Consider the following 57385-nt stretch of genomic DNA (forward strand, 5'->3'; position numbering starts at 1 on the left):
GATCGCGATCAGGGCTGCGGTTCCATAAGCAAAACATTGTGACAAGCGCATCAAAAATTCCCTCAAAACTGTTGCGGCGCATCTGCCAAATAGCAGGCGCAAGGCTTTGTACAAACACGACAAATTGCCCGTCAAGCAAAACAAATAATTGCAGTCAGGCGCCTTGGCCCAATCTTTCGAGAACCTCTGCACGGATCCTGTCAACCAGCCCGGAATCGGTGGTCAGACGGTCTTTTTCTTCATCCAGAATGGCAAGAAACGCCTGACGTTTAAAGCGCGCGCATTCGCCATCTTCCAGCGGCCTGTCGGCGGTCGAGCAGACCAGATCGATCATCCGCTCCGCCCCGTGCAACCGGCCCCAGAGATAGTCGTTTTCGCGGTACGCCCTGCTGAAGAACGCCCCGAAATTGTAGAATTCGGTGCCGCGCAGCGTTGCCCGCGTGCCGCCCTCGCGGATCGAACGCGCATCGTCGGGTGAAATACGGTCGACCTTGATCGGGTCGTACTCGGTCAGGCCTTCGGTCCGCATCAGCGGCAGCGTGGCGATGTCGTAAAATGGAAAGCCGAGATAGGTCAGCAGCATCCGCCGCCGCAGATCCTTGGGCATATCCTGCATTGCATCGGCGAGCATGATCTCTGCCTGCTCGTCAATTTCGGGAAGGAGCCTGCGGGCGGCAAGATAGTCCAGAACGGGGCCGGGCTGGCGAAGGGCGTTTTGCGCCAGACCGGTAAAATCCTCGCCCAAGGCTTCGCGCTTTTCCTGCGCGAAATAGAGCGCGAGGATCTTGTAGATCGCCTTGCGCGCCGCCTCCAACGCATCATCGGGAATATCGGGATCGGCTTCCCAATCGCGCGCCAGGCGGCGGGCCAGCAGGCGAAGCCGCCTGATGCGGAAACCAAGATCATGCGCGCGGAAAAACGCGATTGCTTCTGCGCTTGCGCCGCCCGCTTCATCAGACAGCGATGCCATGCCGCGCCGTTCCAGTTCGGCAAAGAAGCTGGCGGCAATTGGCGAACTGTCGGGCAGCCCGGCGCCCGGTGCGGCAGCGAAAGTAAGCTCGGCCAGTTTCTCTACAATCCCGGCGAATTTTGCCTGCGCATAGGAATTGTAAGCAAAGCCCGCGCTTTCTGCCGCTGCCTGCTGCGCCTTGCCGCGCCAGCCCACCAGACGTTTGGGTGTCGGCTTGTTGAGGAACAATGTCCGGCCAAACAGCTTCTCGACCGCGCGTTCAACCTCGTGCCGCAATCCGGCAACCATCCTGCGCAGCGCCTCTGCATCGCGCGATTGCTGTTCCAGCTGCTCCAGATTGTCCCGTATGGGCTGTTCGCGCGGGATGGTGGATAGCGAACCGAATATCGCGGCGAAGAACCCGACCGGTTTTCCCTCATGCTCTTTCTGTACGCCAAAGCGATCGGGGCGCGGGTCGATATAGACAAACCGCCTGTCAACTTCGCGCTGGGCGGGGCGCCCTTTCAACGCGTCCATCGCGCCGCCAAAGGGCGCGTTCACCAGTACCGAACCGTCAATCAAAGAGACATTGGCGGTTTCGCCTTCGCGCATATGCACCGGCATGATCCGCTGCAGGAATTGCTCGCGCGTGGACCAATCGGCGCCGGCCCATTCTGCCAGCGAGTCAATCTCGTCCAGCTTGAGCGGCGGGAAAGCCCCCGGAAAACTCGCCGTGGCGCGCGCTGCCAAAGTCAGCTCGAGAAGATTGGACAGGTTGGCGCCCGGCTTGTCCGGCGTCTTGCAAGCAAAGCTGACCGGCATCCTGTGCTCGCTTTCCTCGACAATGGGCGGGCTGTTGAGCCGAAGCAGTTCCAGATGTCCGCGAAAATCGGTTGCGGTCACAAGCAGATCGACCGGATGGCCTGCCGGCAGAAGCGGCTGTTCCAGCGGCGCCTTCTCCATCGCTTTCAGCGCATTGAACAGCAGCTTGGAAAAGCCGGGGCCCGAAAATGGCGGTTCAAACCAGCGCCCACGAACAAGGTGGGAGACTTTTCGGCGCACTTCAGCGCGCGTTTCGGGGGCGACGCTTTCCGATACCGCATTGCCGGGCCGCTTCAATATCCACGACGCAAACGGCTGCGCCCAGAATTTGGCGAACCGCCACATTGGCCGCGCATCGGGGTCAACCAGCTGATCGACATCGGCCATTTCCAGCCACAAATCGGTCAGCGGCTCCAGCGATTGTCCCGAATGGATCGCTTGCGCCAGAAACACGGCGTTGATCCCGCCCGCGCTGGCACCGGTGAGGATGTCGGGCAATACGCGCAGCGTGAGACCCTGTTCCTTCTCGATCGCATGGAACAGATCGCGATAGACACCTTGTACACCTTCGGCGCGCGGTTCGAAGGAATGAAACGCCCGGCTGGCCCGGGCCAGCTTCCAGATCTCTTTGGTTACGCCGTGCATATAAACGGCAAGGCTGACCCCGCCGTAACAGACAAGCGCAATCCGGAGTTCCTTTTGCCTCATGCAATTGTCGTGGCAAATCCGCCAGATACCGGCAAGAGCAAAGCCGCGACTTTGCCGGAACTTCTATACACGCCAGCGAAAGTGGCCGTCCAACGGATGGGCAAACACCACCGCCTCTTCACGCGCACCGCGCCCGATATTGTGCACAGCGAATAGACGCCCATCATCGGCTCGCCGGGAAACGATGCCAATATGCGGCAAGCGGCCGCCTACCTTGCTGGTAAAAATGTCGCCTACTTGCCAAGCGGCCGGATCACTCGAAACGGGAAGCGACGCGCCTTGCCGTTTGAAAAATGTCTGCAAATTCGGAACGCGGCGATGGTCGATATTCCTGTCGGGGGAACGCAGTTGCCAATTGTTGGGATAGGCAGCAAAGTTTGCTTTCATATCCTCGTGGACAAGCTTTTGCAGGTCGAGGCCCAATGCGTCGCGATAGGCACGGATAATAACATCTGTACACACGCCGCGCGATCGCGGGACATCGCCGCCGGGATAGTCGATTCCGGTGTATGACGGGTCGTAGGACAGCGTGACACCAATCTGCCCGCGTGCGGCGGCGACCAATCTCGCTGCCGGATCGCTATTCTGGTCAGGAACTGTTTCAGCAGCGTCCTGTCTTTCAGCTTGATGGGCCTTTGAACAGGACGCCACCAACACGCTGCCTAAGGCCATTCCTCGAAGGAATGCGCGCCGTTTTAGAACGGTATTCTTGATCATGTGACGGGTATCGCCTGTTCGCATGAACTGACTGTTAAGCCCATGCTTGCGTTCTATTTTTGTTCTAACTATAGGGAGCCGCATGGCGAAACCCAAAAAACGATATGTTTGCGCGGCTTGCGGTTCTGTCTCGCACCGATGGCAGGGCCAATGCCCCGATTGCGCCGAATGGAACACGCTGGCCGAGGATGTTCCCGCCACGGTGTTCTCGCAAAAACATGACTTGTCGAGCGGGGGCAGGGCGGTTGAGTTTGTGGAACTCGACACGCCCGGCGAAGAATTGGTCCGCCAACCAACCGGGCTGGCCGAATTTGACCGCGCGCTGGGCGGCGGACTGGTCCCCGGATCGGCGGTGCTGATGGGCGGCGATCCGGGCATCGGAAAATCGACCTTGCTGCTTCAGGCAGCAGCAAAAATAGCCAAGGATGGTCGGTCCACCGTTTATGTCAGCGGCGAAGAAGCCGCTGGGCAGGTTCGGATGCGGGCATCGCGGCTGGGGCTTGCTGATGCGCCAATCAAGCTGGCGGCAGCAACATCGGTTCGCGATATTCTGACCACGCTGGGCACGATGGAACCGCCCAAACTGCTGGTGATCGATTCGATCCAGACCATGCATTCGGACACGATCGAGGGCGCGCCGGGCACGGTCAGCCAGGTTCGCGGCTGTGCGTTTGAATTGATCCGCTATGCCAAGGAAAACGGCACCGCGCTGGTGCTGGTCGGGCATGTCACCAAGGACGGCAATATCGCCGGGCCGCGGGTGCTCGAACATATGGTTGATGTGGTGATGAGTTTCGAAGGCGAACGCAGCCATCAATACCGCATCCTGCGCGCGCTCAAGAACCGCTTCGGCGCGGTTGACGAAATTGGCGTTTTCGCAATGGCAGGACAGGGTTTGGAGGAAGTTTCAAATCCTTCGATGCTGTTCCTGTCCGGGCGTGACACGCCGTTGGCAGGAAGCGCGGTGTTCCCGGCCTTGGAAGGGACGCGGCCGGTATTGATAGAGGTGCAGGCGCTGATCGTCAGATTACAGAGCGGGGCGACACCGCGCCGTGCGGTTGTGGGCTGGGACAATGGACGGCTTGCGATGCTGCTCGCGGTATTGGAATCGCGCTGCGGGCTGAATTTCAGTTCTGCCGAGGTCTATCTGAACGTTGCGGGCGGATACAGGCTGTCCGATCCCGCTGCCGATCTGGCAGTCGCAGCCGCTTTGGTCTCTGCCTTGGCAGACAAGCCGCTGCCGGCCCAAAGTGTCTGGTTTGGCGAGGTTTCTTTGGCCGGTGAAATCCGCCCCGTTTCCCACGCCGGATTGCGGCTGCGCGAAGCCGCAAAGCTGGGCTTTACTTCGGGCGCGGGGCCTCAAGACGTCGAAAATTCATCGGGCCTTAACTATCGCGCGCTCAAACAGCTGGCGAACCTCGTTGACCAAGTGATGGCATCGCAATAGTCAAGGGCGCATCATGTCCGTGTTTGACATCCTCGTTCTTATAATTGTCGGCGTCGCGGCGGCAGGCGGTTTCATGCGCGGGCTGGTGCAAGAAGTGCTGTCGCTTGCCGCATGGGTGCTGGCCTTGCTGGCGATCCATTATCTGCACACGCCGCTCTATAACGGGCTGACCCCCTATCTGGGGTATGGCAGCGCGGTGGCGATCCTTGCTTTCGTGCTGTTGCTGCTCATCCCCTACGCCGCGATGAAACTGATTGCGGGGCGTGCGGGATCTGCTTCGCGCGCATCGATGCTCGGGCCGATTGACCGTGTTCTGGGATTCGGATTTGGTACGATCAAAGGCGCGCTGATTGTTGTGGTTGCGTTTTCGCTTCTGGTGCTGGGCTATGACACGGTTTGGGGCGTTGCCGGCAGACCGTCATGGATCACCACCGCGCGGACATATCCTGTGGTCAATGCAGGCGCCGATCAACTGGTCCAGATGATTCATCAGCGCCGCGCCAGTTTGAGCGTGAGCGAAGCGGAAGCCGAGGCCGCGAATTGAACGCCAGTTCGAGCGCAGCACGGCTCTACACCCCAGATATTCTCGGCCTGGCCATCGAGCTGGCGCGATACCCGATCACGCAGCAGCAAACGCTCTCCGCAGAAGCGCGTTCGCGATCCTGCGGAAGCACTCTTTCGATCGGGATCGAATTGCGAGAGGACGAGGCGATCGGCTCGGTCGGACTGCGTGTCTCGGCATGCGCTATCGGGCAGGCATCTGCGGCGATTTTCGCGCGTGATGCGATCGGTCGAACCCTTGGCGATCTTGAACGCGAGGCGGCGGGAATAGAGAACTGGCTGTCAGGCAAATCTGCACCGCCTGCTTGGCCCGATCTGCACTTGCTTGACCAGGCCCGTTCCTATCCCGCGCGCCACGAGGCGATATTGCTGCCATGGAAAGCCGCAATCTCGGCGCTTTCCAAGGCGGTTCTCTCTCGCTAGAGCCACGCGGAACAGAATCCATCGGAGGGGGTAAACTGCCATGAGCGAGAGCGGGGCACAGACCGTTCACCAGCCAAGCGAGAAAGAGATTAAGCTGGTCATTGCTGCATCGTCAGCCGGGACAATTTTCGAATGGTATGACTTCTTCATCTACGGCGCATTGGCGTCGCTGATCGGCGCGGCTTTCTTCCCGTCAGACAATGCAACGCTGGAAATGCTGCTGGTCTGGGCCGGATTTGCGGTTGGATTTGGCTTCAGGCCGCTCGGCGCGGTTCTGTTCGGCTTTCTCGGCGACAAGCTGGGGCGCAAATATACGTTCCTCGTCACCGTTACCCTGATGGGTATAGCAACGGCGGGTGTCGGGTTCATCCCCGGCGCGGCGTCGATTGGCATTGCTGCACCGATCATCGTTATCGGCCTGCGCATCCTTCAAGGACTTGCTTTGGGCGGCGAATATGGCGGCGCGGCGATCTATGTCGCCGAGCATGCGCCCCCTGAAAAACGCGGCTTTTACACCAGCTTCATTCAGGCCAGCGTGGTTGGCGGATTTGTCCTCTCCATCGCGGTCGTTCTGGCCTGCCGCGCGCTGATCCCGCCAGAAGAATTTGCCGCTTGGGGCTGGAGAATTCCGTTCCTGCTGTCGATCATCCTGCTGTTGATATCGCTATGGATGCGGCTGAAATTGTCGGAAAGCCCGGTTTTCAAGGCGATGAAGGAATCGGGCGAGACCGCCGGTAATCCTTTCGTGGAAAGCTTCACCTATCCCGGAAACAAGAAGCGCATTTTCGTTGCGCTGTTCGGCGTCGCGGTTGGCCTTACGGTTATCTGGTACACCGCGTTTTTCTCCACCCTGTCTTTCCTGAAAGGGCCAATGCGGGTGGACGGGCTGACTTCGGAAATCGTGATTTTCATCGCGGGTCTGCTGGCGATGAGCTTCTTTGTGATCGTGGGTAAATGGTCAGACCGGATCGGGCGCAAAAAACCGATCATCATCGGAAACTTGCTGACGCTGGCGCTGCTGTTTCCGTGTTTCTGGGCAATCGGCGCGCTTGCCAATCCGGGTCTCAATGCCTCTGCAGAATCTTCCCCAATCGTGGTGTCCGGCCCGGATTGCAGTTATGATCCTTTTGCCGAAAGCCAGGAAACGCAATGCGGCAAACTGCTGGAGGATCTGACCGGCGCGGGCGTGCCCTATACGCTGAAAGAGGGTGCCGAACTGTCGCTGACCGCTGGCGCGGTTCCGCTGCCGCTGGATAGTTATGCTTGGGATGATGCCGCCGCACGGCAGGAAACGCTCGAAGCAGCCCTGTCCTCGTCTGGATATGATCTTGGCGTGCAAAATCCGCCAATGCTCAATTTGATTGGCATCATCGCGGTGTTGCTGGTGCTGGGCGGACTGTCAGCGCTGACATACGGCTCGGTCGCGGCGCTACTGTCAGAGATGTTCCCCGCGCGCATTCGTTACAGCTCGATGTCGATCCCCTATCATTTGGGCGCAGGCTATTTCGGCGGATTCCTGCCGCTGATTGCGGGCTATATCATCGCCAGATCGGGCGATGCCTATGCCGGCCTGTGGTACACGTGGATATTCACCGCGATTGCTCTGGTCGTGGCGTGGTGGGGTCTGCCAAGCGGCCCGCCGCGTGATTTCGAGGACGAGCACGGTTGAGTTCGCAGCCCAAACTCATTCTGGACGCCGCAGCACTCGTTTCCAACTGGAAGACGCTCTCTCAAATGTCGGGCGAGGGCGCCCGGTGCGGGGCGGCAGTGAAGGCCGATGCATATGGTTTGGGCGCAGTCGAAACCGTGTCGCGACTGGCAAAGGCCGGCTGCCAAGACTTTTTCGTGGCCAGTTGGGAAGAGGCGGAAGAGCTTCAATCCTGCGCTGCGGGATCCAGTCTCTCTGTCCTTAACGGGATACTCGAATCCGACCTCGACCTATCGGCGCGCATCGACGCAAAGCCTGTTTTGAACAGTATCGATCAGGCACAACGTTGGCGCGGGTCTGGGCGCCCATGCGACGTGATGATCAACAGCGGAATGAACCGCCTTGGGATCGATGTGGAAGACGCGCTGGCTTTCGACTGGAGCGATTTCGAGATCGACACGCTGATGAGCCACCTTGCCTCTGCTGACGAGGATGTGGCGCAGAACTCCGATCAGCTGGAGCGGTTTCGCGCCGCGCATTCTGCTGTCCCCCACAGACGGCTGAGCCTTGCGAACAGCGCCGGTATTGCACTGGGTACGGAATATTCATTTGATCTGACCAGACCCGGTCTGGCGCTTTATGGCGGCATTCCGCGCGCGGAATTCCAGGGCCGGATCAAACCCGTCGGGCGGATCGAATGTGAAATCGTCCAGACCCGGATCATCGCGGCGGGTGCGCATGTCGGCTACAACGCCACATTCACCGCCGCGCATCCGATGACGGTTGCCATCGCCGCAATGGGATATGAAGACGGCTATCTGCGCAGTTTCAGCAATAGAGGGCAATTCTTGTGTGACGGGATCACGTTGCCCGTCATTGGCAGAGTGTCGATGGATCTGGTTGCAGTGGACATATCTGAAGTGCCGCTGCTCAAAGAAGGCGACCGGATCGGCTTCCCGCTCGACCTTCCTTTGCAATCCGAACTTTCCGGCTTGTCGCAATATGAAATCATCACCGGATTGGGCCGCCGCTTCGCACGACATTGGTCCGACTGAGGGCAAAGCGTCTCAAATTCGATCAGGCCGCTGTCTTATGTTGCGCTGCACATGCTGCGAGTGCTAATGCAGCAAATCACGCAGCATAAAGGGAATGCAGATGGCGAAGCGCGATGCGCAGACCGGCGATAAGGTCACGATCAAGAAATACGCAAACCGGCGCCTCTACAACACCAGTTGTTCAAGCTACATTACACTGGACGATCTCGCCAAGATGACGCGCGAAGGAACCGAGTTTGAAGTGGTTGACGCCAAGACCGGCGATGACATCACCCATTCGATCCTGACCCAGATCATTATGGATGAAGAAGCCAACGGCACGCAGATGTTGCCGGTTGGTTTCCTGCGCGATCTCATTTCGATGTATGGCAATTCGATGCAATCGATGATGCCGCAATATCTCGAAGCAAGCATGGCCAGTTTCCGTGAAAACCAGGCCAAGATTCAAGAGGCGTTTCGCGAAGGGTTGGGCAACAACCCGATTGCCAAGATCCACGAAAACAACATGGCTATGATGCGCGCGGTTGGTCAGGCGATCCTTCCCGGCAGTCGGAGCGAGGACAAAGCCAAGGGATCTTCCGATTCTGACGAGATCGCCGCGCTGCGCAAACAGATGGAAGAAATGCAGAAGAAGCTTGACGAAATCGGCAAGTAGGTATTCTCGCCTTCCGCACCAATTAACCAGACATAGCAGGTAGTTCATTGTCCAACATTCGCCACGCCTTGACGGTGAAACGCGCTGACGATTTTGCAGCGTGGTATCAGGAAGTCATCAGCGCAGCCGACATGGCCGAGGAATCGGGCGTTCGCGGCTGCATGGTCATCAAACCATGGGGCTGGGGCATTTGGGAACGGATCCAGCATCTGCTCGACGGCCGGATCAAGGATACCGGGCACGAGAATTGCTATTTCCCCTTGTTCATCCCGCTTTCAAATTTTGAGCGTGAGGCCGAGCATGTAGATGGATTCGCCAAGGAAATGGCGGTGGTCACTCATCATCGGTTGATCGGCGATGGCGCGGGTAAACTCGTTCCCGATCCGGAAGCGAAGCTCGAAGAACCGCTCATCGTGCGTCCGACATCGGAAACGATTTTTGGCGACGCAATGGCACGCTGGGTCCAGAGCTGGCGCGATCTGCCGCTCAAGCTCAACCAGTGGGCCAATGTTGTGCGCTGGGAAATGCGCACGCGGATGTTTCTGCGCACCAGCGAATTTCTTTGGCAGGAAGGCCATACCGCGCATGACGGAGAGGCAGAGGCCAAGGAGCACACTTTGCGCATGCTAGAAGTCTATCGCGCCTGTGCGGAAGAAGATTTGGCGATGCCCGTAATCGCGGGCGAGAAGCCAGAGAACGAACGCTTCCCGGGCGCCGTGGAGACATGGTCAATCGAAGCCATGATGCAGGACGGCAAAGCGCTGCAGGCTGGTACTTCGCACTATCTCGGCACCAATTTTTCCGAAGCGGCGGGCATCAAATTCCAGAACCAGGATGGCGATCAGGCGCTGTGCCACACGACCAGCTGGGGCGTTTCGACGCGGATGATCGGCGGGGTCATCATGACCCATGGCGATGATGACGGATTGCGCGTTCCGCCAACCATTGCCCCGTGGCAAGTCGTGATCCTGCCCATGCTGCGCGGAAAAGACGATGACGCAGATGCGCAGCTGGTCGCCTATTGCGAAGAATTGCACGAGGCGCTGAAAGGCCAATCAGCCTGCGGAGAACGCCTGCGCGTCACGCTCGACACAAAACACGGTAAAGCCTCTGCCAAACGGTGGGATTGGGTCCGCAAAGGTGCGCCCATCATCATCGAGGTCGGCGGCCGCGATATGGAAAACGGCGTCGTCAGCCTGCTTCGCCGCGATGCGCTGTGGGCGGATAATGGCAAGCCTGACTTCCACTCGCCTGCAAAAGCGGATGCGGCACAGGCAATCCCCGCAATGCTTGAGGAAATCCAAAGTAATCTGTTTGCCCAGGCGAAAGACCAGCGCGATGCCAATATCACGCGCGGGATCGAAACGCTCGATCAGCTGGGCGAGTTTTATTCCGCAGAGGCGCAATATCCCGGCTGGGTCGAAGTCCAATGGTCGAAACCGACAGGGGCTGCGCTGGAACAAGTGGTCGAACAGCTCAAAGCGTTGAAGCTTACAATCCGCAATGTGCCCATCGGCGCGGCTGCTGCCGATGGAAGCTGTATCTTCACCGGAGAGCCTGCGGTTGAACGTATCTATGTCGCCCGCGCGTACTGAGGATTTGGGAAGCACTCATGTTCGCCGCGATCGGTTATAATCTGAAGCGTCTGTTTGACGTCAAAGGCCGCGATGGCCGCAGAACGTTCCTGCTTTATGCGCTGGCCGTGGTGTTGCTCAATATTCTGGTGATGCTTGCGGTGATCTTCCCTGCCATGGCAGCGGTGTTTACCGAAGTCAGCAGCGCGGCAAAATCAGGACCTGAGGCTATCGAGGCGGCCGCGCTCGACGCGATGATACAGCGCGGCGTTCCGGGAACGATGGTCCGCACCAGCCTCGCTCTGGGTCTGCTCAACATCATCCTTCTGTCCGCAGCGTTCGTGCGGCGATCGCACGATAGCGGACTGCCCGGCCTGATCCTGGTCGTGCCGCTGGCGATCCATCTGGTGTGGATGTTCTTTGCCTTCCGTCAGGTTGATGGATTGTCGTCATCAATGAGGGCGGCGGCGGATATCAAGCAGGCAGGCGGCGGCGCAGGGCTGCAAACCGCGATGATTGCGCAAGACGCGATCGGCTGGGTCGCGGTGCTGACCGTTCTGGCCATCGGGATGATCAAATCGCAGCCATCGCCCAACCAATATGGTGACGTTCCCGCGCCACTGTGACGGGGCGAAGCGCAAGGGCAGGGCGGCTAGGGCGGAACGGCAAGGGGTTGCCATCTCCTGCCAGAGCGTGAACATGGCGGCCATGCGTTACCTACCCATGTTAGTCGCCGCTGCGATTGCCGCCCCCGTTCAGGCCGATGACCACGCGGCCCAAACCGATCCCGCAGATTCTGTATCCGAGGAACGGCTGCGCGCCGATATTGATACGCTGGTCGGTTTCGGCACGCGCCACACGCTATCATCGCAAACCGATCCCGCCCGCGGCATCGGTGCGGCTCGCAAATGGGGCGAAGACGAATTCCGTAAAGTCAGCGAGGCGTGCGGCGGCTGCCTCGAAGTGGTTCTTCCCGAAAGAATGGTGCAGGGGCGACGCATCCCCGAGCCCACGCGCCTGGTCAATGTCGTCGCCATCCAACGCGGCAGCGAACGGCCCAACGAAGTTCTCATTGTCCAGGGCCATATTGACAGCCGCGCAACCGATGCGTTCGATTTCACCAGCGACGCGCCAGGCGCGAATGATGATGGATCGGGCACTGCCCTGACGGTGGAGGCCGCGCGCGTTCTGTCGAAGAAGCAATACCCCACCACGATCGTCTATGCGCTGCTCTCGGGCGAAGAGCAGGGGCTTTATGGTGGCCGCTTGATGGCGGATTATGCCGAACAGCAGGGCTGGACGGTCAAAGCTGTGCTCAACAACGATATCGTCGGCAGCAGTTGCGGTTCTGACGGATATTGCGATGCCGAAAACATCCGCGTCTTTTCCGAAGGTCCGCGCGCTGATCTGACCGATACGATCCGCGCAAGCCAGCGCCGCGATGGCGGGGAAAATGACAGCCCCAGCAGAAATCTGTCGCGCTGGCTGGCGGATCTGGCTGACGGGCAAGAGGATGGTTTGAAAATCAGGCAGATCTGGCGAACTGACCGGATGGGCCGCGGTGGCGATCAGATCCCGTTTCTTGAGAAAGGCTATCCCGCGATCCGTTTCTCGGTCGCGGTCGAAGATTACGAACACCAGCATCAGGACCTGCGCTTTGAAGACGGCGTGACCTATGGCGATACGGCGGATGAAATGGATTTCGCCTATCTTGCAAAGGCAACGCAGTTGAACGTCCGCGCGGCTGACCGTTTGGCGCGCACGCCGATGCCGCCAAGCGTCACTGCACAGGCCGCCGTTCGCACATCGACCTTGCTCGAATGGGGCCACGTGGAAGGTGCGGAAACGTACAAGATTTGGCAGCGGCGACCCGATCAACCCTATTGGCAGGATGAGCCGGTGCTCAGCATATCCGCGTCAAGCGCGCCCGATGACGAATACTCGCTCACCGCAACGATGCCGGCAGAGGACATGACCAGCACGACCGTTGCGAGTGGCGAGGGTTTTGCGACCGAGCTTATCGGCATTCGCGGCGATGACTGGATCTTCGGGATCAGCAGCGTTGCCGCCGATGGCAGCATGAGCCCCGTTTCCAGCGCGGTGCCTGCAGGCGCCTTTGCGCCCATCGCGCAAGAGGAAGCCGCCGAGTAATCGGGTGACATAAGCGGCCTTGGCGTTCATAGGCCGCGCATGTCCAAACCATCTGGTAATCGCCGCGCAAAGCGTACCCCTCCCGGCTTGCCGACGCGCGAGCAGGTACTGGAATTCATCCAGACCTCTGACCGCATCGTGGGCAAGCGCGAAATCGGCAAAGCCTTCGGCCTCAAAGGTCAGGAGAAGATTGCGCTCAAAAAGCTGCTGAAAGACATGGCCGAAGAGGGCCTGATCGATGGAAAGCGAACGGCTTATCACCGCATGGGCGGCGTGCCCAAAGTCACCGTGCTCAAAGTCATGGACATTGAGGATGGCGAAGCCTTTGCCGTTCCCGATGCCTGGCAACCCGATGACGGATCGCCACCGCCGCGCATCCGGATTTTGGAGAGCAAGAAGGGCAAGCACCGCCATGCTGCGCTGAAAATTGGTGACCGCATTCTGGCGCGCAACGAGCAAGCGGGCAGCGGGTGGCAAGCGCATATAATGAAGAAGCTACCCGCGCGGACCGAAGGCCTGATGGGCGTGGTGGAAATCGACGCGTCGGGCAAGGGCTGGCTCGCCCCGGTCGACAAACGCATTCGAAACTCCTCGCCAATTGCCGATCTAGGCGGCGCTGAAGAGGGGCAGCTGGTGCTGGCCGAACCCGCCGGCAGAGGGCCGCGTGCGGGGGTAAAAGTGGTGGAAGTGCTCGGTGATCCGCTTGCCCCGAAAAGCTTCAGCCTGATTGCCATTTCGAAACACGGCATTCCCAACATATTCCCTGAAACGACGCTAGCGGAAGCCGAGCGCGCGGCCAAACTGCCGCTAAGCGACGACAAGCGGGAAGATCTGCGCCACCTTCCGATTGTTGCCATCGACCCCTCTGACGCGCGCGACCATGATGATGCGATCTGGGCGGAACCAGATGGCGAGGGCGGCTTCAAGGCGGTAATCGCCATCGCCGATGTCAGCTTTTACGTTCGGCCCGGCGGCGCGCTTGACCGCGAGGCCCGCAAACGCGGCAACTCTGTCTATTTCCCCGATCGCGTTGTCCCGATGCTGCCCGAAATTCTCAGCGCGGATGTCTGCTCGCTGAGGCAGGGCGAAGCGCGCGCGGCGATGGCGTGCCATGTCAGCATCTCGGCCAGCGGAAAGATCACATCAACCCGCTTCTCCCGCGCGATTGTCAAAATCGACGAAGTCATTCCCTACGAAGAAGCACAGCGGCGGATTGACGAGAAGGACGCAGCCAAAAATCTGCAGAATCTGTGGGCATGCTGGAAAGTCCTCGATGCCGCACGGACCGCGCGCGATCCGCTGGAGTTGGAGTTGCCCGAACGCCGCGTCATGCTTGACGATCAGGGCAAGATCGCCGAAATCGCTGTTCGCGAACGTCTCGATGCGCATCGCGTGGTCGAGGAGTTTATGATCACGGCCAATGTCGCAGCGGCCAAAGCTCTGGAGAAGAAAACCGCGCCGGTCATGTACCGCATCCACGAGACCCCGGGGCGCGAGAAGCTGGTTGCTCTCAGGGATTATCTCGAAACATTCGGCAGAAAGCTGGCGCTGGGTCAGGTCATCACGCCGGGCCTGTTCAACCGCATGCTGAAAGACGTGACCGACGAATCCGAACGCGCGCAGGTCATGGAAGCGGTGCTGCGCACGCAAACGCAGGCCTATTACGGGCCGGCCAATGCCGGGCATTTCGGGCTGTCGCTCGCATCCTATGCGCATTTCACTTCCCCGATCCGCCGCTATGCCGATTTGCTGGTCCACCGCGCGCTGGTTGATGCTTACGGATTGGAACAGCCCAAGCCCAAGCTCGATCTGCCGCCCGCATCGGGCCTTTCGGACAAGGATCGCGAAAACCTGTCGCCGATAGCAGACGCGATCAGTAAGACGGAACGCCGCGCGATGGAGGCAGAGCGCGATACGATTGATCGCTATGTCGCGGCATGGCTTTCCGGGCGGGTTGGAGAGACTTTCAAAACCCGCATTACCGGCGTTCAATCCTTCGGCTTTTTCGCGACTATCGAAGGGCTGGGCGGGGATGGCTTGGTGCCCGTTTCCACCCTCGGCTCCGACTATTTCACATATGACGAGAAAGCGCAGTCACTGGTCGGCGAACGCAGCGGGGTCACCTATAGCACGGGCGACCGGCTGGAGCTGAAACTGGGCGAAGCCAATGCGCTGACCGGCGCGCTCAAATTTGTGCCGCTCGATAGCGACGGGAACCCGATCGAAGCCCGCGGAAACCGGCCGCAACCGCGCGGAAAAGGCAAGCCGCAACACAAGCGCAAATTCGCACAGGGCAAGCGCGGCCGCCCCGGCAACATCCGGCATCAGGGCAAGAAAAAACGCTAAGCCGTCAGCCGGTCAATTTCATCATTCGAAAAGCTGCCAGGCACGATATAGAGCGGGCAGGGGAGCGATCCCGAATGGGCCGAGAAATGCGTGATGAGCGGCCCCGGCTGCCCGTCAGCGGCCGCGCCCAGCACCAATGCCGCAACTTCGGGGTGCTCGCCCAGATATTCCTTGATCACCGCCTGGCCTTCGCCGATTTTGACCGAGATCGTCGGCATTTTTCCGCTTTCGGAAAACAGATTGCCCGCCGCGCTGCTCGCCAACACTTCGGCCCTGTCGCGTGTTTCTGACTCGATCGTCGCCTGCACCGCCCCGAAGGCGCTGAAATTCTGCTTGGGAACCAACGCCAGAATGTGGACATCGCCACCGGTGGCAACCGCACGCCGTGACGCGAACCGCAACGCTTTGCGTGCCTCGTCCGATTCATCCATGATAACCAGATAGGTCCGCACGCAATTTCCCTTACGACAACCTTGACGGTCGGCCATTTGCTGCCCGCGTTATCCGATGAAAACCTATTCAGCGCAAGAACCTTGCCCGGAACGCGCAAATTGGTCAGAGAGGGACGATAGGCCAAAACAGGAAATTCCGGACAGATATGCCAACCCCGATCAAGATGCCCGCTCTCTCCCCGACTATGGAAGAGGGCACTCTCGCCAGATGGCTTGTAAAAGTTGGCGACACCGTGAATTCCGGCGACATCATGGCCGAAATCGAAACCGATAAAGCCACGATGGAATTCGAAGCGGTCGATGAAGGGGTAATCGTTTCTATCGCCGTGGAAGAGGGCACAGAGGGCGTTCAGGTCGGCACAGTAATCGCGACGCTGGCCGGGGAAGATGAAGACCCGGATCAGGCGGCAGCAGAAGCCCCACCGGAACCTGCACCCGCGATAGAGTCTGCCAAGGCTGAGGAACCCGCGCCGGCTCCTGCGCCAGCTCCGACCCCTACTCCGGCTCCGGCGGCAGCAAAACCGGCTGCTTCATCGGGTGACCGGATTATCGCCTCGCCCTTGGCCAAACGAATTGCCGAGCAGAAGGGCATCGATCTGTCGACCATCACCGGCACCGGGCCCAACGGGCGTATCGTCAAGGCCGATGTAGAGGGCGCGACGCCGGGAACCGCAGCAAGCGCGGCTTCTCCTGCTGCATCGCCCGGCGCGGCTGCTGCACCGGCTGCACCATCTGACTTGCCCGATTTCGGCATCCCGCATGAGGATGAGAAGCTGAACAATGTTCGCAAAGTCATCGCCCGCCGCCTGACCGAAGCGAAGCAATCCATCCCGCATATCTATCTGACGGTGGATGTGCAGCTCGACAAATTGCTCAAGCTGCGCAGCGAACTAAACGCCTCGCTCGAGCCGCAAGGCATCAAGCTTTCGGTCAACGATCTGCTCATAAAAGCGCTTGCCAAGGCATTGGTTCAAGTGCCAAAATGCAATGTCAGCTTCGGCGGCGATGTGCTTCGCACCTATTCACGCGCAGACGTGTCAGTGGCCGTCGCCGCGCCATCGGGTCTGATCACGCCGATCATCGTGGACGCCGGAAACAAGACCGTGTCCGCCATTTCGACAGAGATGAAAGTGCTCGCCGGCAAGGCCCGCGACGGCAAATTGCAGCCGCATGAATATCAGGGCGGCACCGCCAGCCTGTCCAATCTTGGCATGTTCGGGATCAAACAGTTCGATGCGGTGATCAACCCACCACAAGCCATGATCCTCGCAGTCGGTGCGGGCGAACAGCGCCCGCATGTCGTCGACGGTGCACTTTCAGTTGCAACCGTAATGAGCGCCACGGGCAGCTTCGATCACCGCGCGATCGACGGCGCGGACGGCGCACAATTTATGCAGGCGTTCCAGACGCTGGTTGAAAACCCGCTGGGACTGTTGGCGTAAGATCATGAAAGCGCTTGCTATCACCGCCGCCATAGCGCTGTTTGGCACGCCCTTGGCTGCCCAAGAACCCATTGACGAGGGGCGCATTCCGATGATCGGGATGGAAGGTCCGGAAAAGGATGCCTGCCCCGGCATTGGCCGGATCGCGCTGTTCGCGCCGAAAAAGGGCGATTTTATGCGCGTCTATCCGGGGGCCAACGATGTCGGCCCTATCAAGGACAAGCTGCCCCTTTCAACGCTCGTATGGCTGTGCGAAGCCGATGAGGAATGGCAGGGCATCGTCTATCCCATCGGCGAAAATCAGGAATTGGGCGATTGCCGCGTCAGCAGCAGCATTGCCAAACCCGAACCCTATGGCGGCCCCTGCCAATTCGGTTGGGTCGAGGCAAAATATATCGAACTTGTCGCGGGTTAAGCGGCACAGTTCATTAGAAACTACGACGGAGTATCTATGGCTTCCTCTTATGACGTGATCGTACTTGGCTCAGGTCCCGGCGGCTATGTCGCGGCCATCCGCTGCGCACAATTGGGCCTGAACACCGCGATTGTAGAGCGCGAGAATCTGGGCGGCATTTGCCTCAATTGGGGCTGTATCCCGACCAAGGCTTTGCTCCGCTCGGCAGAGATTTTCCACTATATGCAGCATGCGGGCGATTACGGCCTGAAAGCACAAAAGATCGAAGCCGATCTGGAAGCCGTGGTCCAGCGCAGCCGCGGCGTCGCCAAGCAGCTCAATCAGGGCGTCACGCATCTGATGAAGAAGAACAAGATCACCGTTCATATGGGCGAGGGGGCTTTGACCGGTCCTACTTCGCTGACTGTCAAAGGCGACAAGGGTGAGGAGAAGCTCACCGCCAAGCACATTATCGTCGCAACCGGTGCCCGCGCGCGCGATCTGCCCTTTGCCCCGGCTGATGGCAAACGCGTGTGGACATACCGGGCCGCGATGACACCGCCCGAAATGCCGAAGAAGCTTCTGGTTATCGGATCAGGCGCAATCGGCATCGAGTTTGCCAGCTTTTACAACGATATGGGCAGCGATGTTACCGTGGTAGAAATGCTCGACCGGCTGGTTCCCGTCGAAGATGAAGAGGTTTCTGCCTTCCTTGAAAAAGCGCTCAAAAAGCAGGGGATGAACATCCTGACCGGCACCGGGCTGGAGGATCTGAAAGTCTCCGCAAAAGGCGTGACCGCAAAGATCAAGGGCAAGGATGGCAAAGGCACGAGTGACGAATTTACCCATGCAATTATCGCCATCGGCATCCAGCCCAATACCGAGAATATCGGTCTGGAAGAGCTGGTGGATATGGACAGGGGCTTTATCCAGATCGATCCCTATGGCCGCACCAAGTCCAAAGGGCTTTGGGCGATCGGCGATTGCACCCCCGGCCCCTGGCTCGCGCACAAGGCCAGTCACGAGGGCGTGACCGCCGCCGAAGCGATTGCGCAGGAATTGGGCAACAAGGACGCGCATCCGCACGCGCTTGACCGTAACAACATCCCGGGCTGTACCTATTGCCACCCGCAAATCGCAAGCGTCGGCATGACCGAAGCCAAGGCGAAAGAGGCAGGATACGAGGTCAAAGTGGGCAATTTCCCGTTCATCGGCAACGGCAAAGCCATCGCGCTGGGAGAGGCAGAGGGCTTTATCAAAACCGTGTTTGACGCGAAGACCGGCGAATTGCTTGGTGCGCATATGATCGGGGCCGAAGTGACCGAGCTTATCCAGGGCTACACGGTCGGCAAGCAGCTTGAAACCACCGAGGCGGAACTGATGCAAACCGTGTTCCCGCACCCGACGCTCAGCGAAATGATGCACGAATCTGTGCTCGGCGCTTATGGCAAGGCTTTGCACATCTGATCGGATAGGGCAGGAATGAGGCCATGACGTCATTCCTTATCCTCGCTCTTTTGATCCTCGTTGCGGGGATTGTCGCCGTTCCGCTGGCTAGCCGTTTCGGGCTGGGATCGGTTCTTGGCTATTTGCTCGCCGGCATGGCGATCAGCCCGCTTTTTGCGACTCTTGGCGTCGATGTGGAGGCGCTTCAGCTCTTTGCCGAATTTGGCGTCGTGATGATGCTGTTCATTGTCGGGCTGGAACTGGAGCCCAAGCGGCTGTGGGACATGCGCGGCAAGCTGCTGGGGCTGGGTGGCGGGCAAGTGCTGCTGACCACGCTCGCGATTACCGGTATTGCGCTGCTCAACAGCAATCCGTGGCAGACCGCGCTGGCGATCGGGATGGTGCTCGCGCTTTCCTCCACCGCGATCATTGTCCAAACGTTGACGGAGAAGAAGCTGCTGCGGTCAGAAGGCGGCGAAGCCAGTTTTTCCGTGCTGCTGGTGCAGGATGTTGCGGTTATCCCGATGCTGGCATTGCTGCCCCTGTTGGCGATGCCCGAATTATCCGGCGCTGCTGCGGGTCATGGAGAGGGCGGGGCGCATGGCGGGCTGGACCTGACCGCCGATATGCCCGTGTGGCTTGCCGCATTGACGCGTATCGGCGCCGTTGCCGCGGTTATCGGGATCGGCGTTTACGCGATCAGGCCTCTATTCCGTTATATTGCCGCCGCCAATCTGCGCGAGCTGTTCACCGCTGCTGCGCTCGCAGTGGTGATCGGCATTTCGGTGCTGATGACGCTGGTGGGATTGTCGCCTGCGCTCGGCGCATTTGTCGCCGGTGTGGTTCTGGCGACCAGCGAATACCGCCACGAGCTGGAAAGCGATATCAATCCGTTCAAGGGGCTTCTGCTCGGCCTGTTCTTCATCACCGTCGGCGCGGGCATCGATTTCGCGCTGGCATCGGAAATCTGGCGCGAAGTGGTGTTCTGGGCCGCCGTGATAATCGCAGCGAAATTCCTGGTATTGTTGGGCGTCGGCTGGCTCTACGGCCTGCGCAAACAGGCGCTTTGGCTATTCTGCCTCAGCCTTCCGCAGGCGGGTGAATTTGCCTTTGTCCTCATCGCTTTTGCCGTCGCCAATGCGGTGTTTGACGCTGCCTTGGCGGACTTGCTGCTGCTGATTGTGGCCCTGACCATGCTGGTCACCCCGCTGCTGTTCATTTTCTACGACAAGGTAATTGCGCGCTCCTTCAACCGGGCAGGCGAGCGAGAGGCTGATCATATTGACGAGGAGAACCCCGTCATCATCGCGGGCGCCGGCCGCGTGGGCGGGGTGGTCAACCGTATGTTGCAAGCAGCAGGTCATGGCACCACGGTGATTGACTACAGCTCGCGCCAGTTGGAGCTTGGGCGCAAATTCGGCTTCCGGACTTATTTCGGTGACGCAACCCGGCCCGATCTCCTCCACGCTGCGGGGATTGATCGCGCGAAACTGCTCATCGTCGCGCTCGACGAACGCGAACAGATCGACAAGCTGGTCAAATATGCGGTCAGCCATTTCCCCGATCTTCACGTCATTGCCCGCGCGATTGATCGCAACCATGTTTACGAATTGTGGTCCTATGGCTGCCGCGATATCATCCGCGAAACCTATGACAGCACTTTGCGCATCGGGCGCTCTGCCTATGAAGCGCTGGGCATGGACCGGCAGCAGGCAGAGGCGGCGAAATCGGCATTCGAGGAAATGGATCGCAGCGCCATGCGCGAAGTGGCCGAACTGTATGACATGGATGTACCGTTTGACGAGAACCAACCGCTGATCGACAAGGTCAAGGAATTGCGCGCCAAATGGGACCCGATCCTGCGCGACCAAATGGACGATATCCTGAAACGGGGACAATAAGCATGGGCAAGGGGACACACAGCTATGTCGCCGATGCACGCAATGAAAGCGTGATCATCTGCGTCAATGGCGAACATTTTTCGCGGCCCGAGGCAAAGGTCTCCGTTTTCGACAGCGGATTTATGCTGGGCGATGGCGTGTGGGAGGGGCTGCGCGTCCATGACGGGCGCATTGCCTTTCTCAGCCAGCATCTGAAGCGGCTCTATCGCGGAGCAAAGGCAATCGCGATGGATATCGGCATCTCTCAGAAAGAGATGGTTGAGCGGCTCTATAATGTGCTGGATGCCAACGGAATGGACGGTGACGGCGTGCATATCCGTCTGATGGTCACACGCGGCATCCGCTCCACCCCCTATCAGGATCCGCGCGTGGTCATTTCACCCGCGACGATCGTGATCATTCCCGAATGGAAAGACCCGGTTCCCGAAACCGCGACCAATATGCTCAAGCTGTTCACGGTGCATGTGCGGCGCGGCTACCCCGATGTGCAGGACCCCAAACTCAACAGCCATAGCAAGCTCAATTGCATCACCGCCTGCATCCAGGCGACCGAGGCGGGTGCGGATGAAGCGCTGATGCTCGACCCGCATGGATTTGTCGCGACTTGCAATTCGACCCATTTCTTCATCGTGAAGGATGGTGAAGTCTGGACATCGAGCGGCGATTATTGCCTCGATGGAATTACTCGCGGTATGGTAATCGAGATCGCACGAGACGCCGGAATTCCGGTGTTTGAGCGCAATTTCTCTTTGATCGATGTCTACGGCGCCGACGAAGCGTTCACCACCGGAACGTTTGCCGGGCTTGCCCCGGTCGGAACAGTCGATGGACGAGAGATCGGAACCGAACGCGGGCCAATGGTTGAACGGCTGCAAAAGCTACATCTGGAGCGTCTGCATCAGGACACTGCCGCATGACCGTCCGTATCGCCATGTGGTCGGGGCCGCGGAACATCTCAACCGCGATGATGCGCAGCTTTGGCGGGCGGTCAGACGCGGCGGTCAGCGATGAGCCGTTCTACGGCGCCTATCTGAAGGATTCCGGCGAACCGCAACCAATGGCGGACGCGATCATTGCCGACATGGATTGTAATTGGGCGAGCGTCGCCGATGCCATGCGCGGGCCATCCCCGGATGCGGCGGCGGTCTGGTATCAAAAGCACATGCCGCATCATATGATCGGCGATGTCACAATTCGCGACTTTCCCGATCACAAACATGCATTCCTGATCCGCGAGCCCGAACGCGTGATCGCGAGCTATGCGGTTAAGCGGGTGAAAGTGGATTTCGATGATTTGCGCTATGATCGCCAGCTTGAATATTTCGAATGGGCGAAAGAGCATTCGGGTGAAGTCCCGGCGGTTGTCGATTCAACCGCGTTTCTGACAGACCCGCAAGGGCATCTGAAAGCGCTGTGTCGCAAGCTCGACATTCCGTGGGACGAAGGCATGCTCAGTTGGAAGGCCGGAATTCATCCATCAGACGGCATCTGGGCATCACATTGGTATGACAAGGTAGCAGCCTCCACCGGCTTTGGTTCCGCGCCCGGTCCCGTGCCAAAACTGGAAGGTGATGCAGCACAGCTCGCCGAAAGGTGCCGTCCGTATTATCAGGCTATGCGACTATACGCGTTGGCGCCGGACTAAAGCGGCGATCGCAGCTTCAAACGGGGGGATGAGGTATCAAGAAAGCTGTAATCTATGTTCTTTGCGCGCTGGCCGCGCTTGCCCCTGCCTCTTTGGCCTATGGCTACAAAATCCATCTGTTCGGTAAGCATCACGAACGCATGACATGGCTTTCTGAGCTATGCATAGCGCAAGATAAAGCACTGACAGGATGTGATATTCCTGCAAGCAGAGACGAATTCGAGAATATTGAAGGCCCCGTGTTCCGTGAGGCCGAATATTGGCGCGCATCGCGCTGGCCCGATGATCCAACGCGCCAGCTCAAGCGCGTCTGGACATGGCCCAAATACGGCCTGGCGCTGGAAAATATCTGCCCGAAGATCGTCCACACTGACGGTTTCTTCTCAGGCCTGTCATGCGAAAGCCATTATGGCGGCCTCCAATTCATGCATGCGATGGCGAGCCGTCCGAATGAATCGGACGACCAAACAAGGCGATATATCCGCGGTTGGAGCCAGTTTGTGTTCCGTGTTGCCACCGGCAAAGTGGATCTGGATGCCAATTATTGCGATGCCGTGAGAGCGCATGCGGGGCCAGCGGCCAGCAGGCTTGCCCCGAAAAATCTCAAATATTGCGCCGAGCGCGAAGAGAAGGGCAAACGCTACCCGGCTTGGACGGTGCGGACCTTGTTCACATTCCACTGCGACAAGATGTTCACCTCGAAAACATGCGACGTACTTCCCGGCGATGAAGTGGCAAAAAAAGCCGCGATTGGCGCGATGTTCCATTTGATCCAGGACAGCTATTCGCAAAGCCACGCAGCAAGGGGCGCTGCAGAACCGTCAAACGGGCCGTATGACGCCGTGGTCGAATGCCGCCCGGTCAAGAAATTCTATTATTTCGCGGAAAACAAGAAAGAGCACGGCGCAGCCGACAAAGCGCCCGAATTTGCCCAATCCTGCAGAGAAAGAGGAGATATCCTCGACCCGATAACCGCCGGCGCAAGGATGCTGGGCTATGTCGACGGCGGACAAGCCAACGAGGATGCGTTTGTCTCTATGATGATGGAGCAGGTGATCGGTCACGCCCCGCACACCTAATGCGGGTGACGATCGCGCAGATCGGCCTATATTTACCGCCTATCTGCGGATGTGCTATGGTTTCCCACGGAGTCTTTAGGGGGACGCCATTATGCTCATATCTGCAACGCTTATTCCGTTAGCTCTGGCAGCCGGCAGCGCCGATCAGCTGGAGGATGCGCGGATCGCTTATACGCATTGCCTGATCCGGCTGCACAACACATCGGTCGACGAACAGATCACCGTCCCGGCATTCAAGGCAAAGATCAAAACCGCTTGCCTGGAAGAAAGGGCGAAATACCACGCCTCGGTTGTCGCGTCAGAACGCGGCTATGGCGCGAGCAGCGCCGAAGCCACCGAATATGCCGATGAAGAAATCGCCGACCTGATCGATGGCTTCAATTACGACTTTTCGCAGAACCGCGAAGTCAAAACCAAGCTGGTTATCGAGTAGCAATAGCCAATGGTAAATGAAGGTGGCGGGCAGTGAGGGATTCGAACCCTCGGAGGGCTTGCACCCTCGCTAGTTTTCAAGACTAGTGCATTCGACCACTCTGCCAACTGCCCGCAAGCGCATTAGGTCCGGTTTTTACCGACGTAAAGGGGCAATCTGGCCGATTTCACGGTCCGCGATTGGAATTCGTCAACCGCGCATCGTTCCGGCAGTTTTTCACACCTGCTTGTCGCTGTGCACTTGCGATTAAGGTCGATTATGACACGAATGGCAGAATGATCTTTCGTCCAATATTCCTCGTCGCAGCGGCGATTCTGGTGATGTCACCGATTGCGCCTGCCAAATCGCAAGACATCTCGTTCGACGCCTATCTGCAATTGATGATTGCAAAGGCGAGGGCGGAAGGCGTGAGCGAACGCACCATTGATCGCATGACTGTGGGGCTGACGCCCAACCAGCGGGTTATCGAGCTTGATCGCGGCCAGCCTGGCTCGCCAACACGAACAGGCTACCCCGCGCTTGCCCCCTATATCGATACTCATGTTAACCCGACGCGGATCAGCCGCGGGCGATCAATGTACAACGCAACCCGCAGCATCAATCGCCGGATTGAACAGCAATATGGCGTTCCCGCAGAGATCCTGATGGCGATCTGGGGGCACGAAACCAATTATGGCGGCTATAAGGGCAATTTCGATCTCTCCCGCTCTCTCGCGACGCTCGCATGGGAGGGGCGCCGCCGCGATCTGTTCGAAAGCGAATGGATCGCGCTGCTGAAAGTGGCCGACCGTGGCTATTCGCGCTCTGATCTGGTCGGCAGCTGGGCGGGTGCCTTTGGCAATCCGCAATTCCTGCCCAGCGTCTATCTGCGGCTGGCGACCGACGGGGACGGCGATGGCAGAGCTGATATTTTCAACAATCGCGCCGACACGCTGGCGTCGATTGCCCGCTATTTCCAGGATGCGGGCTGGCGCAGCGGCCAACCGTGGGGCGTGCGCGCAACGGTTCCGGCTGATCTCGACCGCAGAGCCATCGAGAACAAGATCGTCGCGCCCGTATGCCCGCGCGTGCATGAACGTCACAGCCAGTGGAAGACCGTTGCAGAATGGCGCGAATTGGGCGTCCGCCCGCACAAATATCTGGCCGATGACGTGATGGCATCCTTCTTCCAGCCCGACGGGCCGGGAAAAAATGCATGGCTCTTAACCGCAAATTATAGGGTTATCCTCGAATATAACTGCTCGAATTACTACGCAATGAGTGTGGGATTGCTTGCAGATGAGATTGCCAACTGATGTTCGAACGCGTTTCCTAGCGCCTGCTTGTGCCTTGGGCCTGGCGGTTATGCTGGCGTCCTGTGGACGCGGCGGAAATGACATAGCACCGATTGCATCCGCTGCAGATAGCCCGGCGGTAACAGCCGCAAATGATGCTTCGGCGGACTATCCGGTTGTTCTTGGCGAACCGTACACCGTTGACGGAAAGCTCTACACCCCGCTCGACACGATGAACCACGATCAAGTGGGTTATGCGACGGTAGACGGGGAAGGTGGAGCTGCAATTTCGGTCGCGCATAAAACGCTCCCGCTGCCAAGCTATGTCGAGATCACCTCGCTCGCGACGGGCACAACGATCCTTGCACGGGTTGACCGCCGCGGGCCGATGACGGGCAGCCGCGTGGTTGGCTTGTCGCCGGGCGCCAGCCAGCAACTGGGCGTGCAAGACGGTGGTGCGGTGCGTTTGCGCCGCGTCAATCCACCCGAATCCGACCGTGCAAGCCTGCGCAGCGGCAATGCCGCGCCCTTGCGGATGGAAACACCCAAATCGCTGTTGGCTATTCTGGCCAAGAAGCTGCCGGAAACCGGATCGGTCAGCCTCGCATCGGCGCAGCGCGTTCCGGCACCGCGCCCGGCAGAGGCCCCGTCTTCTGCGCCCCAGGCAGCAGCGTCGGCCGCCGTAGCAGCCGCAACCCCGCGCGAATTGCCAGCTGTGGCAACGCCGCGCGCAGCCCCGCGTCCTGCACCAACCGCACAGCCAGCGCGCGTTGCGGCGGCGCCTGCTCCTGCGCCCCGGCAAGCAAGTTTTGACAAAGCCTTCAACGTGGATCGCACGGCCAACACCAACTATCCGCTGATGCCGCTGGGCACAGCCGCGCGTGTTGCTTCTGCCTCGGTAGGCGGCACCAATGTGGCCCGCACCCCTGCAACAGCCACGCGCGCGCCCGTTACGATTGCACGGGCACCGGCACCGGTTGCACAAGCAGCGCCTCGCGCTACACCGCGACCTGCACCGGAAGCGGCGCAGGCCCGCCCAATCACGGCCTCCACTCAAGGAAAATTCGTGATTCAGGCGGCGGCATTCTCCAGCAAAGCCAATGCCGAACGCGCGGCCAATTCGCTTGATGGCTTCATCGAGAAATCGGGCCGTTTCTTCCGCGTTCGCACCGGGCCGTTTTCCAATCGTGGACAGGCCGAAGCGGCGCTCGCAAAGGTTCGCGCAGCAGGCTATAACGACGCGCGGGTATTTACTGCGGGATAACGCGTCGGCTCCCGCCCGGCGGCGGGAGGCTTGGTGAAGCGACTACTTCAAAGTTTGGCGGCATTTGCGGTGCTGGCTTCGACAGCGTCGAGCGCCTGCGAGTCCGAGCCCGATGCTATCACGGCACACGCGCCAATTGCCCTGCTGGTTGACGTGCAATCGGGCCAAACGCTTTATGCGCGCGGGGCCGAACACCGCTTCATCCCGGCATCGATTACCAAGGTGATGAGCGCCTATGTCGCGTTCGAACTGATCAAAAGGGGCGAACTCACCACAGAGCAGAACTTCGCCCTGAGCGAAAGCGCGGCAGAGGATTGGTACCGGACCGGCTCGACAATGTTCCTCGAGCCCGGCGAAGAGGTTCCGGTCGATCTGTTGCTGCAGGGAATTACGTCGGTGTCTGCCAATGATGCGAGCGTGGTTCTGGCCGAAGGCGCGCTGGGTAGTATCGAGAACTGGGTCGCGCGGATGAACGAAACCGCGCGCGCGCTTGAAATGCACGATAGCCATTTCGGCACGCCCAATGGCTGGCCCGACGGGGGCAAAACATTCACCTCGGCGCGCGATCTGGCCAAACTGGCTCGCGCGCTGGTCCGTGATCATCCGCAGCTTTACGCCCGCTATTTCGGAAAAGAAGGCCTGCGCCATAATGGTTTTGCGCAGGCAAACCATGATCCGATTACGGGCGTGGTGGAAGGTGCAGATGGCATCAAAACCGGATTTACCAGTCAGGCAGGGCACGGTTTTCTAGGCAGCGCACAGCGCGACGGTACGCGCCTGATAATGGTACTTGGCGCGCTCGAGACAGAGCAACAACGCGCTGTGGCTGCAAGAGAGCTTATGGAATGGGGCTTTGCCAAGTTTGACCGGCAAACGCTGTTCGAACGCAAAGCGCCCGTTGGGCACGCGCGCGTGCAGAATGGTATGCGCGGCGCGGTTCCGCTTGCAGCTGCAAACACTATCAAAGTCGCCATACCGGTGGAGGCCAACCCCGATCTGAAGCTCAGCATCCGCTATGAAGGGCCGCTGCAAGCGCCGATTGCCGCAGGTGAAGTGGTTGCCGAGTTGCAAATCGAGGTTGCCGGCATGCCGCCCGCGCGCGTCCCGCTTGTCGCGGCAGAAAGTGTGAGCGTGGCCAGCCCGCTTCAGCGCATTGCAAACGCTTTTTCGAACTGGGTCGGCTGATGGCGGGCAAGTTCATCGCATTCGAAGGCGGGGAGGGGACGGGAAAGTCCACCCAGGCGCGCTTGCTGTCAAACTCACTCCAATCTGCTGGAGCGGATGTCGTTCTGACCCGCGAACCGGGTGGAACGCCCGGCGCAGAGGCGATCCGTTCGCTATTGCTCGATCCGCCGGGTGACGGATGGGGGGCGAGAGCGGAGGCTTTGCTTTTTGCCGCGGCGCGATCCGATCATGTCGAAAAGCTGATCCGCCCTGCGCTCGATCGCGGCGCATGGGTGATCACTGATCGTTACCTCGATTCGAGCCGCGCCTATCAGGGCGGAGCAGGCGGTATCGGCGATGATGCCGTTCTGGGCCTGCATGCTATTGGTAGCGGCGGTTTGAGGCCGGATGTCACATTCCTGATCTCGGTACCGCCGGAATTGATCGCGGAACGTCTGGCCAAGCGCGATGGAGGCACGTCCGATGCCATCGGCGGGCGCGAGGCGGCCTATCATCAGAAAGTCGCCGAAACTTTCCTGAAAATGGCCGAAGCAGAGCCCGACCGGTTTGTGGTGATTGACGGGGAAGGGACAGCGCTGGCTGTGCATGAAAGAATATTGGCGGCGCTCAAACCATTTTTGGGCGGCACCCAATGACCATGCTCGGCCATGATGAACCGTGGAAACAATGGCGCGACGCCTGCACCGGCGAGCGGATGCACCACGCATGGATGCTGGCGGGGAAACGCGGACTTGGGAAAATGCATTTCGCGCTCCAGGCCGCGCGCGAACTGGTCGCCGAGCCGGGGATTTCGCAGCCAGAGGGGGGCCATCCCGATATCATCGTGCTCGACCGCCTGCCCAAGGACGACAAGGAAGAGAAAAAGCGCGTCGAGGGCAAACCCTACGAGACCAAGCGCAACATCGCGGTCAGCCAGATCAGGGCGGTGCAGCAGCGCCTCACAACCCGGCCCACATTGGGATCGCGCCGGGCGATCATTATCGATCCGTCAGACGATCTGGAGAAGGGCGCATCCAACGCCTTGCTCAAAAGCCTGGAGGAACCGCCCGCCGGGACGTATTTTCTGCTGGTGACCCACCGCCCCGCGCGTTTGCTGCCGACCATTCGTTCGCGCTGCCGGATTCTGCGTTTTCCGACCATTCCCGATGGTGAATTGGCAAAATTGCTCAACGAGAAAGCGGCAGATGCTGATCCGGCTACGCAGCGCGCAGCGATTATTGCCGCAAACGGTTCGCCCGGAGCGGCGCTCGATTTCGTGGAGCGTGATCTGGGCGCGCTTTACTCCCTGATGCAGCGCATCCTTGAACAGGGTGACCCCGATTTCGAGCTTCGCGGACAATTGGCGCAGACACTTGGCGCGCGCCCCAATCGGGAGCGGATACAGGCGACGCTGGACCTGTCGCGCTCTGTCCTCGCCAACGCTTTAGATAGCGCCGACCGCACAAGCTATCCGGCGATTGTCGAAGCGCATGCCGAATTGGTCACGCTGACCGGACAGGCCCCGACTTACAATTTCGATGCCGGGCTTCTGGTGGCCGAAATTGGAACCTTGCTAGCCTCGGCTGCCCCGCTTAGGGAGCGGGCCAATGTCTGACCCATATTACATAACCACCGCGATCAGCTATCCCAACGGGCGCCCGCATATCGGCCATGCATATGAAGCGATTGCGGCGGACGTGATCGCCCGATTCCAGCGCGCGCAAGGGCGCAATGTCCGTTTCCAGACGGGGACTGACGAACACGGGCTGAAAATGGCGCGCAAAGCCGAAGAGCAAGGCAAGACAGCGCGCGAACTGGCCGATGAAATGTCCGGTTATTTTCAGGATATGTGCGATGCGCTGGGCGTCAGCTATGACCGCTTCATCCGCACCGTAGAGGAAGATCACCACGCCGCCAGCCAAGCGATCTGGCAAGCGATGGAGGCCAATGGCGACCTCTATCTCGACCGCTATGAAGGTTGGTATTCCGTCCGTGACGAAGCCTATTACGACGAGAAAGAACTGGTCGAGGGCGAGGGCGGTGAGAAACTGTCACCGCAAGGCACACCGGTAGAATGGACGGTTGAGGAAAGCTGGTTCTTCCGCCTGTCAAAATACCAGGACAAGTTGCTGAAACTGTTCAAGGAAACGCCGGGATTCCTGCAACCTGACAGCCGCCGGAACGAAATGATTGCGTTTGTCGAAGGCGGGCTGCGCGATCTCTCGATCTCGCGCACCAGTTTCGATTGGGGGGTCAAAGTCCCGGGCAGCGACGGCCATGTGATGTATGTCTGGGTCGATGCGCTGACCAACTATCTGACCGGTCTGGGCTATCCCGATATGGACGGCGATATGGCGACATTCTGGCCCGCCGATTTGCACCTGATCGGCAAGGATATCGTGCGGTTTCACACGATTTACTGGCCGGCCTTCCTGATGAGCGCCAATTTGCCGTTGCCCAAGCAGGTTTTCGGCCATGGTTTCCTGCTCAATCGCGGGCAAAAGGAATCCAAATCGCTCGGCAATGTGACCGATCCGATTGAACTTGCGGAGAAATTCGGGGTCGATAATCTGCGCTATTTTCTGATGCGCGAAGTCGCGTTCGGGCAGGATGGCAGCTATTCCGAAGAGGCAATCGTCACCCGCGTCAATGCAGAGCTGGCCAACAGTTTCGGCAATCTGGCGCAGCGCAGTCTGTCGATGATTTTCAAGAATATGGATGGCAAGCTGGAGCAATTCGATACTCTGCCGGTCGATGACGAGCTGATCGCAACCGTCGCGAACGCCTGCCGCACTGAATTGCCGCGGGAATTCGCAGCGCTCAATTTCTCGATCGGGATCGAAGCCTGGGTAAAGGCGGTCTATGCCTGCAACCAATATGTTGACGAACAAGCGCCCTGGGCTCTTAAAAAGACGGATCCGGAGCGGATGAAAATCGTGCTCCAGACGATCTTTGTCGTCGTGCGCGATCTTGCCATTGCCATGCGGCCCGTCGTCCCGACGGCATGCGATGCCTTGCTCGATCAATTGGGCGTTCCGGCGAATGAGCGCGATTACGCAGCGCTGGACGATTCCGGATGGTTTGATCGCCGCGTGGAAACCGGCGTACCGCTCGACAAACCGCAGGGCGTTTTCCCGCGCCTTGAAATGCCTGCGCAGGAGGCTGCCTGATGCTGATCGATAGCCATTGCCACCTCGAATATGAAGGGTTGATCGAGGACCAGGACGGCGTTTTGGGCCGTGCGCGCGAGGCCGGCATTCGCGGCTTTCTGAATATCTCGACCAAGCTGGCCGAATGGGATCAGGTGGTTGCCACGGCCGCGCGCGAAAACGACGTCTGGGCCAGCGTCGGCATCCATCCGCACCACGCAGACGAGCATGCCGATCTGGACATTGATATTCTGCGCGAGGCAGTGAAACACCCCAAGGTCATCGCCATCGGCGAGACCGGGCTCGATTATTATTACGACAAATCGGATCGGGCAGTTCAGCAGGAATTGTTCCGCAGGCATATCACCGTGGCGCGCGAAACCGGATTGCCGGTGATCATTCACACGCGCGATGCAGAGGATGATACCGCGGAAATCCTCGAGGACGAGCTGGGGAAGGGGGCATTTCCCGCTCTGATCCATTGTTTCACCGCCTCTTCGCAATTTGGCAAAAAGGTTCTGGATCTGGGGCTCACAATCTCGCTCTCGGGCATTGTGACATTCAAGAACGCCAAGGAACTGCAGGAAATTGCAGCCGAATTGCCGCAAGATCGCATTTTGGTGGAAACCGACAGTCCGTTCCTTGCGCCGGTCCCCCATAGAGGAAAATCCTGCGAACCTGCCTTTGTTCGCAACACGGCAGAATTCGTTTCGCAGCTTCGCGGCGTTAGCCTGGAGGAGCTGTCCGAAACCACCACGGCCAACTTCTTCCGCCTGTTTTCCAAGGCCGCGGCCGCATGAAGCTGATCATGCTCGGCTCCGGCACCTCCACCGGTGTACCGAGGATTGGCAATGACTGGGGCAGCTGCGACCCCGCAGAACCCAAAAACCGCCGGACGCGGGTGTCGATTCTGGTCGAATCTGATGCCGGAAACCGTTTGGTTATCGATACTTCCACCGATATGCGGCAGCAATTTCTAACCAACGGTATCGACCGTATAGACGGGGTCTTCTGGACTCACGACCATGCCGATCACTGCCACGGGATCGATGATCTGCGGGTGCTGCGCTATGGCCGCAAAGACGCCATTCCCGGGTACGCCTCACAAGAAACCGTTCGGCGGCTCAGGCAGCGCTTCGACTATGTTTTTGCCGGCCAACACGGCTATCCGACGATTGTGAAGCTCGATACTCTGGACCGAATGCGGATGTGCGCCGGGTTCGGTGTGGAATGGTGCCAAATGCCGCACGGGCCGACCGAATCCACCGCTTTCCGGTTCGATGCGGATGGCAAATCCATATCCTATGCCACTGATTTCAGTGCGATAACCGATGATATGCTTGATCTGCTGGACGAGACGGACATTCTCGTGACCGATTGTTTGCGGCGCGATCCGCATCCAACGCATGCCAATCTGGAAATGGCGCTGGAACTGGGAAGGCGTTGCAAGGCCGGAACCACCGTACTCAGTCATCTCGACAAATCGATGGATTATGCCACCTTGGCCGCTGAGGTACCCAACAATGTGGTCGTGGGTTTTGACGGTCTGGAGATTACAGCATGAGCGAGTTTGAATGGATCCATATCATCTGGGCGTTCGGCGCGCTTGCCTTGGCAGCCGGATGCCTGGCCGGATATCGGCTGAGCTGGAAGCGCAGCATTGTCTACGCGCTGATGTGGGCGGCGATTTTCACCGCGGTCACGCTGTTTATCAACGCCGTGAACGTCTAGAGGGGCCAATAGAGGCCTCGATCCAGCTATCTTTTATTTTACATAATATATATTATCATTCTTACATCAATCCATCTATGACCGATCAACTCAGCCGCCTCCTCCGCATCATGGCCACATTGCGCGATCCGGATGGCGGATGTGATTGGGATCTCGCCCAATCGTTCGAAACCATCGCGCCATACACAATTGAGGAAGCCTACGAAGTCGCTGATGCAATCGATCGCGGCGCCATGGGCGAATTGCGCGAGGAATTGGGTGACTTGCTGCTGCAGGTCGTTTTCCATGCCCGCATCGCTGAAGAATCCGATCTGTTCGCCTTTGACGATGTCGCACGCGCTATCAGCGACAAGATGGAAGCCCGCCATCCGCATATTTTCGGCGACGAAAGCGGGACCATGGGCGAAACGCGCTGGGAAGCTCTCAAGGCGGCGGAACGCGAAGAGAAGGGCGCGACAAGCGCGATGGACGGGGTAGCGGGCGCTCTGCCTGCCCTGCTCCGTGCTGAAAAACTTCAAAAACGCGCCGCCAGAACCGGATTTGACTGGCCCGATGTGGACGGACCGGCAGAAAAGCTCGCCGAAGAGACCGCAGAATTGGCCGAAGCGAAATCTGATCAGGAGAAGGTCGAGGAAGCCGGCGATCTGCTGTTTGCAGCGGTTAATTTGGTCCGCGCATACGGAATTGCCCCAGAGGATGCGCTGCGCAGCGCCAATCGCAAGTTTGAAAGACGTTTTCGTGCAATGGAAGCGCGCGCGGACGGGAAGTTTGCCGATCTCTCGATCGATCAGCAAGAATCGCTATGGCAGGCGGTGAAGCAGGAGGAAAAGCCTTAAAGGCTTTCGAACCGGCCCAGCTCTTTCTCTGTCAGCCTGACATTGATTGCGCGAAGCGGGCCGTCTTCACCCTCGCCAGCTTCTTCCTCGGCCAAGACATTGCCGTGCGCGTGGAGCCAGGCGATCTTGTGCCCCTCCCCCGCAGGCAGAACGATATGATGCTCGCGCGCGCCGGATGTCAGCAAGCCATCAAGCGCCTCGACAAATTCGTCCAGACCAGTGCCCGCAATCGCCGAAATTGGCAGAATCGTGTCATCGGCCGCGGCCAGTTCCGCCAGTTCCTCACGCTTATCTTCACCCAGCAGATCCCATTTGTTCCAGGCTTCGACAATCGGGATCTGCGGTGCTCCATCTTCACCGTCGATCACACCAAGATCGGTCAGCACACCCAGAACCTGGCTTTTCTGCGCGGCGGCGCTGGGATTGGCCATATCGCGCACATGCACGATCACATCAGCCGCAGTAACCTCTTCCAAAGTCGCGCGAAATGCGGCGACCAGCTGTGTCGGCAAGTCAGAGATGAATCCCACCGTGTCCGACAGAATGGCCTTTTCAACCCCGGGCAATCGTATCGCACGCATTGTCGGATCGAGGGTTGCGAAGAGCAGGTCTTCGGCCATGACCTCCGCGCCGGTGAGCCGGTTGAACAGGGTGGATTTGCCGGCATTGGTGTATCCGACCAAGGCAATGACGGGCCAGGGCGCCCTTCCCCGCCGCTGCCGGTGCAGCGCGCGTGTTTTGCGCACCTGCTCCAGCTCTTTGCGCAATCGGCCCATGCGCTGGCGGATCATCCGCCTGTCCGCCTCGATCTGCGTTTCGCCCGGGCCGCCAAGGAAGCCGAAACCACCACGCTGGCGCTCGAGGTGGGTCCAGCTGCGCACCAAGCGGCTTTGCTGATAGTCGAGATGGGCTAGCTCTACCTGCAAGCGCCCCTCTGCCGTTGCCGCGCGCTCGCCAAAGATTTCAAGGATCAAGCCGGTCCGGTCGATTACCTTGCGCTTGAGCTTTTCCTCTAGATTGCGCTGCTGGATCGGCGACAATGCGCCGTCGACCACGACAAGTTCCGCTTCTTCGAGATTGCAGGTGGTTGCAATATTTTCGACCTGACCGGCACCGAACAGAGTGTTCGGACGGACATTGCGAACCGGAATGACCACCGAATGGACCACTTCGATCCCGATTGCCAAGGCAAGCCCGCAAGCTTCCTCCAGACGCGATTCCGCATCGAGATCATAGCCCTGCCCGCGGATATCCGGGCACACGACGACAGCGCGCGCACCGCGCGACACTTCGCCCATTAGATCATCGTCGAAACTCAGTCTTCTTCGCTTTCCCATTCGCCCGACAGGTCAACATGCGAGTCGGGCTGAATCGTCGAAACCGCGTGCTTATAGGCCAATTGGACAAAGCCATCGCGTTCCAGCAGCATGCAGAACAGGTCATAGGCAGCGATCGCGCCTTGCAACATAACGCCATTCACCAGGAACATTGTCACCGGAACGCCCGCATCGCTGACATTGCCGAGGAACACATCCTGCAACAGGCGCTGCTTGCCGTTGCTTTCCTTGCTTTCGAACTGCCCGGCATCCATCGGTTGGCCCGGCATGATCGTGGACACAGCGTGTTTGTACACCAGCTGGGTCTGGCCATCGCGCCGCAGCAGAATCGAGAAATTGTCGAACCAGGTAATAATTCCCTGCAATTTCACGCCTTTGACAAGGAACATCGTTACCGGAATCTTCTCTTTACGCAGAAGGTTCAGGAACGCGTCTTGCAAATTCGGCTGCTTACCAGAGCGCTTCGCGGGCGTCTTTTCGGCGGGCGGGCGCGCGGACAAAGTTCGGGTTTCGGGCATGATTTTCTCCGTTATTGGCGGCTCACCAACACAAGCCGCAGTCTGACGCCCGCGGAAACCGGCAGCGCGTCGAACAATCGCTTAAAGATATAAGCGGTCAATCGAACTTACAAAGGGAAAAATCGTAAATTGCAAGAATAGCTATGTTTTGGATGCTTCGCTTTTCCGGTCACCCATTCCCAATAGTTTCAGCTTGCGGTGCAAAGCGGAACGTTCCATCCCGATGAAACTTGCGGTTTTGGAAATGTTGCCCGAAAATCTGCGTATCTGAATGCTGAGATATTCGCGTTCAAAGGTCTCACGCGCCTCGCGCAGCGGTACACCCATCAGCGCGGCAATGCCGCCTCCCCCGCCCAGCTTGCCGCCGGTAACTTCGCTGGGAAGCATCGCAGGTTCGATTGTCCCGATTTCATCGCGCGGGGTCAGGATAATCGTCCGTTCCACCACATTGCGCAGCTGCCGGACATTGCCCGGCCAATCGTAAGACTGCAGCGCGGCCAAAGCTTCTTCGGAAAGCGTCGGCGCGGGAATGCCTTGTTCGGCGGCATGGCGCGTGAAGAAATGTTCGGCCAGCGCCGGGATGTCGTCTCGCCGTTCGGCCAGCGAAGGAATGGTCACCGGCACCACGTTCAGCCTGTAGAACAAATCCTCGCGAAAGCGTTTCTCATCCATTTCGCTCTGCAATTCGCGCGCGGTCGATGAAACAACGCGCACATCCACGCCGATCTGGCGAACGCCCCCTACCCTGACAAAGCTTTGTTCGGTGAGAACGCGCAGGATACGTGCCTGTGTCGAGAGCGGCATATCCGCCACTTCATCGAGATAGAGCGTGCCGGCATCGGCCATTTCCAGCAGCCCGGGACGTACCAGCTTGCCGTTCGATTCTTCGCCAAACAGCTCCTGTTCGAACCGCTCGGGCGTGATGCGTGCGGAGTTCACAATCACGAAAGCGTTCTGCGCCCGCGCGCTCCAACTGTGCAGCAAACGTGCGGCGACTTCCTTGCCCGCACCCGCCGGACCGGTGATCAGTACCCGGCTGCCTGTACCCGCGACGCGCTTCAGTGTCGCGCGCACTTGATTGATAGCGGTGGAGTTGCCGGTAAATTCTTCCCCGCGCGAAAATCCCTTACGCAGCCGGTCATTCTCGCGGCGCAGTCGCTCGGTTTCGGTTGCGCGGCCTACGAGCAGCAAGAGGCGTTCGGCCTCGAATGGTTTTTCGATGAAGTCCATCGCTCCGCGGCTGACGGCGGCCACGGCTGTATCGATATTGCCATGGCCCGAGAAGATGATGACCGGCAGTTCGGGTTCGCGCTGCTTGATCGCGTCGAGCACTTCGAGCCCGTCCATCGGGCTGCCGTGAAGCCAGACATCGAGCAAGACCAGGCTTGGCCTGCGTTCGTCGATTGCTGCCAGCGCCGCAGTGCTATCGCCAGCGGTGCGGCATTCATAACCTTCATCGCTCAGGACGCCCGAGACCAGGTCGCGGATATCGCGTTCATCGTCGACTACAAGGATATCTAACGCCATGGCGTCGCTCCATTTCCAGAATGAATGAGTTTGATGTGCGTCATTGCGGATTCTCGCCAACCGATTGGATCGGATCGCGGGCAAAGCGCAGCGTCACGCGGGTTCCGCCGTTCGCGGCTGCGGCAAAGGTCATTTCGCCGCCATGTTCTTCGACAATCTTGTTGACGATCGCGAGGCCCAGGCCGGTGCCTTTGTCACGCGTGGTGACATAGGGTTCGACAATGTTGTCGCTATCTTTGGGCAGCCCGATTCCATTGTCGGTGACGGTCACGATCACGCTGTCATCATTGGCCGAAACATCGACGGCAATCTTGCCGCGATAGTCGGGTTCTGATGCTTGTGCTTTTGCCTCGACAGCTTCGACACCGTTCTTGAGGACATTGGTCATCGCCTGCCCCACCTGATGGCGATCGCTGGCCATCATCAAGGGTGGCTCCGCATCGCAGGAGAATGCGAAATCAACTTGCGGATGGGCAACCTCTTGCAGGAACATGGCTTGCCGGACCAGATCGATTGCGTCCTCTTTTCTGAAAACAGGCTTTGGTAGGCGCGCAAAGGACGAGAATTCATCGACCATCGTGCGCAGCTCGCCAACCTGCCGGACAATTGTATCGGTCAAATCGTCAAACAGCTCGCCATCGGTTTCAATCTGGCGGCGGTAGCGCCGTTTCAAGCGCTCGGTCGCGAGTTGGATCGGGGTAAGCGGGTTCTTGATCTCGTGCGCAATACGGCGCGCTACATCGGACCATGCGGCTTGTCTTTGGTCGAGCAGTTGGCGGGTAATGTCCTCGAAAGTGATCACTTTGCTCAGGCCGGTTTCGGTCAGCTTGACCGCCAGCGTCAAAAGCTCGCCTTCCTTGTTGTAGCTGACAATCCCGCTTGCCAGATTGGCATCCACCAGCGCCGAAATTTGCGGCGACAGCTCTGCCAGCGGAGAACCGGCGGGATCTTCGGTCTCATCGCCCAGCAAGACGTGCTGCGCGGTACTGTTCATCAGCAGAATGCGCCCGTCATTATCGATCGAGATAATTCCGGCAGAGGTGGATTCGAGCAGCGTCTGCATGAACACCCTGCGCTGGTCGAGCTGTTCGTTCGCGCCGACAAGATCATCGGTCTGCTTCTCGATCTGCGCAGTCATCCGGTTGAAAGCGCGGTTGAGCATACCGATCTCGTCCGCGCCGGTTCTGCCTTCCAGCCTCAGCGCGAAATTGCCCGCGCCAACTTTGCGCGCCGCGGCAACCAGATCGGTCAGCGGCTCGACCTGCCGATCGGCAAATCGCAATGCGAACCAGACCGCCAGACCGACAAGCGCAAGCGAGACGAAAAACAGCGCGAGATTGAATCGCAATTGCAGCGCCCTCGCCCGGCTTGTGAGAACATCATACGCGTCGGATACCGACTTGGCGCGTTCCCATTGACTGAATGGCAACGCTTCGGAATTGCGCGCATTGTAAAGGTAAACCCCGCTTTCCGCATCAATCGGGGTAACCGCCTCGATCCGTTCCTGATTGGCGTTGATGGCAACCGCTTCGCCTGCATCGAGCCGGTCCAGCACGGTAGAGACGAATTCATCAGGAACATTGCCTTGTCGCAGATCCATCGTGATCGCGGTGCGCAAAGTGCCGTCGGAAACGCGCTGCAGAATGGTCGATTCATTCAGCTGGCGGCCCTGCATTTGCAGATTGTAAAAGTCGATAAAATCGGAATCGGAAATGCTCGCGACCTTAAGATATTCGCGCAGATCGTTGGCCATAGTGATGGTCTCGTTGCCCACCTCCAGCTGGTTCTGCTCGTAATATCCCTCGGCAAGCTCGTTGGCGTTCTGCATCAATCCGCGCGAATTGTCGGAGAACCAGAAATCGACGCCAGATTGGAACAAGACAGCAGCAAATGCGGCCACCAGCAAAGTCGGCACTGCGGCCACGACCGAGAAGAAAAACACCAGGCGCGTGTGCAATCGCGCCGTGCTACCGGCAGCGCGGCGGATCGCCATGCGCCTCCCGAACAGCACCAGCAAACCCATCGAGGGAATGAGCGACCCGATCAGAAGCGTCGCGATCTGGCCCGAAGGCAACAACCGCCCGTCAGGCGGCGCATTCGCAAATGCCAGATAGGTGGTTACGCCCATGGCGATCACCGCCAGCGCGCAAACAATTTCCAACACCAGAAAGAAATTCGCGCGACGCGACGTCACGACAAAACGCCGCCACCATCTCGGGCTCTTGCGAGGTATCGTCAGCGAGGCACTGTCCATCGTTGCAACGGTACAACGCCAGTGTTGCAATTATGCAAGAACTTTTTCGACCAAGCGAGGCGCGCCAGCGCCCAGCGCCCTCAGTTTCCGGCAAACATTTCCGGCTCGATGGCCAAATCGACAATGCGTTTACGCAAAGTGTTGCGATTGATCCCGAGCAATTTTGCTGCCCGCAGCTGGTTCCCCGAGGTTTGCCGCAGCGCCCACTCAAACAGCGGTTTTTCGAAAGCCGCCTGCGCCGAATGGTACACAGTACCGGCGGGCGGGTTCTCTGCTTCGAGCCATCTCTGCACGACCGCCGTAATCCCTACTCCGGTCTGCTGGTTGCGCGCCGGCATCGCCTCGCTCAACACTTCGGAAACGCCAGCCTGATCGATCACTTCGTCGCGCGCCAGAACAATCAGCCGGTAAATTGTGTTGCGCAATTCGCGCACGTTCCCCGGCCAATCTTGCTGTTTGAGCAGCTTCAGCGCGGCGCTGTTGATCTGGCGAAGCGGCAGGCCTTCTTTGGTGGCGAGCTTCAGAAAATGCGTTGCAAGTGCTTCGATATCATCGCGGCGATCGCGCAGCGGCGGCAGCTGGATCGGCACGACGTTCAGGCGGTAAAACAAGTCCTCGCGGAACGATCCCGCCGCGATCATCGGTTTCAAATCCCGGTTGGTGGCGGCAACAATGCGCACATCGATTGCAATCTCCTGCCGTCCGCCGACACGGCGGATCCTGCCCGATTGCAAAGTGCGCAGCAGGCGCGTCTGCGCTTCAATCGGCATGTCCCCGATCTCGTCGAGAAACAGGGTCCCGCCATTGGCCTGTTCGAATTTGCCGATCGTTTGGGCGACTGCGCCGGTGAAGGCCCCTTTCTCATGGCCGAACAATTCGCTTTCGATCAATTCGGAAGGGATTGCAGCGGCGTTCACCGCGACAAACGGCCCGGTCTTGCGATGCCCCAGCTCGTGAATAGCCTCTGCGACAAGCTCTTTACCTGTGCCCGATTCACCCAGGACCAGTACCGTCAGATCATTGTGCAGAACGCGGGTGATCATCCGATAGACGCCCTGCATCGCCTGGCTGCGCCCCACCAATGGCAAGCTGCCCGCAGCGTCGCTTGTGTCGGCGGCTTCGCCTACATTTGAGGCGACAGCTTGCGAGACAGCCCTGACCAGTTCTTCCAGATCAAACGGTTTGGGGAAATATTCGAACGCACCGGTTTCCGTCGCGCGGATAGCGGTGTCGAGCGTGTTCTGCGCCGAAAGGATAATGATCGGCATCGCGGCGTGGTTCTTTTGAACCGCTGGCAGGCTCTCAATACCGTCGCCATCGCTCAGCATGATGTCGGTCAGCATTGCGGCGAAGCTGTGTTGGCCCAGCGCCCGGTCGCGCTCTGCGATGCTGGCGCAACCGGTCACGTCGAAGCCTTCTTCCTCCAGCGCAGCGGTGACCACGGTTGCGATCGCGCTGTCATCTTCAACCAAGAGTATCCGGCTCATATCTGGTTCCTACCTTGCTTCCTTGTCGGCAAGCGCCAAATGCAGCCGAAAACTTGTCTTGCCTGCGGCCTCATCGCGTTTGTGGCTGATGCGTCCGCCCAGATCGCGGGCCAGCTTCTTGACCAATGCCAGGCCCAACCCTTGCCCGCTCTTTTTGGAAGTCACGAAGGGTTCGAAAATCTGGTCGCCCAGTTCGGGATCAAGCCCGGGGCCGTTGTCGATGACCGAAATTTCCACCGGCAAGCGCACCGACCGGCCCAGGCGAAACACATTGGGCCCCAACCCGCTTACGAACCGTGTCCGGACGGTGACGGTCGGCTCGTCAGAATCCGCGCAAGCATCAACCGCATTGGTCAGCAAATTAATCAAGATTTGTTCAAGCGATGCAGCATTGGCCAACACATCGGGCAATGACGGATCGAATTCTTCCTGCAATTCCGCTCGCCCTTCAGCAGCAGCTTTGACGCTTGCCATCGCATTGCGGATCGAATGGTGCAGATTGACCGGCTCCAACGGCTCTGCGGTCTGGCTTCCCAGTTCCTGCATCCGGTCGATCAGCCCGGCGATCCGGGCAACTTCCTCTGCAATCATCGAGGTAAGCCCGCGATCTTTCTCATCCAGTTTGCGCGCGATCAGCTGCCCAGCCCCGCGGATCGCGGCGAGGGGGTTCTTGATCTCATGCGCAAGAATTGCCGGGGCCTTGAGCGAAGATGAGCCGTCTCCCCGACCGTCGATCGCATCATCGCCCACATCGGAAAATGTCAGCACACGCCATCCCGGGTGCGACGGCAATGGGGAGGCGGTGAGATTGATCTGAAGCGATCGATCATTGATCGAAACCGAAATGCCGCGCGCGACCAATTGCGCGCTATCGTCGCTCAGCTTTTGCTCGACACCGCTTTCGGCAAGATCGATCACATCGGACAATTTTGCGCCGACAAGCCGTTTAGCACTGCGGCCCAGCATGTCCTCCGCCGCGTGGTTTGCCTCTGCAATCACTCGGTCTTCATCGATCAGCAGCAGCGCAAAGATAAATCCCGCGATCTGGGCCTTCGCATCGGGTCGTTGCTGGGCCATTTTCAGGCAGCGCGGCGGTTCATGAACGGCGTGTAGAACCGTTCAAGCTCGCCCAGGACCTGCTCCGGATCGTCGATAAAGTTCACATGGTTCCGGAATTCCGCAGAACCGTGCATGCCTTTGGTATACCACCCCAGATGCTTGCGCGCGACTTTGCTCCCGACATCGCGGCCGTAATGGTCCAGCATGCCTTTGTAATGTTCGACCAGAACTTCATATTGTTCGTCAAAACTGGGACTTGGGATCGACTCTCCGGTTTGCAGCCAGTGCATCACCTGACCGAGCAGCCAAGGCTTGCCATAGGCGCCGCGCCCGATCATCACGCCGTCCGCGCCCGATTGTTCCAGCGCCGCCGCGGCATCCTCTATCCCGCAAACATCACCATTGACGATAACCGGGATCGAGACCGCGTCCTTGACCTTGCGGATAAAGGACCAATCGGCAGAGCCTTTATACATCTGGTTACGCGTGCGGCCGTGGACCGTGATCATTTTCACGCCCAGATCCTCTGCGATCCGCGCGAGCTCTGGCGCGTTGAGACTGGCATGATCCCAGCCCATCCGCATTTTAACCGTGACCGGCACCGAAACGGCTTTGACCGTTTCTTCCATCAGCTTTGTGGCAAGCGGCACTTCGCGCATCAGCGCAGAGCCGGCCATGCCGTTGGTGACCTTGCGCACGGGGCAGCCGAAATTGATATCGATGATCGCAGCGCCGCGATCTTCGTTCAGTTTTGCGGCTTCTCCCATCGAAACCGGATCGCAGCCGACCAATTGCATCGACACCGGCTCTTCGCTCGCGTCCCAGGCGGCCTTTTGGATCGACTGGCGGGTTTCGCGAATGGCCGCTTGGCTCGCGATCATTTCGGTAACGTTGAGGCCCGAACCATAACGGCGCACCAGCTTGCGAAACGGCAAATCGGTTACCCCGGTCATCGGCGCGAGTACGACCGGACTGGGGATCGCGACATCGCCAACCATGATCGGGCCGAGTTTGGGTGGGGTGGGAAGAACAGTCATTGAAAGATGTGCCTAAATTTTGGGCAGCGCATAGTGCATTGCAGCAACCGGTGCAAGCAGCTAGCGCGTGCAAACGATGGCAGACGCCCCGCCCCTTCCCCCTTTCGCAGCGGTAATTGTCGCCGCGGGCAAAGGCCTCCGCGCGGGCCAGCCTGTTCCGAAACAATTCGCAATGTGGCGCGGAAAGCCGGTCATCCGCCATTCCGCTGAAGCTCTCTCGGCCGCAGGGGGCTCGCCCATCATCGTCGCAATCCCCGAAGGCGGGGAAGAGATTGCCGCCGCCGCCCTCGCCGGCGTTGATGCAGTGCAATTGGTAACCGGCGGAGAAACCCGGCAGGATTCGGTCCGCTTGGCGATTGAAACACTGGCCGAATCTGCCCCGGACTATGTCCTGATCCACGATGCTGCGCGGCCCGATCTAAGGCGCGATGTGATCGAGCGTCTGCTAAGCTCTCTGGATCAGCATCCGGGCGCAATTCCGGTTCTGCCGGTGGTTGATAGTCTGTCGGTCGATGAAAACGGGATCATGGCCGGTTCCGCAGACCGGACGGTTTTGAGACGCGTACAAACCCCGCAGGCCTTTCGTTATGGCGACATACTGTCCGCCCACCGCGCCTGGAGCGGCGAAAGCGACGCGGGCGATGATGCGCAGGTTCTGGTCGCAGATGGCGGATCGATTGCCCATGTCGGGGGTGACGAGGCGCTGAAGAAACTCACTTTCGCAGAGGATTTTATAGGCGGACAGCCGATGATCAGAACCGGAATGGGATATGACGTCCATCGCCTTGCTGCGGGTGAGGAGCTGTGGCTTGGCGGCGTACGAATCGAGCATGAGAAGGGGCTTTCCGGCCATAGCGACGCTGACGTTGCGCTTCATACCATTGTCGATGCCTTGCTCGGCGCGGTGGCGGCCGGCGATATTGGCGACCATTTCCCGCCCAGCGACCCGCAATGGAAAGGCGCGCGGTCCGCGCAATTTGTCGAACATGCCCGCGATCTGGTTGCCGCAGCGGGTTATGACATCGGCAATGTCGATCTGACGATAATCTGCGAAGCGCCCAAAATCGGCCCTCACCGTGAAGCGATCAGGGTGACAATCGCGGGTCTGTTGGGCGTTGACATCGGGCAAGTCAGCGTCAAAGCAACAACCACAGAAAGGCTCGGCTTTACCGGGCGCGAAGAAGGCATTGCTGCGCAAGCGATTGCCACAGTGATCAAGAGGAATTGACCGGACATGAAACGCACATTCTCAAAACTTGCGGCGAGCGCTGCAGCCTTGATAGCGCTGGCTCAACCGCAATTGTTGGCGGCACAAGATTGCGTGGATCAAGAGGCTTTGTCCGATGCCACGATCTACGCGATGCCCCTGCTTTACACCGCCTTTTCAACCAAATGCGGAAGCGAGTTGAGCGAAACCGGCTTTCTGGCGACCGAGGGCGAGGCATTTATCGCCCCCTATCAGGCCTTGCAGGATGACAAGTGGTCGGGCGCTTTCGTGCTGCTCCAGCAATTTGGCAAAGGCCGTAAAGGCAAAGGCAATGATGAAATGCTCAAGCTGTTCAGCTCTCTGCCCGAAGAAGCTATGCGTCCCTTCGTTGACGCGATAATTCAGCAGAAGGTTGCTGAGGAAATCAAAGTCAAAGATTGCGGCAAGATCGAACGCGGGGTTGAAGCCCTCGCCCCCTTGCCGCCGGAGAATATGGGATCATTGCTGTCATTCATCATGGACATGTCGGGCGTCAAGAATCCTTCGCTTTGCCCCTATGATCCCGAATGACAGATACACTCCTTCCCGATGACATCTTCGCGCTTGCCAAGCGGGTGGTCGAAGAAAACGCCAAGGCCGGGCGGACAATCGCGGTTGCGGAAAGCTGCACCGGCGGATTGGTCGCATCTGCGCTGACCGAGATTGCCGGATCATCGTCTGTCCTTGATCGCGGCTTTGTCACCTATTCGAACGAAGCGAAGATGGAGAGCCTCGACGTCGCGAGCGATATAATCGAGACCTTCGGCGCGGTCTCCATCGCCTGCGTATGGGCGATGGCCAAGGGCGCGCTGCACAACAGCAATGCCGACGTTGCGGTCGCGATCAGCGGTGTTGCGGGGCCAGGCGGCGGAACGGATCTAAAACCGGTCGGAACAGTCGTTTTCGCGCGCGTATTGCGCGATGATGAAGGCGAACCGGAAGGCGAACTGAAAAGTTTTGGTGATTTGGGCCGCGCAGAGGTGCGGCATCAAGCCACGTTGTGTGCGCTCGAATTGCTGCTGCCGTAAAGATCATCTGCGCGCGCTTCAAACGCGGCCACCATTTTGCGGAAAGCCCGGTCAAAATACTGCCCGGCAAGCGCTTCGAAAACGCGGCTCTTGAAAGTGAACTCTACGCAAAAATCAACTTCGCAGCTGCCATCGGCCAGCGGGGTGAAAGTCCAATTATTGTCGAGATCGCGCAATGGCCCATCGACATAATGCACCTTGATCGAATGGGGCCGGTCTTTTGCCACGCGAGAGGTGAATTTCTCTCGCAATGATTTGAAACCGACGACCATATCGGCGACCATTTCGCTGTCATTGTCAGACCGCACACGGGTGGCAACCACCCACGGTAAGAATTCCTTGTATCGGCCCACATCGGCGACCAGATCGAACATCTGCTCGCAGCTATAGGGAAGCACCCGTTTTTCGCGGATGCCCGGCATTATACCTTTTGCTTGGCCAGCTTCGCTTCGCGTGCGGCGCGCATTTCGGCAAAATCATCGCCCGCGTGATAACTTGATCGCGTGAGCGGAGTGGATGCCACCTGAAGGAAGCCTTTTGCCCGCGCAATTGCACCAAACGCGTCAAATGCCTTGGGCGTCACAAAGTCTTCAACCTTGGCGTGTTTCGGCGTTGGCTGGAGATATTGGCCCATGGTCATGAAATCGATATCCGCTGTGCGCATATCGTCCATCACCTGATGCACTTCCAGGCGCTGTTCACCCAACCCCAGCATGATGCCGGATTTGGTAAAGATCATAGGATCATGCCGCTTCACTTCTTCCAACAGGCGAAGCGATGCATAATATCGCGCACCCGGGCGGATCGTGGGATAGAGGCGCGGAACGGTTTCGAGGTTGTGATTATAAACATCGGGACCGGCTTCGCAGATTGCCTCAACCGCCGGGCGCATTTTGCCGCGGAAATCGGGCGTTAGAATCTCGATCGTGGTGTTGGGGGTTTCGCGGCGCAGTGCCTTGATAACTTTGACGAATTGCCCCGCCCCGCCATCGGGCAGATCATCGCGATCGACCGAAGTGATCACAATATGCTCCAGCCCCATTTTTGCAGCGGCCAGCGCTGTATTTTCCGGCTCCATCGGATCGACGATCCGCGGCATGCCGGTTTTGACATTGCAGAAAGCGCATGCACGGGTGCACACATCGCCAAGGATCATCACCGTTGCGTGTTTCTTGGTCCAGCACTCACCGATATTCGGGCACGCTGCCTCCTCGCACACGGTGTTGAGATTGAGCTCGCGCATCAGTTTGCGCGTCTCGTGATAGCCTTTGCTGACGGGCGCTTTTACGCGAATCCAGTCGGGCTTGCGCTGCCGCGCGGGGCGCTCGCCCTCTGGCTTGGGAGAGGAGGAAAGATCGTTCATGTGGGCCATTTAGGCTCGGGACTTGCCATAGGCAATGGCTCGCGGCATCTGCATTCATATGCAGAATGACGAGAACCCCGCTCTGGACGCCCTGATTGATGGCTATCACCGGTTTCGCGAGAATGACTGGCAGCAACAGCGCGAAAGGTGGAGCGCGCTGAAAGAAGGCCAATCGCCAAAAACCATGGTGATTGCCTGCTCTGACAGCCGCGTGGACCCGACGCAGATTTTCGATGTCGATCCCGGTGAGATTTTTGTCGTGCGTAATGTCGCCGCGATGGTGCCTCCGTTTGAAACCACGCCCGGCAAGCACGGCGTATCGGCGGCGCTCGAATTTGCTGTGCAGTTCCTTAAGGTAAGCCAGGTCGTGGTGCTGGGGCACGGTATGTGCGGCGGGTGCAAAGCGGCGTTGACGCAGGACCTTCACGGTGCTGAACCCGGCCAAGGCGGATTTGTGTCCAACTGGATCGCGCTGCTCGACGATGCCCGTGATCCGATCGCGCAGGAGCATGGCACCACCGGCCGCACTGCCGAGCGGGCGATGGAACTTGCCGCGGTCAAAGTCAGCTTGGACAATTTGCGGACATTCCCCTGCGTGAAAGAGAAAGAGGCAGACGGATCGTTGACCCTGCGCGGCGCTTACTTCGCGATTGCTGACGGGGTTCTGCATCTGCTCGATGAAGGCAGCGGCGCATTTTCGCCGGTGATGCAATGACTCAGGAAACGCTCAAAAATATCGCTCTGCTGATCGATGCGGACAACACGACCCCGCAGGGCATCGATCCGGTGCTGACGGTTATGGCGGAACTGGGCCAAGTGAATATCCGCCGCGCTTATGGCAATTTCGCGAAGGGAAACCTCGCCAAATGGGACAAGATCACCAATCGCTTCGGGATCCGGCCGCAGCAGCAATTTGACGTATCAAAAGGGAAAAACGCCACCGATATGGCGATGACGATTGATGCCATTGATTTGCTCAATCAGGGAAAGGTCGATGGTTTCGGACTGATGACGTCGGACAGCGATTTCACCCCGCTGGTCACCCGCCTGCGGCAAGACGGCATTGTCGTTTACGGCTTTGGCAGCACCAAAACGCCCGAATCCTTCCGGTCCGTCTGCACCCGCTTTATCGACATCGACAAGCTGATCGCCGCCAACAAGGATGACCGGACAGGCGCCGAAAAGCCGGCCAAGTCACCCAAGCCCGTTATCGACGAAGAGCTCGAGGAATTGATCATCGCCGCCTATAACGAGGCGAAACGCGATCAGAAGGGCTTTGCCCGGCTCCAGCAAGTGGGCCAGATTGCGGGCAACCGTTCCAGTTTCGACGTAAGAAATTACGGCTTCAAGAACCTGTCAGAGCTGTTTGAATCGCTGGAAAACTTTCAGGTGGACCGGCGCGATGACGGACAAGTCCTCGTAAAGCGTTTACGGTAAAGCCGCGGCCACAAAAAAGGCGCGAGCCGGAGCCCGCGCCTTCCTTTAATCCATGCTTGCGATTGTTACATCGCAGCTTCGGCAGCAACCGCCGCAGCGCCGACTTGCGTGTCTGCGTAGGTCTGCCAAAGCTTGGCAATCGCGCTGCGATTGCCCTTCACCTGATCCAGAGTGGCTTTCGCCTCTGCAATCTTGCCCTGGTCGATTTGCGCGATGCCCATGCGGGTGTTCACCACATCCATATCAGCGCCGGCCTTGGTGGCCGCGATTGCGTAAAGCTCTTCGGCCTTGGCGGACATGCCATAGCTGAGGAAAACATCGCCCGCTGCGGTTGCGGTGATCGCGGTGGCAGCGGCTTTGCGCGCGTCGGCTTCTAGCTGCGGCAATTCTGCACGATCGGCAGCAATCCGCTCGTTAGCGGTAGAGCGCGCTTCCGAAACGAAAGGATCTGACGCTTCCAACGCACCGGCTGCGATACCCTGATCAACGATCCGCTTCACTTCGCCGGGAAGGCGGCGCGCGTCTGCGGCCTGGATGTAGTCACCAAAATCATTTCCCGTAATCAGCGCGTCGGCACGATCGGCCAGGCGCATGATATCGAGCAGTTCAGCCGCTTTGAAATCGATAAAAGAACGCTGCATCGCGATTGCGTTGTTCCAGCTTCTCTCGGTCGGGTAATATTTGACATGCATTGCGCTCAGATTGATCGCGTCGAGACCGGCATCGCTGTTATATGCTGCAGAGAAGCCGCGAACGAGCCATTCTTCCTTCGGCGTTCCGCCGGCAGCAACGGTCGATTCGATCACGCTTTTAAGATACGCGAGACCTTCCGCTGTCTTGTCTTCCTGAAAATACAGCGCGGCAATTGTCGTTTCGAGCTCTGCAGTATTGTAGCCCGCGCCAAGCGCTTCCTTGAAACGCGAACGCGCACCTTCCAAGTCTTCGAGCTGATATGCCAACTGACCGGAATTGTACAAATACTGGCCAAGCCGTTCGGCAGGAATGCGGCCGCTTTCCAGCATCATATCGATGCCTTGACGCTGCATGCCGAGGTCTTTTGATGTGATACCGGCAGAGTAAATCAGGCTGCCCGCAGCGCGTTTGTCATCGGGGGTTGAAACCGCTGCCAGAACCGCCGGTAGACCCGCTTTGACGCCTTCGATATCTGGAACCTCGGCATTGGCGAGGTCGTTGATTGGAGAATAGACCGATACGAAGTCCTTCGAATATTTCGGTTTTTCATCGTTTTTTTGCGCCTGAACCGGCTCGGCAAATGCGCCAAGACCAAGCGCGCTGCCGCACATCAGCGCAGCAGCAAGGGCAAATTTCGATCCGCGGCGTTTCGTCGCCTTGACTGGGTCGAGTGTAAACATCTGGGTTTCTCCCATGATTAAAATGATATGCCATTTGGCTGAGTTACATCTCACTAACGCGCTAGTGGCGTCATGTGTTCCGCATTGCAATACAATCTATGCAGACGCTCCTGAACACGCTTTGAACGATGCGTGCAAGCCGGTGCGCGGCGGCTTGCTGCCAAGGCGCAAAGGAAGTGTGGAAAACCCCCCTGTGGCGCCGTCAAATAGCCTGCCTAGAGTGGCGGAAATGCGGCTGTTCGCCTAGGTTGCAAGCTCAATTATGCATGCGTTTAAGCAGTAGAAAAGAGACCCCTTGAGCGACGATACAGAAACCCTCGTACCGCCTTCGTCACCGGAGCAACATGAACGCATCGACATCGTCGATGAGATGAAGACGAGCTACCTCGATTACGCGATGAGCGTGATCGTCAGCCGCGCGCTTCCCGATGTGCGCGACGGTCTCAAGCCCGTTCACCGGAGAATCCTTTACGCCAGTCAGGAAGGCGGCATGGTCGCGGGCCGGCCTTTCCGCAAATGCGCCAAAATCGTCGGCGATGTGATGGGCAATTATCACCCGCACGGCGACAGCGCGATTTACTTCGCGCTGGTGCGGATGGCGCAGGACTGGTCTATGCGCGTGCCGCTGGTCAGCGGTCAGGGCAATTTCGGTTCGATGGACCCCGACGATCCGGCGTCGATGCGTTATACAGAGGCGCGGCTGGCAAAAGTGGCCAACAGCCTGCTGGACGATCTCGACAAGGATACGGTCGATTTCGTCGACAATTATGACGGCTCGCTGAAGGAACCGTCGGTATTGCCGGCGCGCTTCCCCAACCTGCTGGTCAACGGCGCAGGCGGTATCGCGGTTGGTATGGCAACCAACATCCCGCCGCACAATCTGGGCGAAGTGATCGATGGCTGCTTTGCCTATATGGACAATCCGGCGATCACTTCTGAAGAGCTGGTCGAGATCATTCCCGGGCCTGACTTCCCCACGGCTCCGCTGATTTTGGGCCAATCCGGCGCGCGTTCTGCCTATACAACCGGCCGAGGATCGATTCTGCAGCGCTGCCGGCACGAGATCGAGACCAAGCGCGGGGATCGCGAGTCGATCGTTCTCACATCGATTCCCTACCAGATCGGCAAATCCGGCCTTGTCGAAAAGCTCGCCGAGGCGGCGAAGGACAAGCGCATCGAGGGCGTGTCCGATATTCGCGACGAATCCAGTCGTGAAGGCGTGCGCGTAGTGATCGATCTGAAACGCGATGCAACCGCAGAGGTCGTGCTCAACCAGATCTGGCGGCACACACCGGCGCAATCCAGCTTCCCGGCCAACATGCTGGCGATCCGCGGCGGCCGTCCGGAAATCCTGATGCTGCGCGAGTTCATCCAGGCGTTTATCCAGTTCCGCGAAGAAGTTATCACGCGCCGGACCAAGTTCGAACTGAACAAAGCCCGCGAACGGGCGCATATATTGCTTGGTCTGGTGGTTGCCGTTTCGAATCTGGATGAAGTTGTTGCGATGATCCGCGGTGCCCCCAATCCGGCAGAGGCGCGCTCAAGGCTGCTCGCGAAGGAATGGCCTATCGGCGATATCGCGCAATATATCGCGCTGATCGAAGCCATCGAACCAACAGACGGCCAGAAAGGCGGCACGTACCGCCTGTCCGAACGGCAGGTGAAGGCAATCCTCGATTTGCGTCTGCATCGCCTCACTGCGCTGGGCCGTGACGAAATTGGCGACGAGCTCAAGGAACTATCCATAGCCATCGAGGAATATCTCTCGATCCTGTCGGACCGAGTGAAACTTTATGGCATCATGCGCGACGAGCTGACCGAGATTAAAGAGAATTACGCGACCCCTCGCTTGTCCGAGATCGCGCCCGCATGGGACGGCCTTGACGATGAAGATCTGATCGAGCGTGACGAGATGGTCGTGACGGTCACATTGGACGGCTATATCAAGCGGACCCCGCTTTCGACCTTCCGGGCGCAAAATCGCGGCGGGAAAGGCCGCGCCGGAATGGCCACGAAGGAAGAAGATGCGGTGAGCGAAATGTTCGTCACCAGCACGCACAATCCGGTGCTGTTCTTCTCTACAGAGGGCAAGGTTTACCGCCTGAAAGTATGGAAACTGCCCGAAGGCGGGCCGACCACGCGTGGCCGACCGATCATCAATCTGCTGCCATCGCTCGATGAAGGTGAAACAATCCGGACAGTCCTGCCGCTGCCCGAAGATGAAGACAGCTGGGGCGCTCTCACCGTCGTGTTTGCGACCAAGATGGGCAATGTCCGCCGTAACAGCATGGATTCCTTCGCCAATATCCCGTCCAACGGCAAGCTGGCGATGCGGTTCGAGGAAGGCTCTGACGACAAGCTTGTCGGCGTGGCCTTGCTCGAGGCGGGTGACGATGTTCTGCTCGCGACCAAGCTGGGCAAGGCAATCCGCTTCGGCGGCGAGGATGTGCGCGAATTTGTCAGCCGCACCTCCACCGGTGTTCGCGGAATGAAATTCAAAGAAGACGGGGACGAGGTTGTCTCGCTCTCAATCCTTCACGGCGGCTCGGCAACGCCGGAAGAACGCGACGAATATTTGAAAGTCGCTCCGTGGAAATCGGAAGAAGATGCTCCCGAATTGTCGGCCGAACACGCCGAAATGGCCGAAGCAGAGCAATTTATCCTGACAGTATGCGCCAATGGTTATGGCAAGCTGTCCTCTGCTTACGAATATCGCCGTGCTGGACGGGGCGGTCAGGGCGTGACCAATATCGACAATATCAAGCGCAACGGGCCGGTGGTTGCCAGCTTTACCGCAACCAAATCTGACCAATTGATGCTGGTCACCGATCAGGCAAAATTGATCCGGATCGGACTGGATTCTCTGCGCGTGATCGGCCGCGCCAGTTCCGGCGTGCGGCTGTTTAATGTAAGCGATAAAGAGAAAATCGTCAGCGTTGCCAAACTCGATGAGGAAGAAGCGCCCGAAAACGACGCCGAGGAGGCAGTGGTCGAAGAAATGGTCGGGCGCGATAGCGAACCCACCACCCCGCCGACCACACTCCATTCGGATGACAATATCGGGGAAGATCCGGAGACATGAACATGAAGGTCGAACCAACCGATGCACCGTGCGGAGCACACATCACCGGGGTCGACCTAAGCCGAGAACTGGATCGGGAAAAGATTGCGGCAATTCGCGCTGCTTGGCTGAAACATAAAGTCATCGCTTTTCCCGATCAGCATCTTGATGATGATGCGCTGGAACGCTTCACCCTGACATTGGGTGAATTTGGCGTGGATCCTTTTTTCGCGCCGATCCCCGGACGAGAGAATATCGCGGCAATACTGCGCGAAGCGGATGAAACGACGCCGCTTTTTGCCGAAAGCTGGCATAGCGACTGGAGTTTTCTTCCCCGGCCTCCCGCGGGAACATGCCTCGCGGCAGTGGAAATTCCCCCCGTTGGCGGCGATACGCTGTTTGCCGATCAAGTGGCCGCTTTCGACGCGTTACCGGCGCAGCGCAAAGACTATCTCAGATCATTGACAACGATCCATTCGGCGAGCCGCGGCTATGCGCCTTCGGGGCTTTACGGAGAAAATGACGAAGGCCGCTCGATGGCGATCAGACCAAGTGAAGAGGCACTGAAGACCCAAACACATCCGCTGATCACCACCCATCCGGAAACCGGAGAGGAAACCATTTTTTGCAGCCTTAGCTATGTCGTCGGGATCGAGGGCATAGATGAAATGGAAGCGATGCAATTTGTTGTCGAGCTATCCGAATGGCAAACGCGTGACGAATTTGTGTACCGCCACAAGTGGCAGCCGGGGATGGTAATCCTGTGGGACAATCGCAGCGTCCTTCACAAGGCAACGGGCGGATATGAAGGGCACCGGCGAGAGCTTCATCGAACGACCATCGCGGCCCCTGCCCTTGGCTAATATTGGCGATTAATCAGGTGTCTGGCCGATCTGGCCCGGACTGACCCGCCAACTCTGACCGTTGCCGGAAGCTTGTTCGACGCGGACCAAAGCCTATCCCACCCCAACCGGAGAGCTCAGAGAGACGAAAATGGTAGCGATCAAAATTGAATATGTAGGCAATTTGCACTGCCAGGCGACGCACGCTCCGTCAGGATCACAACTGACCACCGATGCCCCGGCCGACAATATGGGCAAGGGAGAGGCATTTTCGCCAACTGATCTTGTCGCCACTGCCTTGGGAACCTGCATTCTGACCGTGATGGGTACAAAGGCACAATCGATGGATATTGACCTTTCAGGTTCAACAGTGGTTGTTGAGAAGGAAATGGCCAGCGGCCCGCGCCGGATTGGTCGTCTCGCGACGAGCATCGTTATTCCTCATCAGGTTTCCGAACGGGATAGGAAAGTCTTGGAAGCGGCAGCTTTCACCTGTCCGGTCCACAAGAGCATGTCGCCTGACGTCGAAATGCCGATTGCGTTTGAATGGGCCAAGTGAGCGAATGGCAATGATTTGCCGGACGTTCCTCAAATCTGTCTCTGCACCGCTTGGGAATAGCGGCTTTTACGCGGCATCCGGAAGTTCTTGCCGCAGCGTTTGAATGACGCCGGTAGCGATCAGGAATTGTCCGCAATAATAAAGCGGCCAAATCAAAAGTGATGGTATCATGCTGCCATCCGGATGCCCTATTCCATAGAAAATGAGCCAGTCGGACACGACAAAGAGCACCGCACCAAGTCCCACCCGATAGCGCGAGAAACGGCTCATCCATGCGGATGCGGCCATTGCGCCCAGCGCCACACCATAGGCTGTCACAGCCGGATCGCGGGTCAGCAGCCAGCACATTATCGGTGTGATCAGAAGCAAGGCTGCGCCCAAAACCTTCTGGCTGATGGTGGAAATGTGCCTTTGGTTGCGGAGATATAGAGCAATCGCGGCAAGGTGCGAAGCAAAGAATGCAGCCCCGCCCCAAATCAGGCTAAGCTCGATCAGCATATCGCCCAAGGCCGAGAGGATAAGGACCAATGCGAGCAATCTTGCGGCGAAGCTTGAATGCCGCTGCAGCGCATACACGGCCAGCAATGCGACCCCGGCGCCCTTCACCAGCATGAGCCATATCTCGCCGACTGGCTGACCGGTCATGATCAAAGCGTAATAGCCGATCGCGGCGACCAGACTTGCCAGCAACCACGGGCGTTTTTCCGTCAGGGCACGTTTGGGCACCGCACTATTCCTTTTCCATTCGCGAGCTCTCTACACTTAAGAATTGCGGATAACCACCTTAGTCCCTACCTGCGGCGCATGGCCCATGACGTGCATATTATCGGCGGCGGTTTAGCCGGAAGCGAAGCAGCGTGGCAGCTCGCCAGGCGGGGGTTCAAAGTCCGCCTGTCAGAGATGCGCGGCGCAGGCGAAATGACACCCGCACATCAGACTGACGGACTGGCAGAGCTGGTATGTTCCAACAGCTTCCGCTCCGACGACAGCGATCGGAATGCTGTCGGGTTGCTGCATGATGAAATGCGCCGGCTCGACTCGATCATCATGAAGGCAGGCGAGATTGCCCGCGTTCCGGCAGGTTCGGCGATGGCGGTGGACCGCGATGTCTTCTCTGCCGAAGTCGAACGGACGCTGGTTGAACATCCAAATGTGACCGTGGTGCGCGAACGGATAGATGCGCTGCCCGGCGACGGGCTGACCATCGTTGCAACAGGGCCGCTTACCGCTGCCAAGCTGGCGGACAGTATCGTGGCGGCGACGGGGCAAGACCGGCTTGCCTTCTTCGACGCAATCGCCCCCATCGTTCACCGCGATAGCATCGACATGGATGTCTGCTGGATCCAGTCGCGCTGGAACAAGCGCAACGAAGCGTCCAACGAGGATGGCGATTACATCAATTGCCCGATGACCAAGGACCAGTATCTGGCCTTCCATCAGGGGCTGATTGACGGGGAAAAAACCGCTTTCAAGGAATGGGAAGAAAACACCCCCTATTTTGACGGATGTATGCCGATCGAAGTGATGGCCGCGCGCGGCGTTGATACGCTGCGTTATGGCCCGATGAAGCCGGTCGGGCTGGATAATCCCAACGATACAACACCCGAATTTCCGCAAGGTCGCTGGCCCTATGCAGTGGTGCAGCTGCGCCAGGACAACAAGCTGGGCACTTTGTGGAACATGGTCGGGTTCCAGACCAAGCTGAAACATGGCGCGCAGGTCGAACTGTTCCGCACCATTCCGGGCCTGCAGAACGCCGAATTTGCGCGTCTGGGCGGCCTTCACCGCAACACCTTTCTCAATTCGCCGATGGTGCTTGACCGCCAGATGCGATTGAAGGACGCGCCCCATATTCGCTTTGCCGGCCAGATAACCGGCTGCGAAGGCTATGTCGAAAGTTCCACAATCGGACTGCTGACCGGCATGATGGCGGCGGCTGAATTGTCAGGGCAGGAATGGACATCTCCGCCGCGCACAACCGCGATGGGCGCGCTATTGTCGCACATTACCGGCGATGCAGAGGCCGAAACCTATCAACCAATGAATGTCAATTTCGGGCTGTTTCCACCGCTTCACGATATCGGCAAGAAGCAGCGCAAAGAGGCTTATACGTCGCGCGGCAAAGATGATTTTGGCGAATGGCTGAAAACTCTGGACGCTGTTCCCGCCTGATCTAGCATCGGCAGGAGCTTCTGCTTGCCCGGCGCTTGGGCCGGGTTGTGGCAAACTCGGCAGCGGACAATTCGCGATCGCCATTGCTATCCGCCTTGTCAAAACGCGTTGCTGTGGCCACCGCCCATTCTTCGAATGTCAGCAAATTGTTGCCGTCCTTGTCGAGCTTGCGGAACGCATTGGTCCGCGTTGACAGCATTTCGTTGCGCGTGATCCGCAAATCGCGATTGCGATCATAGCGAAAGAAGCGGCGCTGTTCGCGCGAAAGTTCGGTCGCTTCTGGCGGAGTTGGCCCGCGCAGATCGCCAACATCAGATGTGGGGATTTCCGGCTCGCTTGGCATGGCCTGTGTCGGGGCGGGATCGGGTGGCGGCGCGGCTTCTTCGACTTGCGCCCTGCCCTGCCACCAAAACAAACCGATCCCGGCCAAAAGTAATGCCGATACCCCTCCAAGCAAAATTCGGTTCATTGCGTTACCTCTCTTTCAAGAGGCAACAATAAATCAGCGTCCGAAAATTCCAAGCCGGATAACAACCAGCAAATCCGCGCGCGTTGAAGCCAAACTGCGCCCACTATTGTCCAATGCGCGATCGCCAAGCGTTTTGAGTATTGTCAAAGACCGCAAAGCTCGTGGCAATTTCATCCGATGCGGAGCATTTTCTTCTGACTGATCGAGTACGAATTGGCGTTCCTCCGCATCGCTGAGGCGTGCTGCCAAATCGGCCCAGCCCCATCGCCGGCCTGCGGCAAGCGCCGCTTCCTCATATCGGGAAAAAGCGCTCAATCTTGCCGTAGCAGCAAAACAAGCCGCGCGGCCTTCGACAAACTGGCCGGCAGCGGATTCGGGCAAAGGCGGTTCCGCCAGCAATCCCTCCCAACCATCGACCAAGCCGGTCAAAGCCTGCTCCTCTCCCTGCCAATATTGGCCAATCGCATCGAGGATGGGGTCGCCCTTGGGCCTGTCCGCAACCGGTTTAGCCAGTTGGTCGCGCCACCAGGCGATGCGCATCTGTGTCAGGATCGGTTCCTTTGCCTGGCTGACAAATTCGCCAAGGCGGGAATCGAGGGCGAGGAATGGTTCCAGGATCGGCCGCACCGCGCCGCCCGCATGCGCGAGCGCGAGCTTTTGCGGCAAAGGAAGATCGGAGTCGGCCATCCAGACCGACTGACCGAAAGCTCAACCAATCACAAGTAGCTTATGAGGATGGAGTCGCGCAGCTGGAGTCGCCGCTGGCAGTTCCGGTAAGACCCGGAGTGAGATTGCGGTCATCGCGGATGATGAACGCTGCTTCTTTGCGCAGGATACGGTCGCCCGACCCAAACGGATTTTCAAACAGCGCTTCGTAGCGATATTCGATTTCGACAAACATCACTGCTTCACCGTCTCTTGCGGTGATCGGATTGGCGCCAGAGCCCATGCTGTTTATGCGCGGGCCGTTGATGCCGTTTTTGTCAGTATCGTTGCCGTAGTCAGATTGTGCATCGCGATCACCACGGCAGCGCTGCCACGCAATGAATTGCCTGTCGGTGAAACCATCATATTCGAGGCTGCTCAGAATAATCCGGCCGTTTTCCTGAAGACCGATGCTTTGTCCGTCGCGAATGGCACCGGACAACACTGCATCTACGTTGTCCTCGGTAATCGTCGGCGCAACTGCCGCATTGTCGGTCTGCCCGAGCCGCGACGCGTTATCAGCCAGTGACAAAGCGATCTGGCTGACAGTCATGTTGACCGTCGCCATTCGGGCGATTTCAGTGCCGAACAGCCCGAGAGTGAGCAGCACCGGCAGAACCAATGCGAACTCCACAATCGAAATGC

General features: G+C 58.7%; 55 protein-coding genes and 1 tRNA gene (2 of these 56 running past the window's edge). 37 read left to right on the forward strand and 19 right to left on the reverse strand.

Translation table 11 applies throughout. The features are described 5' to 3' along the window. The 3 genes from GRI41_RS05370 to GRI41_RS05380 all read right to left on the reverse strand — a co-directional run. Positions 1–51: the 5' portion of a tetratricopeptide repeat protein gene (locus GRI41_RS05370; RefSeq protein ID WP_160603719.1), read on the reverse strand. 1257 nt of this gene lie to the left of the window's left edge; only the first 51 of its 1308 coding nucleotides appear in the window; its start codon is at positions 49–51; the stop codon falls past the left edge of the window. Between the two features lie 103 nt (positions 52–154). Continuing rightward, positions 155–2479 (reverse strand): patatin-like protein, encoded by a 2325-nt coding sequence (locus tag GRI41_RS05375; protein WP_160603720.1) that lies wholly within the window; start codon positions 2477–2479, stop codon positions 155–157. A gap of 63 nt (positions 2480–2542) precedes the next feature. Then, positions 2543–3196 carry a DUF1287 domain-containing protein gene (locus GRI41_RS05380; protein WP_202388663.1) on the reverse strand — a complete coding sequence of 218 codons (654 nt, stop codon included), beginning with the start codon at positions 3194–3196 and terminating at the stop codon, positions 2543–2545. A gap of 82 nt (positions 3197–3278) precedes the next feature. Here GRI41_RS05380 and radA point away from each other — a divergent pair, with 82 nt between their 5' ends. The 10 genes from radA to rnr all read left to right on the forward strand — a co-directional run bounded on the left by radA (position 3279) and on the right by rnr (position 15056). Further along, a complete protein-coding gene (gene radA, locus GRI41_RS05385) occupies positions 3279–4643 on the forward strand; it encodes a DNA repair protein RadA (RefSeq protein ID WP_160603721.1) in 1365 nt (454 codons plus the stop codon). Between the two features lie 13 nt (positions 4644–4656). Then, positions 4657–5187 carry a CvpA family protein gene (locus GRI41_RS05390; protein ID WP_160603722.1) on the forward strand — a complete coding sequence of 177 codons (531 nt, stop codon included), beginning with the start codon at positions 4657–4659 and terminating at the stop codon, positions 5185–5187. Then, positions 5184–5627: an iron-sulfur cluster assembly scaffold protein gene (locus GRI41_RS05395; RefSeq protein WP_160603723.1), complete on the forward strand. Its 444-nt coding sequence runs from the start codon at positions 5184–5186 to the stop codon at positions 5625–5627. Before GRI41_RS05390 ends, GRI41_RS05395 begins: the two co-directional genes overlap by 4 nt. Positions 5628–5667: 40 nt before the next feature. Further along, entirely contained in the window at positions 5668–7296 is a 1629-nt protein-coding gene (locus GRI41_RS05400; RefSeq protein ID WP_160603724.1) for an MFS transporter, read from the forward strand. Further along, positions 7293–8330: an alanine racemase gene (alr, locus tag GRI41_RS05405; RefSeq protein WP_160603725.1), complete on the forward strand. Its 1038-nt coding sequence runs from the start codon at positions 7293–7295 to the stop codon at positions 8328–8330. Before GRI41_RS05400 ends, alr begins: the two co-directional genes overlap by 4 nt. 100 nt (positions 8331–8430) lie before the next feature. Beyond that, on the forward strand, positions 8431–8985 hold the full coding sequence (phaR, locus tag GRI41_RS05410; RefSeq protein ID WP_160603726.1) for a polyhydroxyalkanoate synthesis repressor PhaR: 555 nt from the start codon (positions 8431–8433) through the stop codon (positions 8983–8985). A gap of 47 nt (positions 8986–9032) precedes the next feature. Beyond that, entirely contained in the window at positions 9033–10580 is a 1548-nt protein-coding gene (gene proS / locus GRI41_RS05415) for a proline--tRNA ligase (protein ID WP_160603727.1), read from the forward strand. 17 nt (positions 10581–10597) lie between these two features. Continuing rightward, a complete protein-coding gene (locus GRI41_RS05420) occupies positions 10598–11185 on the forward strand; it encodes a DUF805 domain-containing protein (RefSeq protein WP_160603728.1) in 588 nt (195 codons plus the stop codon). A gap of 82 nt (positions 11186–11267) precedes the next feature. Next, positions 11268–12710: a M28 family peptidase gene (locus GRI41_RS05425; protein ID WP_160603729.1), complete on the forward strand. Its 1443-nt coding sequence runs from the start codon at positions 11268–11270 to the stop codon at positions 12708–12710. A 39-nt stretch (positions 12711–12749) separates the two neighbouring features. After that, positions 12750–15056, forward strand: a complete 2307-nt coding sequence (gene rnr, locus GRI41_RS05430; protein WP_160603730.1) for a ribonuclease R — start codon at positions 12750–12752, stop codon at positions 15054–15056. On the opposite strand, the gene GRI41_RS05435 is transcribed toward rnr, so the two are convergent. Further along, complete coding sequence (locus GRI41_RS05435; protein ID WP_328600541.1) at positions 15053–15508, reverse strand: universal stress protein; 456 nt, start codon at positions 15506–15508, stop codon at positions 15053–15055. The two genes, rnr and GRI41_RS05435, sit on opposite strands and share 4 nt — an antisense overlap. A gap of 146 nt (positions 15509–15654) precedes the next feature. On the opposite strand from GRI41_RS05435, the gene GRI41_RS05440 reads away from it, so the two are divergent. The 8 genes from GRI41_RS05440 (at position 15655) to GRI41_RS05475 (ending at position 23848) form a co-directional block, all read left to right on the forward strand. Next, the gene (locus GRI41_RS05440) at positions 15655–16950 is read left to right on the forward strand and encodes a pyruvate dehydrogenase complex dihydrolipoamide acetyltransferase (RefSeq protein WP_160603732.1); all 1296 of its coding nucleotides are present in this window, start codon (positions 15655–15657) and stop codon (positions 16948–16950) included. Between the two features lie 4 nt (positions 16951–16954). Further along, positions 16955–17365, forward strand: a complete 411-nt coding sequence (locus GRI41_RS05445) for a hypothetical protein (protein ID WP_160603733.1) — start codon at positions 16955–16957, stop codon at positions 17363–17365. A gap of 36 nt (positions 17366–17401) precedes the next feature. After that, positions 17402–18811, forward strand: coding sequence for a dihydrolipoyl dehydrogenase (gene lpdA, locus GRI41_RS05450; protein WP_160603734.1), 1410 nt, complete (start codon positions 17402–17404; stop codon positions 18809–18811). Between the two features lie 23 nt (positions 18812–18834). Continuing rightward, positions 18835–20691, forward strand: a complete 1857-nt coding sequence (locus tag GRI41_RS05455; protein WP_160603735.1) for a cation:proton antiporter domain-containing protein — start codon at positions 18835–18837, stop codon at positions 20689–20691. A gap of 2 nt (positions 20692–20693) precedes the next feature. Continuing rightward, positions 20694–21608, forward strand: coding sequence for an aminotransferase class IV (locus tag GRI41_RS05460; RefSeq protein ID WP_160603736.1), 915 nt, complete (start codon positions 20694–20696; stop codon positions 21606–21608). Then, positions 21605–22336 (forward strand): sulfotransferase-like domain-containing protein, encoded by a 732-nt coding sequence (locus tag GRI41_RS05465; protein WP_160603737.1) that lies wholly within the window; start codon positions 21605–21607, stop codon positions 22334–22336. Before GRI41_RS05460 ends, GRI41_RS05465 begins: the two co-directional genes overlap by 4 nt. 92 nt (positions 22337–22428) lie before the next feature. After that, positions 22429–23415 (forward strand): hypothetical protein, encoded by a 987-nt coding sequence (locus GRI41_RS05470; RefSeq protein WP_160603738.1) that lies wholly within the window; start codon positions 22429–22431, stop codon positions 23413–23415. Between the two features lie 91 nt (positions 23416–23506). Further along, positions 23507–23848, forward strand: coding sequence for a hypothetical protein (locus tag GRI41_RS05475; protein WP_160603739.1), 342 nt, complete (start codon positions 23507–23509; stop codon positions 23846–23848). A gap of 23 nt (positions 23849–23871) precedes the next feature. Here GRI41_RS05475 and GRI41_RS05480 read toward each other — a convergent pair. Further along, positions 23872–23961, reverse strand: a tRNA-Ser gene (locus GRI41_RS05480). 162 nt (positions 23962–24123) lie between these two features. Between GRI41_RS05480 and GRI41_RS05485 the strand changes: the two genes are divergently transcribed. The 10 genes from GRI41_RS05485 to mazG all read left to right on the forward strand — a co-directional run bounded on the left by GRI41_RS05485 (position 24124) and on the right by mazG (position 33266). Beyond that, complete coding sequence (locus tag GRI41_RS05485) at positions 24124–25143, forward strand: lytic murein transglycosylase (RefSeq protein WP_160603740.1); 1020 nt, start codon at positions 24124–24126, stop codon at positions 25141–25143. 49 nt (positions 25144–25192) lie between these two features. Next, positions 25193–26386, forward strand: a complete 1194-nt coding sequence (locus GRI41_RS05490; protein ID WP_160603741.1) for an SPOR domain-containing protein — start codon at positions 25193–25195, stop codon at positions 26384–26386. Positions 26387–26419: 33 nt separating this feature from the next. Further along, positions 26420–27571 (forward strand): D-alanyl-D-alanine carboxypeptidase family protein, encoded by a 1152-nt coding sequence (locus tag GRI41_RS05495; protein WP_328600517.1) that lies wholly within the window; start codon positions 26420–26422, stop codon positions 27569–27571. Continuing rightward, entirely contained in the window at positions 27568–28206 is a 639-nt protein-coding gene (tmk, locus tag GRI41_RS05500; RefSeq protein WP_160604641.1) for a dTMP kinase, read from the forward strand. Before GRI41_RS05495 ends, tmk begins: the two co-directional genes overlap by 4 nt. Beyond that, entirely contained in the window at positions 28203–29165 is a 963-nt protein-coding gene (locus GRI41_RS05505) for a DNA polymerase III subunit delta' (RefSeq protein ID WP_160603743.1), read from the forward strand. The genes tmk and GRI41_RS05505 overlap by 4 nt, the downstream gene beginning before the upstream one ends. Then, on the forward strand, positions 29158–30720 hold the full coding sequence (metG, locus tag GRI41_RS05510) for a methionine--tRNA ligase (protein WP_160603744.1): 1563 nt from the start codon (positions 29158–29160) through the stop codon (positions 30718–30720). The genes GRI41_RS05505 and metG overlap by 8 nt, the downstream gene beginning before the upstream one ends. Continuing rightward, positions 30720–31499, forward strand: coding sequence for a TatD family hydrolase (locus GRI41_RS05515; protein WP_160603745.1), 780 nt, complete (start codon positions 30720–30722; stop codon positions 31497–31499). The genes metG and GRI41_RS05515 overlap by 1 nt, the downstream gene beginning before the upstream one ends. Beyond that, positions 31496–32263, forward strand: a complete 768-nt coding sequence (locus GRI41_RS05520) for an MBL fold metallo-hydrolase (protein ID WP_160603746.1) — start codon at positions 31496–31498, stop codon at positions 32261–32263. The genes GRI41_RS05515 and GRI41_RS05520 overlap by 4 nt, the downstream gene beginning before the upstream one ends. Continuing rightward, positions 32260–32430, forward strand: a complete 171-nt coding sequence (locus GRI41_RS14230) for a hypothetical protein (RefSeq protein ID WP_202388664.1) — start codon at positions 32260–32262, stop codon at positions 32428–32430. The genes GRI41_RS05520 and GRI41_RS14230 overlap by 4 nt, the downstream gene beginning before the upstream one ends. A 77-nt stretch (positions 32431–32507) precedes the next feature. Continuing rightward, positions 32508–33266: a nucleoside triphosphate pyrophosphohydrolase gene (gene mazG, locus GRI41_RS05525; protein ID WP_160603747.1), complete on the forward strand. Its 759-nt coding sequence runs from the start codon at positions 32508–32510 to the stop codon at positions 33264–33266. Here mazG and hflX read toward each other — a convergent pair. The 7 genes from hflX to dusB form a co-directional block, all read right to left on the reverse strand. Continuing rightward, positions 33263–34564 carry a GTPase HflX gene (hflX, locus tag GRI41_RS05530; protein ID WP_160603748.1) on the reverse strand — a complete coding sequence of 434 codons (1302 nt, stop codon included), beginning with the start codon at positions 34562–34564 and terminating at the stop codon, positions 33263–33265. The two genes, mazG and hflX, sit on opposite strands and share 4 nt — an antisense overlap. 17 nt (positions 34565–34581) lie before the next feature. Beyond that, positions 34582–35121, reverse strand: coding sequence for an RNA chaperone Hfq (hfq, locus tag GRI41_RS05535; RefSeq protein WP_160603749.1), 540 nt, complete (start codon positions 35119–35121; stop codon positions 34582–34584). 141 nt (positions 35122–35262) lie between these two features. Then, a complete protein-coding gene (gene ntrX, locus GRI41_RS05540; RefSeq protein WP_160603750.1) occupies positions 35263–36648 on the reverse strand; it encodes a nitrogen assimilation response regulator NtrX in 1386 nt (461 codons plus the stop codon). 40 nt (positions 36649–36688) lie between these two features. Further along, the gene (locus GRI41_RS05545) at positions 36689–38902 is read right to left on the reverse strand and encodes a sensor histidine kinase (protein WP_160603751.1); all 2214 of its coding nucleotides are present in this window, start codon (positions 38900–38902) and stop codon (positions 36689–36691) included. Positions 38903–38982: 80 nt separating this feature from the next. Then, positions 38983–40389 carry a sigma 54-interacting transcriptional regulator gene (locus tag GRI41_RS05550; RefSeq protein WP_160603752.1) on the reverse strand — a complete coding sequence of 469 codons (1407 nt, stop codon included), beginning with the start codon at positions 40387–40389 and terminating at the stop codon, positions 38983–38985. Positions 40390–40398: 9 nt separating this feature from the next. Beyond that, complete coding sequence (locus GRI41_RS05555; RefSeq protein ID WP_160603753.1) at positions 40399–41466, reverse strand: two-component system sensor histidine kinase NtrB; 1068 nt, start codon at positions 41464–41466, stop codon at positions 40399–40401. Between the two features lie 2 nt (positions 41467–41468). Continuing rightward, complete coding sequence (dusB, locus tag GRI41_RS05560; RefSeq protein WP_160603754.1) at positions 41469–42485, reverse strand: tRNA dihydrouridine synthase DusB; 1017 nt, start codon at positions 42483–42485, stop codon at positions 41469–41471. 76 nt (positions 42486–42561) lie between these two features. On the opposite strand from dusB, the gene GRI41_RS05565 reads away from it, so the two are divergent. The 3 genes from GRI41_RS05565 to GRI41_RS05575 are packed head-to-tail and all read left to right on the forward strand — an operon-like array spanning position 42562 to position 44759. Continuing rightward, positions 42562–43713: a bifunctional 2-C-methyl-D-erythritol 4-phosphate cytidylyltransferase/2-C-methyl-D-erythritol 2,4-cyclodiphosphate synthase gene (locus tag GRI41_RS05565; RefSeq protein ID WP_160603755.1), complete on the forward strand. Its 1152-nt coding sequence runs from the start codon at positions 42562–42564 to the stop codon at positions 43711–43713. A 6-nt stretch (positions 43714–43719) separates the two neighbouring features. Then, complete coding sequence (locus tag GRI41_RS05570) at positions 43720–44262, forward strand: hypothetical protein (protein ID WP_160603756.1); 543 nt, start codon at positions 43720–43722, stop codon at positions 44260–44262. Next, on the forward strand, positions 44259–44759 hold the full coding sequence (locus tag GRI41_RS05575) for a CinA family protein (protein ID WP_160603757.1): 501 nt from the start codon (positions 44259–44261) through the stop codon (positions 44757–44759). Before GRI41_RS05570 ends, GRI41_RS05575 begins: the two co-directional genes overlap by 4 nt. Here GRI41_RS05575 and GRI41_RS05580 read toward each other — a convergent pair. Both GRI41_RS05580 and lipA read right to left on the reverse strand, forming a co-directional pair. Continuing rightward, positions 44720–45181, reverse strand: coding sequence for a type II toxin-antitoxin system RatA family toxin (locus GRI41_RS05580; protein WP_160603758.1), 462 nt, complete (start codon positions 45179–45181; stop codon positions 44720–44722). The two genes, GRI41_RS05575 and GRI41_RS05580, sit on opposite strands and share 40 nt — an antisense overlap. Further along, positions 45181–46122, reverse strand: coding sequence for a lipoyl synthase (lipA, locus tag GRI41_RS05585; RefSeq protein WP_160603759.1), 942 nt, complete (start codon positions 46120–46122; stop codon positions 45181–45183). The genes GRI41_RS05580 and lipA overlap by 1 nt, the downstream gene beginning before the upstream one ends. 58 nt (positions 46123–46180) lie before the next feature. Here lipA and GRI41_RS05590 point away from each other — a divergent pair, with 58 nt between their 5' ends. Together GRI41_RS05590 and GRI41_RS05595 are read left to right on the forward strand one after the other, a co-directional pair. Then, entirely contained in the window at positions 46181–46837 is a 657-nt protein-coding gene (locus GRI41_RS05590) for a carbonic anhydrase (protein ID WP_160604642.1), read from the forward strand. Then, on the forward strand, positions 46834–47559 hold the full coding sequence (locus tag GRI41_RS05595) for an NYN domain-containing protein (RefSeq protein WP_160603760.1): 726 nt from the start codon (positions 46834–46836) through the stop codon (positions 47557–47559). The genes GRI41_RS05590 and GRI41_RS05595 overlap by 4 nt, the downstream gene beginning before the upstream one ends. 65 nt (positions 47560–47624) lie before the next feature. Here GRI41_RS05595 and GRI41_RS05600 read toward each other — a convergent pair whose 3' ends face one another. After that, positions 47625–48932 carry a hypothetical protein gene (locus GRI41_RS05600; RefSeq protein WP_160603761.1) on the reverse strand — a complete coding sequence of 436 codons (1308 nt, stop codon included), beginning with the start codon at positions 48930–48932 and terminating at the stop codon, positions 47625–47627. A 295-nt stretch (positions 48933–49227) separates the two neighbouring features. Between GRI41_RS05600 and gyrA the strand changes: the two genes are divergently transcribed. The 3 genes from gyrA (at position 49228) to GRI41_RS05615 (ending at position 53394) form a co-directional block, all read left to right on the forward strand. After that, positions 49228–52014 carry a DNA gyrase subunit A gene (gene gyrA / locus GRI41_RS05605; protein ID WP_160603762.1) on the forward strand — a complete coding sequence of 929 codons (2787 nt, stop codon included), beginning with the start codon at positions 49228–49230 and terminating at the stop codon, positions 52012–52014. A gap of 2 nt (positions 52015–52016) precedes the next feature. Then, positions 52017–52856, forward strand: coding sequence for a TauD/TfdA dioxygenase family protein (locus GRI41_RS05610; protein ID WP_235901057.1), 840 nt, complete (start codon positions 52017–52019; stop codon positions 52854–52856). A gap of 130 nt (positions 52857–52986) precedes the next feature. Continuing rightward, positions 52987–53394 (forward strand): OsmC family protein, encoded by a 408-nt coding sequence (locus GRI41_RS05615; protein ID WP_160603764.1) that lies wholly within the window; start codon positions 52987–52989, stop codon positions 53392–53394. Between the two features lie 66 nt (positions 53395–53460). Here GRI41_RS05615 and GRI41_RS05620 read toward each other — a convergent pair whose 3' ends face one another. Continuing rightward, positions 53461–54120 (reverse strand): lysoplasmalogenase family protein, encoded by a 660-nt coding sequence (locus tag GRI41_RS05620; RefSeq protein WP_160603765.1) that lies wholly within the window; start codon positions 54118–54120, stop codon positions 53461–53463. Positions 54121–54198: 78 nt separating this feature from the next. Here GRI41_RS05620 and trmFO point away from each other — a divergent pair, with 78 nt between their 5' ends. Further along, on the forward strand, positions 54199–55566 hold the full coding sequence (gene trmFO, locus GRI41_RS05625; RefSeq protein ID WP_160603766.1) for a methylenetetrahydrofolate--tRNA-(uracil(54)-C(5))-methyltransferase (FADH(2)-oxidizing) TrmFO: 1368 nt from the start codon (positions 54199–54201) through the stop codon (positions 55564–55566). Position 55567: 1 nt separating this feature from the next. Here trmFO and GRI41_RS05630 read toward each other — a convergent pair whose 3' ends face one another. The 3 genes in view from GRI41_RS05630 to GRI41_RS05640 are tightly spaced (at most 40 nt apart) and all read right to left on the reverse strand, a layout consistent with a single transcriptional unit that may run on beyond the window. Next, entirely contained in the window at positions 55568–56035 is a 468-nt protein-coding gene (locus GRI41_RS05630) for an EF-hand domain-containing protein (protein ID WP_160603767.1), read from the reverse strand. A 33-nt stretch (positions 56036–56068) separates the two neighbouring features. Beyond that, positions 56069–56722, reverse strand: coding sequence for a hypothetical protein (locus GRI41_RS05635; RefSeq protein ID WP_160603768.1), 654 nt, complete (start codon positions 56720–56722; stop codon positions 56069–56071). Between the two features lie 40 nt (positions 56723–56762). Beyond that, positions 56763–57385, reverse strand: partial view of a TadE/TadG family type IV pilus assembly protein gene (locus GRI41_RS05640; RefSeq protein ID WP_160603769.1) — the 3' portion only. It continues 40 nt past the right edge of the window; only the last 623 of its 663 coding nucleotides appear in the window; its start codon lies off the right edge, out of view; its stop codon occupies positions 56763–56765.

It is taken from the genome of Pontixanthobacter aquaemixtae (assembly GCF_009827395.1).
In the GTDB taxonomy this organism is placed as follows: domain Bacteria; phylum Pseudomonadota; class Alphaproteobacteria; order Sphingomonadales; family Sphingomonadaceae; genus Pontixanthobacter; species Pontixanthobacter aquaemixtae.

Coding starts and splice junctions, on each gene's coding strand:
- GRI41_RS05375 (WP_160603720.1), bottom strand. CDS start 2,479: ATGAGGCAAAAGGAACTCCGGATTGCGCTTGTCTGTTACGGCGGGGTC.
- GRI41_RS05380 (WP_202388663.1), bottom strand. CDS start 3,196: ATGATCAAGAATACCGTTCTAAAACGGCGCGCATTCCTTCGAGGAATG.
- radA (WP_160603721.1), top strand. CDS start 3,279: ATGGCGAAACCCAAAAAACGATATGTTTGCGCGGCTTGCGGTTCTGTC.
- GRI41_RS05390 (WP_160603722.1), top strand. CDS start 4,657: ATGTCCGTGTTTGACATCCTCGTTCTTATAATTGTCGGCGTCGCGGCG.
- GRI41_RS05400 (WP_160603724.1), top strand. CDS start 5,668: ATGAGCGAGAGCGGGGCACAGACCGTTCACCAGCCAAGCGAGAAAGAG.
- phaR (WP_160603726.1), top strand. CDS start 8,431: ATGGCGAAGCGCGATGCGCAGACCGGCGATAAGGTCACGATCAAGAAA.
- GRI41_RS05420 (WP_160603728.1), top strand. CDS start 10,598: ATGTTCGCCGCGATCGGTTATAATCTGAAGCGTCTGTTTGACGTCAAA.
- GRI41_RS05425 (WP_160603729.1), top strand. CDS start 11,268: ATGCGTTACCTACCCATGTTAGTCGCCGCTGCGATTGCCGCCCCCGTT.
- rnr (WP_160603730.1), top strand. CDS start 12,750: ATGTCCAAACCATCTGGTAATCGCCGCGCAAAGCGTACCCCTCCCGGC.
- GRI41_RS05440 (WP_160603732.1), top strand. CDS start 15,655: ATGCCAACCCCGATCAAGATGCCCGCTCTCTCCCCGACTATGGAAGAG.
- GRI41_RS05445 (WP_160603733.1), top strand. CDS start 16,955: ATGAAAGCGCTTGCTATCACCGCCGCCATAGCGCTGTTTGGCACGCCC.
- lpdA (WP_160603734.1), top strand. CDS start 17,402: ATGGCTTCCTCTTATGACGTGATCGTACTTGGCTCAGGTCCCGGCGGC.
- GRI41_RS05455 (WP_160603735.1), top strand. CDS start 18,835: ATGACGTCATTCCTTATCCTCGCTCTTTTGATCCTCGTTGCGGGGATT.
- GRI41_RS05460 (WP_160603736.1), top strand. CDS start 20,694: ATGGGCAAGGGGACACACAGCTATGTCGCCGATGCACGCAATGAAAGC.
- GRI41_RS05465 (WP_160603737.1), top strand. CDS start 21,605: ATGACCGTCCGTATCGCCATGTGGTCGGGGCCGCGGAACATCTCAACC.
- GRI41_RS05475 (WP_160603739.1), top strand. CDS start 23,507: ATGCTCATATCTGCAACGCTTATTCCGTTAGCTCTGGCAGCCGGCAGC.
- GRI41_RS05485 (WP_160603740.1), top strand. CDS start 24,124: ATGATCTTTCGTCCAATATTCCTCGTCGCAGCGGCGATTCTGGTGATG.
- GRI41_RS05490 (WP_160603741.1), top strand. CDS start 25,193: ATGCTGGCGTCCTGTGGACGCGGCGGAAATGACATAGCACCGATTGCA.
- GRI41_RS05505 (WP_160603743.1), top strand. CDS start 28,203: ATGACCATGCTCGGCCATGATGAACCGTGGAAACAATGGCGCGACGCC.
- metG (WP_160603744.1), top strand. CDS start 29,158: ATGTCTGACCCATATTACATAACCACCGCGATCAGCTATCCCAACGGG.
- GRI41_RS05515 (WP_160603745.1), top strand. CDS start 30,720: ATGCTGATCGATAGCCATTGCCACCTCGAATATGAAGGGTTGATCGAG.
- GRI41_RS05520 (WP_160603746.1), top strand. CDS start 31,496: ATGAAGCTGATCATGCTCGGCTCCGGCACCTCCACCGGTGTACCGAGG.
- GRI41_RS14230 (WP_202388664.1), top strand. CDS start 32,260: ATGAGCGAGTTTGAATGGATCCATATCATCTGGGCGTTCGGCGCGCTT.
- mazG (WP_160603747.1), top strand. CDS start 32,508: ATGACCGATCAACTCAGCCGCCTCCTCCGCATCATGGCCACATTGCGC.
- hflX (WP_160603748.1), bottom strand. CDS start 34,564: ATGGGCGAAGTGTCGCGCGGTGCGCGCGCTGTCGTCGTGTGCCCGGAT.
- hfq (WP_160603749.1), bottom strand. CDS start 35,121: ATGCCCGAAACCCGAACTTTGTCCGCGCGCCCGCCCGCCGAAAAGACG.
- ntrX (WP_160603750.1), bottom strand. CDS start 36,648: ATGGCGTTAGATATCCTTGTAGTCGACGATGAACGCGATATCCGCGAC.
- GRI41_RS05545 (WP_160603751.1), bottom strand. CDS start 38,902: ATGGACAGTGCCTCGCTGACGATACCTCGCAAGAGCCCGAGATGGTGG.
- GRI41_RS05550 (WP_160603752.1), bottom strand. CDS start 40,389: ATGAGCCGGATACTCTTGGTTGAAGATGACAGCGCGATCGCAACCGTG.
- GRI41_RS05555 (WP_160603753.1), bottom strand. CDS start 41,466: ATGGCCCAGCAACGACCCGATGCGAAGGCCCAGATCGCGGGATTTATC.
- dusB (WP_160603754.1), bottom strand. CDS start 42,485: ATGACTGTTCTTCCCACCCCACCCAAACTCGGCCCGATCATGGTTGGC.
- GRI41_RS05565 (WP_160603755.1), top strand. CDS start 42,562: ATGGCAGACGCCCCGCCCCTTCCCCCTTTCGCAGCGGTAATTGTCGCC.
- GRI41_RS05570 (WP_160603756.1), top strand. CDS start 43,720: ATGAAACGCACATTCTCAAAACTTGCGGCGAGCGCTGCAGCCTTGATA.
- GRI41_RS05575 (WP_160603757.1), top strand. CDS start 44,259: ATGACAGATACACTCCTTCCCGATGACATCTTCGCGCTTGCCAAGCGG.
- GRI41_RS05580 (WP_160603758.1), bottom strand. CDS start 45,181: ATGCCGGGCATCCGCGAAAAACGGGTGCTTCCCTATAGCTGCGAGCAG.
- lipA (WP_160603759.1), bottom strand. CDS start 46,122: ATGAACGATCTTTCCTCCTCTCCCAAGCCAGAGGGCGAGCGCCCCGCG.
- GRI41_RS05590 (WP_160604642.1), top strand. CDS start 46,181: ATGCAGAATGACGAGAACCCCGCTCTGGACGCCCTGATTGATGGCTAT.
- GRI41_RS05595 (WP_160603760.1), top strand. CDS start 46,834: ATGACTCAGGAAACGCTCAAAAATATCGCTCTGCTGATCGATGCGGAC.
- GRI41_RS05600 (WP_160603761.1), bottom strand. CDS start 48,932: ATGTTTACACTCGACCCAGTCAAGGCGACGAAACGCCGCGGATCGAAA.
- GRI41_RS05610 (WP_235901057.1), top strand. CDS start 52,017: ATGAAGGTCGAACCAACCGATGCACCGTGCGGAGCACACATCACCGGG.
- GRI41_RS05615 (WP_160603764.1), top strand. CDS start 52,987: ATGGTAGCGATCAAAATTGAATATGTAGGCAATTTGCACTGCCAGGCG.
- trmFO (WP_160603766.1), top strand. CDS start 54,199: ATGGCCCATGACGTGCATATTATCGGCGGCGGTTTAGCCGGAAGCGAA.
- GRI41_RS05630 (WP_160603767.1), bottom strand. CDS start 56,035: ATGAACCGAATTTTGCTTGGAGGGGTATCGGCATTACTTTTGGCCGGG.
- GRI41_RS05635 (WP_160603768.1), bottom strand. CDS start 56,722: ATGGCCGACTCCGATCTTCCTTTGCCGCAAAAGCTCGCGCTCGCGCAT.